The 57,671-nt window shown below is 66.4% G+C and carries 58 protein-coding genes (2 of these 58 cut by a window edge); 42 read left to right on the top strand and 16 right to left on the bottom strand.

What is annotated here, in order from left to right:
* The 23 genes from QXK92_RS29440 to QXK92_RS29330 all read left to right on the top strand — a co-directional run.
* Window positions 1–102 carry the end of a phage major capsid protein gene (locus tag QXK92_RS29440; RefSeq protein ID WP_306247748.1) on the top strand. It extends 1,227 nt beyond the left edge of the window, so the window shows 102 of its 1,329 coding nt (coding positions 1,228–1,329); its start codon lies beyond the left edge, outside the window; the stop codon is at window positions 100–102.
* A gap of 4 nt (window positions 103–106) precedes the next feature.
* A complete protein-coding gene (locus QXK92_RS29435) occupies window positions 107–430 on the top strand; it encodes a hypothetical protein (RefSeq protein WP_306247746.1) in 324 nt (107 codons plus the stop codon).
* On the top strand, window positions 430–915 hold the full coding sequence (locus QXK92_RS29430) for a hypothetical protein (RefSeq protein WP_306247744.1): 486 nt from the start codon (window positions 430–432) through the stop codon (window positions 913–915). The genes QXK92_RS29435 and QXK92_RS29430 overlap by 1 nt, the downstream gene beginning before the upstream one ends.
* Window positions 912–1,226 (top strand): hypothetical protein, encoded by a 315-nt coding sequence (locus QXK92_RS29425; RefSeq protein WP_306247743.1) that lies wholly within the window; start codon window positions 912–914, stop codon window positions 1,224–1,226. Before QXK92_RS29430 ends, QXK92_RS29425 begins: the two co-directional genes overlap by 4 nt.
* Window positions 1,223–1,459 carry a hypothetical protein gene (locus QXK92_RS29420; RefSeq protein ID WP_306247741.1) on the top strand — a complete coding sequence of 79 codons (237 nt, stop codon included), beginning with the start codon at window positions 1,223–1,225 and terminating at the stop codon, window positions 1,457–1,459. Before QXK92_RS29425 ends, QXK92_RS29420 begins: the two co-directional genes overlap by 4 nt.
* Window positions 1,456–1,854: a hypothetical protein gene (locus QXK92_RS29415; RefSeq protein ID WP_306247739.1), complete on the top strand. Its 399-nt coding sequence runs from the start codon at window positions 1,456–1,458 to the stop codon at window positions 1,852–1,854. Before QXK92_RS29420 ends, QXK92_RS29415 begins: the two co-directional genes overlap by 4 nt.
* Before the next feature lie 102 nt (window positions 1,855–1,956).
* Entirely contained in the window at window positions 1,957–2,766 is an 810-nt protein-coding gene (locus tag QXK92_RS29410) for a hypothetical protein (protein ID WP_306247737.1), read from the top strand.
* Window positions 2,763–3,110: an adenylosuccinate synthase gene (locus QXK92_RS29405; protein WP_306247735.1), complete on the top strand. Its 348-nt coding sequence runs from the start codon at window positions 2,763–2,765 to the stop codon at window positions 3,108–3,110. Before QXK92_RS29410 ends, QXK92_RS29405 begins: the two co-directional genes overlap by 4 nt.
* 50 nt (window positions 3,111–3,160) lie before the next feature.
* Window positions 3,161–3,490, top strand: coding sequence for a hypothetical protein (locus QXK92_RS29400; protein WP_306247732.1), 330 nt, complete (start codon window positions 3,161–3,163; stop codon window positions 3,488–3,490).
* Between the two features lie 9 nt (window positions 3,491–3,499).
* Window positions 3,500–8,428 (top strand): transglycosylase family protein, encoded by a 4,929-nt coding sequence (locus QXK92_RS29395; RefSeq protein ID WP_306247730.1) that lies wholly within the window; start codon window positions 3,500–3,502, stop codon window positions 8,426–8,428.
* 3 nt (window positions 8,429–8,431) lie between these two features.
* Window positions 8,432–9,826 carry a hypothetical protein gene (locus tag QXK92_RS29390; protein WP_306247728.1) on the top strand — a complete coding sequence of 465 codons (1,395 nt, stop codon included), beginning with the start codon at window positions 8,432–8,434 and terminating at the stop codon, window positions 9,824–9,826.
* A 147-nt stretch (window positions 9,827–9,973) separates the two neighbouring features.
* Window positions 9,974–11,740, top strand: coding sequence for a hypothetical protein (locus QXK92_RS29385; protein ID WP_306247726.1), 1,767 nt, complete (start codon window positions 9,974–9,976; stop codon window positions 11,738–11,740).
* Window positions 11,737–12,195, top strand: a complete 459-nt coding sequence (locus tag QXK92_RS29380; protein WP_306247724.1) for a hypothetical protein — start codon at window positions 11,737–11,739, stop codon at window positions 12,193–12,195. The genes QXK92_RS29385 and QXK92_RS29380 overlap by 4 nt, the downstream gene beginning before the upstream one ends.
* Entirely contained in the window at window positions 12,192–15,305 is a 3,114-nt protein-coding gene (locus tag QXK92_RS29375) for a hypothetical protein (RefSeq protein WP_306247723.1), read from the top strand. Before QXK92_RS29380 ends, QXK92_RS29375 begins: the two co-directional genes overlap by 4 nt.
* A gap of 9 nt (window positions 15,306–15,314) precedes the next feature.
* Entirely contained in the window at window positions 15,315–15,710 is a 396-nt protein-coding gene (locus QXK92_RS29370) for a hypothetical protein (RefSeq protein WP_306247721.1), read from the top strand.
* The gene (locus QXK92_RS29365; RefSeq protein ID WP_306247720.1) at window positions 15,707–15,919 is read left to right on the top strand and encodes a hypothetical protein; all 213 of its coding nucleotides are present in this window, start codon (window positions 15,707–15,709) and stop codon (window positions 15,917–15,919) included. Before QXK92_RS29370 ends, QXK92_RS29365 begins: the two co-directional genes overlap by 4 nt.
* Before the next feature lie 143 nt (window positions 15,920–16,062).
* Window positions 16,063–16,191 carry a hypothetical protein gene (locus QXK92_RS29360; protein WP_306247718.1) on the top strand — a complete coding sequence of 43 codons (129 nt, stop codon included), beginning with the start codon at window positions 16,063–16,065 and terminating at the stop codon, window positions 16,189–16,191.
* Window positions 16,192–16,244: 53 nt separating this feature from the next.
* Complete coding sequence (locus QXK92_RS29355; RefSeq protein ID WP_306247715.1) at window positions 16,245–16,502, top strand: hypothetical protein; 258 nt, start codon at window positions 16,245–16,247, stop codon at window positions 16,500–16,502.
* Complete coding sequence (locus QXK92_RS29350; protein ID WP_306247713.1) at window positions 16,499–17,647, top strand: N-acetylmuramoyl-L-alanine amidase; 1,149 nt, start codon at window positions 16,499–16,501, stop codon at window positions 17,645–17,647. The genes QXK92_RS29355 and QXK92_RS29350 overlap by 4 nt, the downstream gene beginning before the upstream one ends.
* On the top strand, window positions 17,647–18,873 hold the full coding sequence (locus tag QXK92_RS29345; RefSeq protein WP_306247711.1) for a hypothetical protein: 1,227 nt from the start codon (window positions 17,647–17,649) through the stop codon (window positions 18,871–18,873). Before QXK92_RS29350 ends, QXK92_RS29345 begins: the two co-directional genes overlap by 1 nt.
* A gap of 87 nt (window positions 18,874–18,960) precedes the next feature.
* Window positions 18,961–19,236: a hypothetical protein gene (locus QXK92_RS29340; RefSeq protein ID WP_306247709.1), complete on the top strand. Its 276-nt coding sequence runs from the start codon at window positions 18,961–18,963 to the stop codon at window positions 19,234–19,236.
* The gene (locus tag QXK92_RS29335) at window positions 19,233–19,658 is read left to right on the top strand and encodes a hypothetical protein (RefSeq protein WP_306247707.1); all 426 of its coding nucleotides are present in this window, start codon (window positions 19,233–19,235) and stop codon (window positions 19,656–19,658) included. Before QXK92_RS29340 ends, QXK92_RS29335 begins: the two co-directional genes overlap by 4 nt.
* Window positions 19,648–20,130, top strand: a complete 483-nt coding sequence (locus tag QXK92_RS29330) for a hypothetical protein (RefSeq protein ID WP_306247705.1) — start codon at window positions 19,648–19,650, stop codon at window positions 20,128–20,130. The genes QXK92_RS29335 and QXK92_RS29330 overlap by 11 nt, the downstream gene beginning before the upstream one ends.
* A 595-nt stretch (window positions 20,131–20,725) precedes the next feature.
* Here QXK92_RS29330 and QXK92_RS29325 read toward each other — a convergent pair.
* Window positions 20,726–21,820 carry a tyrosine-type recombinase/integrase gene (locus QXK92_RS29325; protein WP_306247703.1) on the bottom strand — a complete coding sequence of 365 codons (1,095 nt, stop codon included), beginning with the start codon at window positions 21,818–21,820 and terminating at the stop codon, window positions 20,726–20,728.
* A 242-nt stretch (window positions 21,821–22,062) separates the two neighbouring features.
* On the opposite strand from QXK92_RS29325, the gene QXK92_RS29320 reads away from it, so the two are divergent.
* The gene (locus QXK92_RS29320; RefSeq protein WP_306247700.1) at window positions 22,063–22,881 is read left to right on the top strand and encodes a TIGR04255 family protein; all 819 of its coding nucleotides are present in this window, start codon (window positions 22,063–22,065) and stop codon (window positions 22,879–22,881) included.
* A gap of 7 nt (window positions 22,882–22,888) precedes the next feature.
* Here the strand turns inward: QXK92_RS29320 and QXK92_RS29315 are convergent, their stop codons facing one another.
* Window positions 22,889–23,794, bottom strand: a complete 906-nt coding sequence (locus QXK92_RS29315; protein WP_306247698.1) for a class I SAM-dependent methyltransferase — start codon at window positions 23,792–23,794, stop codon at window positions 22,889–22,891.
* Window positions 23,795–23,884: 90 nt separating this feature from the next.
* Between QXK92_RS29315 and QXK92_RS29310 the strand changes: the two genes are divergently transcribed.
* Genes QXK92_RS29310 through QXK92_RS29300 form a run of 3 tightly spaced genes read left to right on the top strand, consistent with a single transcriptional unit; the run spans window position 23,885 to window position 25,042 of the window.
* Entirely contained in the window at window positions 23,885–24,394 is a 510-nt protein-coding gene (locus tag QXK92_RS29310; protein ID WP_306247696.1) for a nucleoside deaminase, read from the top strand.
* Between the two features lie 49 nt (window positions 24,395–24,443).
* On the top strand, window positions 24,444–24,821 hold the full coding sequence (locus QXK92_RS29305) for a metalloregulator ArsR/SmtB family transcription factor (protein ID WP_306247694.1): 378 nt from the start codon (window positions 24,444–24,446) through the stop codon (window positions 24,819–24,821).
* Between the two features lie 23 nt (window positions 24,822–24,844).
* Window positions 24,845–25,042, top strand: a complete 198-nt coding sequence (locus QXK92_RS29300) for a zinc transporter Slc39a7 (RefSeq protein ID WP_306247692.1) — start codon at window positions 24,845–24,847, stop codon at window positions 25,040–25,042.
* A 4-nt stretch (window positions 25,043–25,046) separates the two neighbouring features.
* On the opposite strand, the gene QXK92_RS29295 is transcribed toward QXK92_RS29300, so the two are convergent.
* The gene (locus tag QXK92_RS29295; RefSeq protein ID WP_371934611.1) at window positions 25,047–26,084 is read right to left on the bottom strand and encodes an oxygenase MpaB family protein; all 1,038 of its coding nucleotides are present in this window, start codon (window positions 26,082–26,084) and stop codon (window positions 25,047–25,049) included.
* Window positions 26,085–26,152: 68 nt separating this feature from the next.
* Here QXK92_RS29295 and QXK92_RS29290 point away from each other — a divergent pair, with 68 nt between their 5' ends.
* From QXK92_RS29290 to phoU, 5 genes are all read left to right on the top strand, one after another.
* Entirely contained in the window at window positions 26,153–26,785 is a 633-nt protein-coding gene (locus QXK92_RS29290) for a TetR/AcrR family transcriptional regulator (RefSeq protein WP_306247690.1), read from the top strand.
* A gap of 146 nt (window positions 26,786–26,931) precedes the next feature.
* A complete protein-coding gene (locus QXK92_RS29285; protein ID WP_306247689.1) occupies window positions 26,932–27,954 on the top strand; it encodes an acyl-ACP desaturase in 1,023 nt (340 codons plus the stop codon).
* Window positions 27,955–27,960: 6 nt separating this feature from the next.
* Window positions 27,961–29,094 carry a tRNA dihydrouridine synthase DusB gene (gene dusB, locus QXK92_RS29280; protein ID WP_306247687.1) on the top strand — a complete coding sequence of 378 codons (1,134 nt, stop codon included), beginning with the start codon at window positions 27,961–27,963 and terminating at the stop codon, window positions 29,092–29,094.
* 194 nt (window positions 29,095–29,288) lie between these two features.
* A complete protein-coding gene (locus QXK92_RS29275) occupies window positions 29,289–31,436 on the top strand; it encodes an LCP family protein (RefSeq protein ID WP_306247685.1) in 2,148 nt (715 codons plus the stop codon).
* A 70-nt stretch (window positions 31,437–31,506) separates the two neighbouring features.
* On the top strand, window positions 31,507–32,175 hold the full coding sequence (gene phoU / locus QXK92_RS29270; RefSeq protein WP_306247683.1) for a phosphate signaling complex protein PhoU: 669 nt from the start codon (window positions 31,507–31,509) through the stop codon (window positions 32,173–32,175).
* 45 nt (window positions 32,176–32,220) lie between these two features.
* On the opposite strand, the gene pstB is transcribed toward phoU, so the two are convergent.
* From pstB to QXK92_RS29240, 6 genes are all read right to left on the bottom strand, one after another.
* The gene (gene pstB / locus QXK92_RS29265; protein ID WP_306247682.1) at window positions 32,221–32,997 is read right to left on the bottom strand and encodes a phosphate ABC transporter ATP-binding protein PstB; all 777 of its coding nucleotides are present in this window, start codon (window positions 32,995–32,997) and stop codon (window positions 32,221–32,223) included.
* Between the two features lie 17 nt (window positions 32,998–33,014).
* Window positions 33,015–33,929, bottom strand: coding sequence for a phosphate ABC transporter permease PstA (gene pstA / locus QXK92_RS29260; protein ID WP_306247680.1), 915 nt, complete (start codon window positions 33,927–33,929; stop codon window positions 33,015–33,017).
* On the bottom strand, window positions 33,926–34,963 hold the full coding sequence (gene pstC, locus QXK92_RS29255) for a phosphate ABC transporter permease subunit PstC (RefSeq protein ID WP_306247678.1): 1,038 nt from the start codon (window positions 34,961–34,963) through the stop codon (window positions 33,926–33,928). The genes pstA and pstC overlap by 4 nt, the downstream gene beginning before the upstream one ends.
* A 27-nt stretch (window positions 34,964–34,990) precedes the next feature.
* Window positions 34,991–36,061 carry a phosphate ABC transporter substrate-binding protein PstS gene (gene pstS, locus QXK92_RS29250; protein WP_306248016.1) on the bottom strand — a complete coding sequence of 357 codons (1,071 nt, stop codon included), beginning with the start codon at window positions 36,059–36,061 and terminating at the stop codon, window positions 34,991–34,993.
* 107 nt (window positions 36,062–36,168) lie between these two features.
* Window positions 36,169–37,065: a mycothiol synthase gene (gene mshD, locus QXK92_RS29245; RefSeq protein WP_306247676.1), complete on the bottom strand. Its 897-nt coding sequence runs from the start codon at window positions 37,063–37,065 to the stop codon at window positions 36,169–36,171.
* The gene (locus QXK92_RS29240) at window positions 37,062–37,829 is read right to left on the bottom strand and encodes a response regulator transcription factor (RefSeq protein WP_306247674.1); all 768 of its coding nucleotides are present in this window, start codon (window positions 37,827–37,829) and stop codon (window positions 37,062–37,064) included. The genes mshD and QXK92_RS29240 overlap by 4 nt, the downstream gene beginning before the upstream one ends.
* Before the next feature lie 232 nt (window positions 37,830–38,061).
* Here QXK92_RS29240 and lmeA point away from each other — a divergent pair, with 232 nt between their 5' ends.
* The 6 genes from lmeA to QXK92_RS29210 all read left to right on the top strand — a co-directional run bounded on the left by lmeA (window position 38,062) and on the right by QXK92_RS29210 (window position 45,256).
* Entirely contained in the window at window positions 38,062–38,871 is an 810-nt protein-coding gene (lmeA, locus tag QXK92_RS29235) for a mannan chain length control protein LmeA (protein ID WP_371934352.1), read from the top strand.
* Between the two features lie 286 nt (window positions 38,872–39,157).
* On the top strand, window positions 39,158–39,991 hold the full coding sequence (locus tag QXK92_RS29230) for a sulfurtransferase (RefSeq protein WP_306247670.1): 834 nt from the start codon (window positions 39,158–39,160) through the stop codon (window positions 39,989–39,991).
* A gap of 1 nt (window position 39,992) precedes the next feature.
* On the top strand, window positions 39,993–40,295 hold the full coding sequence (locus QXK92_RS29225) for a DUF1416 domain-containing protein (RefSeq protein ID WP_205874850.1): 303 nt from the start codon (window positions 39,993–39,995) through the stop codon (window positions 40,293–40,295).
* A 200-nt stretch (window positions 40,296–40,495) separates the two neighbouring features.
* Window positions 40,496–41,140: an FABP family protein gene (locus tag QXK92_RS29220; protein WP_306247668.1), complete on the top strand. Its 645-nt coding sequence runs from the start codon at window positions 40,496–40,498 to the stop codon at window positions 41,138–41,140.
* Between the two features lie 104 nt (window positions 41,141–41,244).
* Window positions 41,245–43,614 carry a RyR domain-containing protein gene (locus QXK92_RS29215; protein WP_306247666.1) on the top strand — a complete coding sequence of 790 codons (2,370 nt, stop codon included), beginning with the start codon at window positions 41,245–41,247 and terminating at the stop codon, window positions 43,612–43,614.
* 121 nt (window positions 43,615–43,735) lie between these two features.
* A complete protein-coding gene (locus QXK92_RS29210; protein WP_306247664.1) occupies window positions 43,736–45,256 on the top strand; it encodes a sensor domain-containing protein in 1,521 nt (506 codons plus the stop codon).
* 264 nt (window positions 45,257–45,520) lie between these two features.
* Here the strand turns inward: QXK92_RS29210 and QXK92_RS29205 are convergent, their stop codons facing one another.
* Window positions 45,521–46,387, bottom strand: a complete 867-nt coding sequence (locus QXK92_RS29205; RefSeq protein ID WP_306248015.1) for an aminodeoxychorismate lyase — start codon at window positions 46,385–46,387, stop codon at window positions 45,521–45,523.
* A gap of 132 nt (window positions 46,388–46,519) precedes the next feature.
* Here QXK92_RS29205 and QXK92_RS29200 point away from each other — a divergent pair, with 132 nt between their 5' ends.
* Entirely contained in the window at window positions 46,520–47,614 is a 1,095-nt protein-coding gene (locus QXK92_RS29200) for a folate-binding protein YgfZ (protein ID WP_306247662.1), read from the top strand.
* Between the two features lie 197 nt (window positions 47,615–47,811).
* Window positions 47,812–47,991: a DUF3073 domain-containing protein gene (locus QXK92_RS29195; RefSeq protein ID WP_306247660.1), complete on the top strand. Its 180-nt coding sequence runs from the start codon at window positions 47,812–47,814 to the stop codon at window positions 47,989–47,991.
* Window positions 47,992–48,024: 33 nt separating this feature from the next.
* On the opposite strand, the gene purM is transcribed toward QXK92_RS29195, so the two are convergent.
* The 3 genes from purM to QXK92_RS29180 all read right to left on the bottom strand — a co-directional run bounded on the left by purM (window position 48,025) and on the right by QXK92_RS29180 (window position 51,250).
* Window positions 48,025–49,119, bottom strand: a complete 1,095-nt coding sequence (gene purM, locus QXK92_RS29190) for a phosphoribosylformylglycinamidine cyclo-ligase (protein WP_306247658.1) — start codon at window positions 49,117–49,119, stop codon at window positions 48,025–48,027.
* A gap of 61 nt (window positions 49,120–49,180) precedes the next feature.
* A complete protein-coding gene (gene purF, locus QXK92_RS29185) occupies window positions 49,181–50,719 on the bottom strand; it encodes an amidophosphoribosyltransferase (protein ID WP_306247657.1) in 1,539 nt (512 codons plus the stop codon).
* A 138-nt stretch (window positions 50,720–50,857) separates the two neighbouring features.
* Window positions 50,858–51,250, bottom strand: coding sequence for a sterol carrier family protein (locus QXK92_RS29180; protein ID WP_306247655.1), 393 nt, complete (start codon window positions 51,248–51,250; stop codon window positions 50,858–50,860).
* A 19-nt stretch (window positions 51,251–51,269) separates the two neighbouring features.
* Between QXK92_RS29180 and QXK92_RS29175 the strand changes: the two genes are divergently transcribed.
* Window positions 51,270–52,484 (top strand): MCE family protein, encoded by a 1,215-nt coding sequence (locus tag QXK92_RS29175; protein ID WP_306247653.1) that lies wholly within the window; start codon window positions 51,270–51,272, stop codon window positions 52,482–52,484.
* Between the two features lie 194 nt (window positions 52,485–52,678).
* Window positions 52,679–54,259, top strand: coding sequence for a stealth family protein (locus QXK92_RS29170; RefSeq protein WP_306247651.1), 1,581 nt, complete (start codon window positions 52,679–52,681; stop codon window positions 54,257–54,259).
* Here the strand turns inward: QXK92_RS29170 and QXK92_RS29165 are convergent.
* The 3 genes in view from QXK92_RS29165 to purL are tightly spaced (at most 51 nt apart) and all read right to left on the bottom strand, a layout consistent with a single transcriptional unit that may run on beyond the window.
* Window positions 54,204–55,160: a phosphodiesterase gene (locus QXK92_RS29165; RefSeq protein ID WP_306247649.1), complete on the bottom strand. Its 957-nt coding sequence runs from the start codon at window positions 55,158–55,160 to the stop codon at window positions 54,204–54,206. The genes QXK92_RS29170 and QXK92_RS29165 overlap by 56 nt on opposite strands.
* A 51-nt stretch (window positions 55,161–55,211) precedes the next feature.
* Window positions 55,212–55,862 (bottom strand): CPBP family intramembrane glutamic endopeptidase, encoded by a 651-nt coding sequence (locus QXK92_RS29160; RefSeq protein ID WP_306248013.1) that lies wholly within the window; start codon window positions 55,860–55,862, stop codon window positions 55,212–55,214.
* Window positions 55,850–57,671, bottom strand: the 3' portion of a protein-coding gene (gene purL / locus QXK92_RS29155; protein ID WP_306248011.1) for a phosphoribosylformylglycinamidine synthase subunit PurL. The gene runs 455 nt beyond the window's last position; 1,822 of the gene's 2,277 nt are visible here — the last part of the coding sequence; its start codon lies off the right edge, out of view — the gene reads right to left on this strand; its stop codon occupies window positions 55,850–55,852. The genes QXK92_RS29160 and purL overlap by 13 nt, the downstream gene beginning before the upstream one ends.

The raw sequence follows: 57,671 nt of genomic DNA, 5'->3' as shown, positions 1-57,671 counted from the left end.
GCGGACTTCTTCATCCGCAACATGGTCGCGATCCTCGCTGAGGAGCGCTTGGCCTTCGCCGTAACGCGGCCGAAGGCGTTCGTGAAGGCTGCGCTGTCCTGATCCGGTGGCGCTGATCAACGCGGGCTCGCTGGGGGCTGAATTGCCCTCAGCGGACCCGCCTTTCCGAGAGGAGACGCCGGTGGCGCTCAAGGAGTACAGCACCGTCATCAACGGCATGGCCACGACGGTGCAGCTGTCCGACGAGGACGCGAAGTTGCAGGGTTTCACCAAGAAGGACCTGGTGTCCAGCCAGGAGGTCGAGGTGACCGAGGCGCAGCGCGAAGCGAAGGCTGAGGATGCCCAGCACACGCAGGCGAAGGCGTCGGCCAACAAGCAAGCTGCCGCACCGCAGAACAAGGGCGCGGCGGCCGAGGCACCGAAAGCCTGATGACCGCACCAACCGCACCAACTTCGCAGGACGTCGCGCGGTCCGTCGCGCGGCGTTTCTGCGGCTGGCACGTCACCCCCGTCAACGAAGACGACGTGGTGACGTTGGACGGGCCGAGGTCGCCGCTGCTGGTGCTGCCGACGCTGCGGCTCATTGAACTGGGCGGGGTCGTCGAGGACGGCGTCACCCTCAATGTGGCCGACCTGCACTGGTCGACACGCGGCCTGGTGCGCAAGAAGTCAGGCGCCAACTGGTCCCGGAACTATGGGGCGATCGTCGTCACGATGACACACGGATTCGAGGCCGCCGAAGCCCTCGACTTCACCGCCGCGGTTTCGTCGTACGCAGAGCGATCGGAAGCCAGCGACAAACCACGCGTAGTCGGCCCCTTCCAGTGGGACAGCAAGGCGATGGCCGACGGGTCGGCGTTCAGCGTCGTCGAGCGCTCGCTGCTTGAGCAGTACCGGCTGGAATCTGCGCCGTGAGTGAGCAGGTGATCCGGCACCGCGGCGGCGGCCGCGACGAGAACAGCCAGCTCATCCCGGCATCGCAGACACCGTTGGTGGCGATCGGGGTGGCGCCGGGTGTCGTACCGGGTGTTACGCCGCGGCAGCGGATCAGCGACGGCCGCGACGGCGAAGACATCGCTTGCGTCGTGTACTTCGCTGCCGGAACGGATCTGGTCAACAGCGACGAACTCACCGTCCGCGGGAAGCGGTACCGGATCATCGTCAATGACTGGCAGATGCAGGGACGCGGCGGACTTGAGGTGTTGTGCGCGCGGGGGCAGGGATGAGTTTCGAGCTGGACTACCGGGGCGGCGAGAAGATCCTCAAGGAAATGGCCGCCAGGCATGTCCGCGCGATCGCCGACAAGGTGGCCGCCGCCGCCGGCGAGGACGCCGAAGTCGCGGAGTACACGACCGACCGCGCGGTGGCGGCGGTCCGGGTGCCGGCTCACCAGCAGGCCAAGGACGGGGCGCTGACCCGCGCCGCCGCAGCAGCGGGCCTCCAAGTGCGGTCGAAGTGAGAACCGGTTTCGAGCCGAAAGACGTTGTCCGTCTTGTCAAGGACTGGCTGAAGGCGGATCTGGCGGACACGTTCCCGTCGCTGACGGTGACACTTGAGTTGCCGTCAGGGTGGGCCCTGGGTTCCGATCCGGTGCTGGTGCTCGCTGACGACGGCGACCCGCTGGGCCTGTGGCCGGCCGCGACGTCGCCGGCGATCCGCGTGACGTCGTGGACGTCGGGCCGGGACCGCACATATGTGCATAAGGCGCTGGCCCGGCTGCTGACCGCGCGGATTCCTGGTGTCGCTGCGCTGCTTCCTGGGGCCGGCGTGGTGGATGCTCGCGACCCCCAGACCGGGGGTGACCTGTCGTCGTTCACTGTGCGGGCACGCGCCCGGACCGCAGTACCGCAGTAGCCGCGCACACGCGCGCACGATCTGCCCTGCCCGAACCCGGGTGGGGTTATTTCAGCCCGCGAGGGCATCGCAACAAACGCCCTTGAAGGAGGGAAATTCGCAATGGTCAACACCACCGAGAACCCGAATCTCACCACGATCCCCGATGAAGCCGAGGTGTGGCTGATCCTGGCGGAGAACGTCACCGACATCGCAACGAAGATTCCGTCGTCGCCGACCGCCGACCTGGCCGCGCTGGGCTGGGAGTTCACCGGCATGATCGACGACAAGAAGGGCATCCCGCTCGACCCGACGATCGAGGTCAAGGAATACGACGCGTTCGGCCGGCCGAGGTTCCGGATCAAGCTGCGCAAGGGCGCGTTGAAGACGGGATTCACTGCGCTGGAAATGAATTCGACGACGCGAAAGATCGTGCTGCCGGGTTCGGCGCCCAACAAGATCGGCGCGCCGAAGGATGTGCAGGTCTACGTGCTGTACCGGTTCGTCGACGAGGACCGCGCCACCGTGTGGGTCCAGCTGACGAAGTGCCCGGTCGAGCTGAAGGGTCACGGCGGCATCGTCGACGGAGAGCTGTCGTGGGCTGAGCTGACGGTGCACCACACCACCGACGCCAACGGCGACATCTTCCAGGTCGTCGACGCATCCACCGACGATGTGGTGAAGACGTTCACCATCGCTGCGGGCGTGTCGGCCTACACGGCGACTGTGGACGGGTCGACCTCGGCGTCGATTACCGCGAAGACGAAGGCGGCGTTGCAGGCTGCGCTTCGGGCGCTGTCCACCGTTCAGGCGTTGCCGACGCCGGGCGTCACGGTGGACGGGCCTGACGGCGGCCCGCTGGTCGCTACCTTCACCGGCCCGGTGACCACGGTGTCGGCGGCCGGTACGGGTGGCACGGTGACGGTCGCATGACCGCCGCCAAGTCGGACGTGTCCCGCATCCCGGCGAATGCGCGCAAGCCGCAGGATCGTAAACCGAAGAAGACGCCCGCCGAGAAGGCGGCGGTCAAGCAGTTGCAGGCCGAAGCGGAGGACGGTTACGTGACCGTCGAGCAGTGCGGGGTGCAACTGCGGATTCCGGTCGCCGGCAAGATTCCGCTGGCCGCGGTCATCGCCTTCGAGCAGGACGAGAATCTGCGTGGTACCGAGCTGCTGCTCGGCAAGGAGCAGTGGTCGGCGTTCCTTGCGGCCAACCCGACGCTTGACGACTTCATCGCCATCGGCGAGAAGCTTGAGGCGATCACGGGAAACTTGTAAGCCTCTGGCGTCTGCTGTGCGAGCACAGTGACGCGATAGAGGCTGACCTGTTGCGGTTCTACCGAATTGACCTGCTCGACTTCTTCCGCGGCACGCTGTCAGCGCGCCGACTCGGCGTGCTGATACGGCAACTGCCCGTCGAGTCGGCGCTCGTGCGCGCGCTCAACGGCGGCCGTGTGCCGTGGGGGAATGTCGAGCATCTGATCGCCGATCATTGGGCGCTGACGTTGCAGATCAACAGCGGCGCCAAAGCGCGTTTCCGTGATCATCCGGTGCGCGCCGAGATTCAGCAGAAGGCCCACGCTGAGGCGAAGACGGCGAGGGTCGTCGATCTGCGCACCAAATTTGAAAAACGCAAGCAGACATACGGATTGGGGTGATCTGGAGAGTTGGAAAACATCGGCTTCGCTGTCCTGCAGATTATTCCGTCGCTGCGCGGTGTCCGTGAGGCGATCGCGCGTGCGACGCGCAACATGTCGATCGATGTCGACGTGGATGTGTCCGGTGCGCGGGAAGCCGGTGCGCGTGCGGGCCGGGATGTGCGTTCCGGTTTGCAGGGGGCGCGCATTGCCGACGGTCTGCACCGTCAGGTCGATGAAGAGCTGTCGGAGGCGAACGCGAAGCGGACCGGTAGCCGGTTCGGGTCGAGCTTGGCGGCGTCGATCCTGTCCAGCGTCCGGTCTATCGGGTCGGGGTTCGACTCGGTGGTGGCCAGCGCGGGCCCTGTCCTGCGTAACGTCGGCGCGATCGCGACGGGCACAAAGGTGGCGTCTATCGCGGCGGGGGCGCTGTCGCGGTCGCTGCTGGCGGCTGGCGGGGCGCTGGCGCTGCTCGGCGGCGGCGGCGTGACCCGCCTGGCGGTTGGCCTCAACCTGGTGTCGCGGGCAGCCGGCGGCGCGGCCCGCGACATCGGCCGCATCACCTCGGCGCTCATCGCCTTGTACGTCGTCGGGCGCGGGCTGTCGATCCTCAACAACATCGGCAAGTACGCGGCGGTCGGTGTGATCGGCCTGTCCGCGCTGCTTGGGGCTGCGAGCGGGGTGGCCGCACTGCTCGGTGGGCCCATGATTTCTGCGCTGACTGCGATGGGCGCCGCGATGGGCGCTGCGGCTGCGGCAGCTTCGGGCATTCTGGGGCCTGCGCTGCTCACCCTGGCTTTGGGCTTCAAGGGGTTGCAGGACGCGGCGAAGGCGTACGCGTCCAGCGACGGCGGCGCCGGCCAAGCCAAAGCCGTGGCGGCGGCCGCACGGCAGCTCACCGAAGCTGAGAAGGGTGTCCAGCGCGCCAAGCGTGACTCTCGTGACGCCGAGCGTGATCTGACTCGGGCACGTAAGGATGCCCAAGAGCAGATCGAGGACATGAACCTGGCCCTGAAGGGGTCGGCGCTGACCGAGCGGGACGCGCAGCTGTCGCTGCTTGAGGCGCGCCGCGACCTGCAGAACCTCGGCAAGGACGGCCAGCCGTTCGACATGATCGACCGTGAGCGGGCCATCCTGCGGGTGCAGGAGGCTGAGCAGCGGCTCGCCGAAACTCAGGAGTCGAACGGGGATCTGCAGGAGAGGGCGGCTGAGGCTAACCGCGTCGGCGTCGAGGGCTCCGATCAGGTCGTCGCGGCAAAGCAGCGCGTCGTTGACGCCAACCAGGCGATCGCCGACGCTGAGCAGCGGGTCGCCGACGCGCAGCAGGCCGTGGCCGACGCGCAAAGCCAGGGCCAGAAGGGCGTAGACCCGTTCGACCTGATGATCGGGCAGCGGTTGGCTCCGGCGCTCGACGCCGTGAAGAAGCTGCGTCAGTCCATCACCGACAACCTGACAACCGCGATGGCGCCGGGCATTCAAGCGTTCGTCGGGCTGCTTGACACCGTGGGACCGCGCTTGACGGGCCTGTCGACGCTGCTCGGCGGGATCGGATCGGATGTCGCCAAGGCGCTGTCCGGGCCGCAAGCCGTGCAGGGCTTCAACAACATGGCCGCCGCGGCCAACACATTCTTCACGGCGTTGAAAGGCACCAACGGTCTCGGGGGGCTGGCCACCGGCCTGGTGTCGTTCGCTGCGACTGCGGCCAAGACGTTCGCGGGTGTGGGCAAGAACATCGGCGATGTGCTGGGCTCGGTCGGGGAATGGTTGAGCAAAATCACTCCTGCGCAGATGATTCTCGCATTCGAGAAGCTGCGGCAGGTGTTCCACAGCATCCGTGACGTCGTCGGACCGATCTTCTCGGCACTGCGCGAGCTGAGCGGGATCGCGGCCCCCGCGTTGGCGCCCGGGTTTCACGCGATCGGCGATGCGATCAAGCAGGCCACGCCGGGGATCATGTCGATGGCCCGCGAACTCATGCCGGCGCTGCGCGACGTGATGCAGAACTTGGCGCCGATCCTGCCGGCGGTAGTGGAGGGGTTCCGGCCGTGGGCGACCGTCGTCGCCGCGATCGCACCGCACCTGGCCACCATCGTCGCACACCTCGGGCCGCTGCTTCCCCTGATTCTGGGCGCGACGATCGCAGCTAAGGGCATCGGCGCCGCGATGGTCGTGTGGCAGGCCGGCATGGCCGCCGCGTCGATCGCCCAAGGAGTGCTCGCCGCCGCTACCGGTGCCGGCGCAGCGGCGCTGGGCACCAACACCATCGCCCTGACCGCGCACCGTATCGCGCTGCTGGCCGGGTCCGCGGCCACCAAGGTCATCACCGCCGCGCAGTGGTTGTGGAACGCCGCGTTGACCGCCAACCCGATCGGACTGATCATCGCCGGCGTCGTCGCGGCCGGCGCCGCGATCTGGGCATTCTTCACGAAAACCGAAGTCGGCCGCAAACTTTGGGACAAAATCTGGACGGGCATCAAGACCACCGCGGCGGCGGTGTGGGATTGGTTGAAGAACACCGGCGGCCGGATCTGGGAGCAGCTGAAGCCGGGACTGCAGCAGCTCGCGACCAACGCCAAGACCGCGTTTACGGCGCTCGGTAATGCGATCAAGCAGGTGTGGCACTTCATCCAACCCGCCGTCGCCTGGGTCGGGAAACTGTGGCTGGCGTTCGAGAAGCTGAAATTCACCGTCATCCTTGGCGCCCTAAAAGCTGTCGGCGGTGCCATCAAATCGGTGTGGACCTTCATTCAGCCCGCGGTGACGTGGCTGGCCAAGCTGTGGATGTCGGTGCAGAAGATGGAGTTCGGCGCGGCCATCACCGTCCTCAAAGCGTTGGGGGCGGCGATCGGCTGGCTTTGGCAGAACGCGGTGGTGCCCGCCTTCAACGGCATCAAGACCGCGATCGCGGCGGCGTGGCCGGTAGTACAAACCATCTTCGGCGCGTTCAAGACCGGCCTCAGCGTTGTCGGCGATGCGGCGATGTGGTTGTGGAACAACGCACTCAAGCCCGCGTGGGACGGCATCAGCGCCGGATTCCAGACAGTATGGGCGGGCATCAGCGTGGTGTTCGACCTGTGGCGCGATGCGTGGCGGATAGTCGGCGACGGCGCGATGTGGTTGTGGAACAACGCGATAACCCCGGCGTGGACTGGCATCAAAAACGCGTTCAGCGCGGCATGGAACTTCGTCGGCGGCATCTTCGACAAGTTCAAGTCCGGCTGGGAAACACTGAAGAACGGTGTCACTGGCGCAGCAAGTTCCATCAAGGATGGTGTCACGCAGGCGTTCTCGGGACTCGTCGACATCATCAAGGCCCCGCTGAAGATGTTGGGCACATTCCTGGAAAACATCCCGACCGAGGCGTTCGGCATCAAGATTCCCGGCGCCGAGGCGCTCAACAACTGGGGCAAGAGCCTCAAGGCGCTCTCAGGTGGTGGCTACACAGGCAACGTGCCCGTAGACCAGATCGCCGGCGTCGTGCACGGCGGCGAGCACGTCATCAAAGCGACGTCGCGGCAGCGCATCGAGAACGCCTACCCCGGCCTGCTGGACTTCATGAACAACAACGGGCGCCTACCCGGCCTGCCGTTGCCCGGATATGACCAGGGCGGCCTGGTGGCGACGTCGGGCGGACGGTACTCGGTGCCGAATGGCTCCAACAGCGGCGGCTACGGCGGCGGCGGAGTCAAGTTCCCCGACTGGGTGTACCAGCTCGGCAAGGCATTCAACGTCAAGCCCTCCACCTATCCGGGTCACCAGGAAGACGCCGGTGAGGGCAACCAGGGCATCGACTGGTCCGGGTCGACGGCAGATCTGCAGCGGTTCGCCGAATGGCTGGCCGCCAACCGCAAGCTGGCCGGCCTGGAAGACGTGATCTGGCAGAACCCCGAAACGGGGCAGGCTATCGGCGTCAACAAGGGCCGACTGGTCGGAACTCCCGGCAGTGAGGACCCGGGGTACTTCCGGCGCGGTCACAACGACTTCGCCGACCACACCGACCACGTGCACACGACGATCCACAATGCGATCCTGCTCGGCGACAGCGGGAACACCGGCGGCGGCACGGTCCCGGACTGGGATGCGATCGCTCAGGCGGAGTCCGGCGGCAACTGGTCGATCAATACCGGCAACGGCTTCTTCGGCGGCCTGCAGTTCAAGCAGTCCACCTGGGAGCAATTCGGCGGCCTGAAGTACGCGCCCCGCGCCGACCTGGCTTCCCGCGAGCAGCAGATTGCGGTAGCCGAGGCCACGCTGGCGGCGCAGGGGCCGGGAGCCTGGCCGAACACGTTCGCCACGAAGCCCGGCACCGCATCAACGACACCCGCCGTGCCCGCCGCATCCGCGGGGACCGGCGCGTCGGGCATGAGCGGGTTTCAGTTCTCCGCCCCCAACGCGGCGCCGATGCCCGGCAGCGGCGGCAGCGGCATCGGTGTGCCGTCATCGTTCTCCGACGCGGCCGCCATGCCCCTGACGATGATCGGCAATCAGCTCACCGGCGGTGACAAGCGGGCACAGAAGTTCGGGCCCGCGCTGGGCGAGTTCGCCGGCGGCCAGGTCAGCTCTGCGCTCGGCGTGTTCGGTGTGAACGACTCGCCGGGATGGTTGCAGGCCGGCGCCAAGCTACTCAGCGGCATCAAGATCGGGGACAGCGCGGGCAACACGCTGTTCGACGGCAGCAACCCGCTGGCGGCGTTGGGTGGCGGAGGGATGTTCGGCGGCAGTACAGGGGGGGCGTCCGCGTCGCCGTTGGCCGCGGTGTCGCCGTTGGCGGCGGCGACACCTGCCGTCTCCGCCGCCGTTCCCCCCGACGTTGCGCACGGCGTCAACGCGGGACAAAGACCCGGGCCGCAAACCATCTTCAACATCCAAACCGCCCGCGTAGAAGACGCCTTCATCCAGGCAGACCGCCGCTCAAAGGAACTGGCCATGAACCGTCATCTAGGCAGCAGCAAGGGCTGACCAATGACTGTCGCAACGATCACCCTCGAATCGTCCAACGGTGACAGCGTCGTCGTTTCCGCGCCCGATGACGCATTCCTCCAGGACGACATCGTTCTCGACACCGACCCTGACAGCGTCTACGACGTCGGGTTCACGGTCCGCACCCAGTCCGGCGCTTTCCAGATCGGCGGGCGCCCTATCGACGAGGACGTTCCGATCCGGGAGCCGATCCTGCCGTTCTGGCTCACCCCGGAATCCCGGCCGCGGTTCCAGCGGCTGTGGGGCACACCGGGCAACTTGCAGAAGGTGAAGTGCACCTGGGACGGCCCATCGGGGCCGCGGTGGCTGATCCTGCGGCTGGCCAAGGAAATCAAGTACACCACCGAGGGCGGGTTCGACGCCGCCGTCGACGACCTCTATCACGCTGTGGTGTCCACCCACGCCTACAACCCGATGTACGAAAGCGCCGAAGACGTCCAGTCGTGGACCAACTCGGGGAACTTCACCATCCACCTCGCGTCCTCCTCGGGCAGCTTCCGCCTGAATTACGCCGGCTCCTGGACTGGGTACCTCGACGTCAACGCATCCTCGGCGACGGTGCAGTCCGCGCTGGAAGCGTTACCCACCCTCGGCGCCGGCAATGTCACCGTCTCAGGTGACCCCCGGCATTGGACCGTCCTCACACCGGTAAGTCGCCCGGGGATGCTCACGGTCGACGGGGCCGCGCTGGCGCCGCTGGCGTTCTCGATCACGCTGGGCACGCTGAGCTACCAAATCACCATCGGCGGGCAGACCACTGCGCCGATCTCGTTCTTCTCCTCGGCGGCTACGTTGCAGCAGGCCATCGAGCAGCTGTCGAACATCGGTGTCGGCGGGGTCACGGTCGCGGCGACGTTCTTCGGGCACGTCCTGTCGTTCGCCACCGGCCCGCTCGCCGGCTTCCTGGTCTCCCTGTTCACGGGGCAGACCACTGCGATCGCGCCGGTTGCCCGTGTGACCGCGAACCCGAACACCTCGTGGTTCGAGGTGTGGAACCCGACTGATCAGAAGCTGTGGCTGGAATGGGAGCTGGACCCGGCGACATGGTGGCAGTTCCCGGATTTCGGGTTCGGCCAGGAACGCAAGTGGGGCCGGCCGGTTGGTGCGGATGCCGCGCGGATGATCGTCACCCCGCCGCTGAGTCAAATGCTGTCGGTGATGTCCGACCCGTTCATGGACACCTACGTCAGCGCGGACCTGTCGAATGCGGCCGGGCTGTTCAACGGAGTTGAGCCGCTCTACGCGGTGCCGCCCTACACCGGCACCGAGGATGATCCGGTGCTGGTGCCGGTGGTCTGCTCTGGACCTTCCGGGGCCAGAGTGACGCTGCGGCAACGCCGCTTCTGGTCGGCGGAAAGTGGGCTCGAAAATGTCTGAACCGCGTGAAGACTGTGTGCGCATCACAGAGGAGGGCGTAGCGGTCATCGAATCTGGCCTGTCGCTGCGGCAGGCGCATGAGATCAAGACTGGCTGTTCACCGGACAAGTTCTGCGATGAATGCCGCAGATATATAGGCGATCTGCAATGACAGCGGCGTTCGCTGAGCCGTTCACCGGCACTGACCACGACGACTTCGCAGAGTGGGCGCGTGAGGTTCGCGACTACCGGATCGCACGGGCCTACGACCCGCCCACTGTCATGCTCTACGACGGCGACTGGATTTACCGCGGCACCGTGGCCGGCGAACTCGGCGGCTCGCTTAATCCCATCGTCAACGAGACCGGCGGCATCCAGTTGCGGCTGCCGATCGACCTGGACGACCGGCGCGGAACCTGGGCGGCGTTCTGGGCTCTGGACGAAGAAGCCCGCGGCACCAGCAATATTCACATCCGGGTAGAGACGATGGGTGCCCGGATCTGCGGCCGGATGAAGCCGCAGAACGGCGTCACCGTGGTACGCGGCGAGAAAGGAGACGAGGTTGTTATCGACTTCCTCGACGACATCGAAGAGCTGAAATTCGTTCACACCGCGGGTAATCCGTTCCTGCCGTTGTCGCTGATTCAGCAGCCGAAGGCGTGGATGTTGCTGGCCCAGGCGGACCATGCGATCCTGCTGACTCTCGCGGCGAACCTGATCCGGCTGCAGCTGACCAACATCAGCATCGAATCGATCATGGCTCTGCTGAATCCGGCGAACTGGACTATCCCGGGGATTCTCGGAGCGCTCAGCGGTATTTGGCAGCATGCGCAGATCGTCATCAAGCCCCGCGCGTTCGGCGACTCGGTGGCCCCGCTGGCGCTGGTGGTCGGCAGTATCAAGACGTCGATCTTCGATGTGGCGGCCCCGATCCTCGAAGATGCTGAGCTGCAGTGGGATTTGCGGCGCTGGTTCACTGGTGACCCGGAGCCGTGGCCCGGTGCGGGCACTTGGTGGCTTCGCAACGGTGTTCTAATTGTCGGCATCGAGGACAAGTCTGGGTTCCGGCAGGGCACCTCGATCGGCGGAAACCTGCTGACCGGTTTGACCCGCACCATCGCCGACGTTCTCTCGAATTACGTCGAGGACTCCTACAGCCTGTTCACCGGCGAGACGATCGACGACCAGTACTACCGGCTGCCAGGCATCCTCGGCACCTTGCCGGGTCACCCGTACGTGGTCTACCGCGATGGCGATATCACCGGCATCCAAACGAGCGAGTTCTCCCGGTCGCCGGGCGGGGCCGGGCGTATCACCGTCGGCGGCCAGTCGATGCCTGGCGTCAACGAGCTGATCTCGGCGGCCGTGCAGTATGGCGGAGATGTATTGGGGGACAACATCTCTGCGGCGATCTCGTTCGGTGTCGGCTATACGGTGTCCGTCGGCTCACTCGGCGGTGCGATCGACAGCTTCCTGAACCCGATCTACCGGGATTCGATCCTCGCGCACATGAGCGTGCCGCTGCTGCTGCGCGTCGCCCGGCAGGGATGGGGCCACTACCTTGAGACCACCTCCACGAACGTGACGCAGGCGTTCACCGCCGCGAGCATCATGGATCTGAGGCGGCGGCGCCGCGAGACCGACCCTGACATCGCGTTCACCCTGACCGTCGCCCAGGCTGCGCCCTGGCTGATCGGAGACAACGGCTTTGGGCATTGGTGGCTCGGAGACCGCGTCGGCGGCACGTCGAAGTATCTGATGCCGCGGGTGTTCGTCCGCCGCTGCCGCAGTCTCGACATCAGCTGGGGCGACGGCAGGGGTGTCGACATTCAGGCGAAGTTCGGTGACACCCGCAACTCGATTGACGCGCTCGAACGGATGGCCGGGCTGATCGGCAAGGCAATGACCGGATTACAGGAGATCGGACTGTGGTGAGCGATGATGAGGCCGGCCCCGTCGGCCAGGTTGGACCCGTCGACAGCAGCCTCACGCCGGAAGCGGCGAAAGCGCTGGCCGACAAGGTCATCGAAGAAAAGGTGGTGCCCAAGAAGATTCCCGCCGCCGACGACATCGAAGGGCAGACGAAAGCGCTCGGCGGTGCGTTAGCCTCAGCGCTGCTGACGGCCACGGAGATGCCGCTGCACGTGCTGCAGCCCGTCGTCGCCGATCTGGCCGCGCAGCTCGTCGCGCTCGGTATCCGCCAGACCGAGCACATCGATCCTGCAGCGGTCCATGCGCCGGCCTGGATCACTGATGGTGTGCGCCAGGAGTCGGTCCAGCTGCCTGATCCGCCGCAGCACACCGAGGCTGATCCGTTCATCGTGGGTGTCGCGCAAGCACCTGAGCCGCCGTCGCGGATCAACAAGCGTGCGCGGGCGGTGCGCCGGTGACGGTACCCGGTGGTGTGCCGAACCTTCCGGTCGGTGGGATGACGATCGACACGCTGGCCGCTAAGGTGCAGGACACTGCGGCGGAGACGATGCGCAACCTGGCGAGCCAGCGGTTCCCGTCGATCTTCGATGGGTCGACGGGTGGAAGTGTCCTGTCGGATCTGTCGCCGTTCGGCATCATCACCCGCATCTGGTCTGAGGTGAACTCGGCAATCGCCAACGCAGACCCGGCGGATATCAATGGGCCCGAGGATATTCCGCCGCTGCTGCTCGATTTCATCGAGAGCTTGCCGGTAGTGGGCGAGCTGGTCGGCCTGATGGAAGCGATCCTCGGCACCTACACCGGCGACGACGCCGTCCTGTTGGCGATCCAACAGATTTTCATGCCGATCCGGAAGCTGCTGCAGCTGGTGTCGGGGCAGCCTGTGGGGTGGCCCACGGTCGAGGAGACGACTTCCGGGTGGGTGGCTCTCGGTGATGCGCTGACCGCGGTGGCGACGGACACGGCCACCTTCTTGTCGGCGACGGGGCAGGCGACTTTCTCGTTGCTGGGCGCGGCGCTGCAAACGCTGATCTCCTGGTTGTCTGCTATCCCGGCGAATCTGTTGAGCGGTAGTGTGCCGTTGCCGTCGATCCCGAGTCTTCCGCTGTCGCAGATGCCGAGCTTGGGCGGCTATCTGACGAACCTGAACCCCAGCGGCATCTTGGCATTGACCGGGCTGGGCACCGGCTCGCTGCCGGTCGGTGTCACGTCAGCTATCAACCAGATCACTGGCCTGTCAGGCTATTTGACGAACCTGACCTCCGGCGGCGTGCTCAACCTCGCCGGCCTTGGGACGGGCTCGCTGCCCGCCGGGATCTCAGCGAGTATCTCCCAGGTCACCGGACTGACGTCGGCGTTGGCGGCGGCGTTGACGAGCGCGAGCCCGCTGAACTCGGCGAACCTGACCGGCACTATCCAGCAAGCGGTGGCGCCGTGGGTGGCGCCAATCGACACCCTGATGAACGCGTGGGGTATCCCGTCCCTGGGGCACACCGCGGCGGAGTTGTCGGCGCTGGCGGCGTCGATACCCAACGCGAACATCGCGGGCCTGCTCGGCGGGGCGGACATAGGCACAGCGATCCAGCAGACAGTGAACGCGGGCGCGGTGGCCCTCGGCGCGGTCAACTCCGGCGCGAATGCCTCACTGGCGCAGTGGGGTAACGCGCTGACGAGTGCGATCACAAACTACCTCGGCTACAACCCCGGCGGCGCAGCGCCGGCCGGATCGGTCGCCAAGATCGCCTCCGACACCAATGCGACAGTTAACGCGCGCGCCGTTCAAAAAACCACCTACGCCAATCTCGACAAGGCGATGGACGCGACATTCGATCTCGCCGAGGTCAATGGATCGTCGACCCTGCCAACAATTGGTATTACGCAGACCAAGTCCGCTATCGGCTATGTGACTATCCGCGATGGCGGCATCAAACAGTCCATTGGCTGGCTTGGATACGGGCTGACAAATATCACCGAGTTTTATGTCGTACTGCACAGCGTCAACAAGACAACCGGGGTGATGACGCGACTTTATTCCACCGCCAATATCGTGGGCAGTGTCGGCACGGGCAGCGTTCCGGTCTGGAATTACGTCACGCTACCGGCGCTGAACCAGATCAATGCAACCCCCGGCGACCTGTACGCCATCGAATACATCGTGCGCGGCACCGGCACCTACAACATCGTCGGTAAGACGATGAGCGCGCAGCTGCCCTACCACCCGACCGCCATCCCCGCATACCCCGCAGCGTCGCGGGACATTGATCTCGCCCCGTCATTCCAGACCGTCAGTCCAGCGGTAAATGCTTCGGGTAGTGGAAGTGCGACAGCCGCCACCACGATTGCTATTACCGCTGGCGATTACCTGATCGTGGCGGCGACCAGTTATTGCTTCACCACCACAAGCATCAACGTCTATTGCAACGGCGTAGCCATGACCAACCTTGGCAGCGTGTTGCAATATAATTCGGGTGGCACCATCGGTTACACCACCCTATACGGAATGGCTAATCCACCATCAGGCGGTGCCGTCCCCATCTCCGGCGTCGCAATCGCAACATCTGCCAATATCGGTATTCAGGGAGCGACATACAGAAATGTCTCAACTGTAGGAGCTGCGGTCACCGCCTCGGGTGGCGGTACATCAATGTCGGGCGGTTCACCGGCCGTGCCCGCGACGCAACGGGTAGTTCACGCTTTCGGAGCTATCGGAGCTTCATCGGGCTACAGTCCCGGCACGTTGCGAGGGACACCCGGCTACATCACGCTCGGTGACAGGTTGGGCACAGGATCGACGAACAACAACACCGCCACGTTGGCCGCGGCTTCACCCAACAACTGGGGTAGCGTGGCCGTTCCGCTCAATGGCGTAGTTGACGTCCTGCCTGTCACCATCGCCAACCCATCCACCTTCGTCAGCTCACCGATGGCGTGGTCGGCGCTGGTGCCCTGGTGCGGGCTGTCAGGCATTCAAGGCGCGACCCAGTACTCCCCAGTCCTGGCCACCTACGGCGCAGGTGCCGGTCAGTCGATCACCAACCCGACCATCACCTACCCGTGGGCCAACTACTTCGACGTCATCTACTGCTCCGACGGCTCCGGCGGGCAGGGCGGCGCAGGCATCTTGGGCGGTAACTGCGGCAGTGCGGGCGTCTGGGGCAGCGCCACCCTGACCAAAGCCCAGATGGGCAGCTCCAACCTGACCCTGAACGTCGGACCCGGCGGAACCGCCGGCTCCCCGTTGGGCAACCCCGGCGGCGCGGCGAGCGGCACCACCATCGTTATCCCCGGCTACGGCACCCTGGCCGCCGCAGGCGCCAGCGGCGGCAACGGCGGCTCCCCCTCCGCCTACGGCGTCGCACCCGCCCCCGGCCCCGGCAACATCACCGTCACCGATGCCCGAGGGGTGGCGACTCTCTACTACGGCGGGGCGGGCGGCGGCGGCCCGCAAGCATCCGGCGCACAACCCGGCGGGGCCGGCGCGGGCGGCAACTCGCCCGGCACCGTCGGCACCTACACCAACGGCGGCGCCGGCGGCCCCGGCATCGTCTACATCCGCGCCTACCAATAGGAGACGCCCGTGACCACACACGTCCTCACGCCGAAAGACCCCCACCCCGTCACCGGCCTGAAAACGCCGATCCTCGGATGGCACTTCACCGGCGCGACCGCACTCGACGTCCTCGAAGGCGCACGCTTCATCCAGACCGGCGGCTGGTGGTGGATGATCCTGCCCCACCCCACCGAAACCACACGGCAACAGATGCGGCTCTACGACGGCATCGCCGCCAACCAGATCACCCCCACCACAGTGCCGAAGCTCGTCGTCGAGAACACCCAGTGGTTCACCTTCGACGGATTCTCGGTGCGTGTACTCGAAAACGCTGTCGTGGAAACGAATTACGACATCACCACCTGGAGCCCACCTCCACCACCCGAAGAATCCGTACCCGACCCCAAGGAGACGCAGCCATGACACAGCCAGCACCCACCACCTACGACGACGGTGATGTCCGTATTGAGCCCGGAGGCCGCGCCATTGCGGTCCGCCAGATCAACCAACCGAACGCGTGGGCCATCATCTCAGCCGACCAAGGCTTGCGGATCGCGAGCCGGTGGGAAGTGGATGTTGTCCAGTCGTGGGAGCCGATGGCCCGCGCCAAGACAACCAAGTCGGCCAAGTAGCCGGCCGTGACTGCGCCGGAGGCGCGCTGCATCCAATGCGGTTGTCCCGCAGTGGATCACGTCGCTCTGCGTTACGTGCTGCGCGCCTGGCTGCTGCACCGCCTCCCCGTCCGGCTGGCCCGCTGGCTGCGTCCGCTACGCCGATGACCATCACCTTCGGCGACGCCGCCCTGTGGCTGCTGTTCGCCGGGACCGCGCTGCTCGCAATCGGATTCATCCTCGGCGAACTCCAAGCACACCACCACGACGACCACAAGAAAGGGCACCGCTGATGGGCATCCTCCAACGGATCGGCGACGCGATCGGCGACCGTGTTGTCCCGAAGGTGATCGACGTCCTCGCTGATCACGCGAACCGGCTCATTCCGAAAGTCATCGACACCATCGCCGCTGAGATCGAGAAGCGGATACCCGCGCTCACCGCCGCTTTGGTGACGGCTGTGACTGAGGCTGCGGCCCGCGGCGCTGTTGAGGGTGCTGACCGGCTCACCGACGCTATTCCCGGCCAACTTGACGACCAAATCCTTGATCCGATCATCGCCCGCGCCATGGAAATCTTCTCGCAACTGGCCGGCAAGAGATGAGTTACGGACTACCCGCCGGCACCAGCATCTACTACGGCGCACCCGGCTTTCCGGCGTGGGTGTACCGGCTCGGTGAGGCGTTCGGGCTGAAAGCCAGCACCTACCCGGGCCATCAGGAAACCGACCGCATCGAAGCAGGTTTCGCACGTAACCCCCAACGGTTGAACCGCGCCATCGACTGGACCGGCCCGGTCGATGCGATGCAACGCTTCGCCGAATACTGCCTGTCCATCCGCGGCTCCCTTGAGCAGGTCATCTGGCAAAACCCCAACACCGGACGACGCGTCGGCGTCGCCGGCGGCCAGGACGTCAGCACCACCGGCTACTACGGCGCCGACTACGGCGGCCACCAAGACCACGTACATACCCGGCAAAGCAAGCCGATCCCACTTCCCAAGGAGGCCGCCGTGTCGAATCGTCCGGCATTCAACGAGTTCCCGGTCTGGTCCAAGAACAACAGCAGCCGCTCAGCGAAGGTCGACGCGTTCTTCCTGCACACCCAGGAGGGTGGTGGCGGCGATGCAGCCGCCGAAAACCTCGCCAAGTGGTTCCAAAACGCCAACGAGGTCTCCTACCACTACACCATCTCCCAAGCTGCAGACGGCGGGGTGACCGTGGTGGATTGCGTGGACACTGACCGCGCATCCTGGTCCGTGCTGTCAGCCAACAGCCGTTCAATCAACCTGTGCTTCGCGGGGTCCCGGTCCTCGTGGTCGCGCGCCGACTGGCTCAAGCAGGCCAAAGCGATCGACGTCGCGGCCTACTTGGCGGTGAAGGACGCGAAGAAGTACGGCTTCCCCGCGAACGTCATCGCACCGCCCTACAGCGGCCGGCTACCCGGCATCTCTGACCACCGGTATGTGACGAAAGTGCTGGGCGACGGCACACACACCGATGTCGGCGACGGATTCCCGTGGGACGTGTTCGCCGCCGCAGTCGCCAAGTATGCGGGAGGAGCACCCTCCGCGCTGCCGCCCCCGGCCCCGCCGGCCAAGAAGCCGGTCATCGTCGGGCCCGCTGACGACCAGCTCACAATGCGCTGGAACATGCTCGGCGGCAAGACGATCGTCGAAGCCTTGGCTGAGGTCCGCGACAAGCTGTGCGGGACGAATGACAAGGACAAGCCTGGAGTGGTGGTGTCGTGATGGCCTGGCAGCCCGCGCAGCAACCCGGCGATGTTGATCCGCTGATCAGCGACGCCAAACGTGAACTGGCGAAGTACAGCTACGGCCGCGGGCTCGGCACCAGCGACGAGTACACACACGAGTTCGGTGTTGCGCTGGTCCGGTACGGCAAGGCGATTCACGACCAGGTCATTAAGGGCCGCCGCACACCGCCGGACCCGAACACCCGCGGCGTGTTCGACTGGGCGGTCAAACGGCAACTCGGCTTGATCGGCGATCCCACTACCGGCGTGATCACCAAACCCCGAGTGCGGCACCCGTTCTACGTGTTCCGCGGCACTGGCGGCATCGTCGGCCAGGACCCGGTCAGCCGCGTCTGCCAAGGCGCAGCTGACCTGGTCGAGGAAATCAACACCCCGTGGGACGCGACGATGGGCGGTATCCCAGTCGGCGCCACGCAAGGCGGCATCGGCGCCGCGTCGATGTGGGGCTGTGTGCAGAAGGCGCTGCCGATCGCGCAGGCCGACTTCATCGCCCGGCGCAAAGTCAACCCGCGTATCAAGGCCGGTGTTGGCGGCTATTCGGCCGGCGACGTCATCGCCGCCCTGTTCGAGCAGTGGATTCTTGAGAACTTCCCGGAGAACTTCCTGTGCGGGTTTCGGTTGGGCTCACCGACACGTCCCGCCGGTGGCGCGTTCTTCGCCGCGCCCGTCGTGCCATGGGGGAACGGCATCGCCGACTTCACCCAGGGCAACCCGCGTGACTGGCGCACCATCTGGCTCACCCACGAAGGCGACATGTACGCCCAAATCCCCGGCGGCACAGTCGGAGAAATCATGGAGCTCTTCTACCGGCTGGCCACCCGCTTTGCGTTCTCCGACCTGATGGCGTCGATGCGCGAAGGGATCACGATGCTGCCCAAGGCCATCGAGCTGGCCGGCATCGAAGTCCCCGAGGTGCTAGCCGCGTTGTCCGGCGGCATCCCCGGACTGTTCAGCTTCGGCTTCATGAAGCTGATGGCCGCCCTGCCGGGACTCATCCAGACGGGCACGCCACTGGAACAGCTGACCGGCACCGCCGCCGCGGCCGCCGCCGCCCGCCTGGCGCTGACATTCCTGTTCCAAGGCACCGGACCGCACATCCGCTACGAATGGGACCCTGCGTGGCCGGGCGGTCCGACGTTCGTTCAGCTCGGAATTCAGCATGTGCGGGACTGGGCCAGCCGGCCGGAGAACCGCGCCGCATAGCTACTTCTTTCACGCTAAGCCGCGACGAAGCGCGTTCGGGACGCTGACCTGCGGGTATCCCCGTTAACTCGGAAAGGTTGACCTGCAATGTCCAACACCGGCGACATCTTCACCGCTGACTTCTGGCGTGCGACTGCGGCGCGCGCCGCCCACTACTCGGCCACCTTCGCCCTGGCCGCCTGGGGGCTCGGCGCAGTCGGCTCGTCCGTGGACACCCCCGCCCACCTGAGCGTCCCCTCCATGGGGGTGGCCATCGGCGCCGGCGGAGGCTTCCTCTACGGGCTGCTGCTTTCCGTGGCCGGCGCACAACTGCCTACGGCTGCGAGCAAGCTATCCACCCTGATGTCGCGCCGCGACGCGTGACTTACCGCTTCGTCTCCGACCGGGCGTTGCGGGTCGGTCAGATCGCGCTGCTCGGTGAGGCCGTGGTCCGCGGCGTCAACTATGTGACCGCCCCGGCCGGCCAGTTCGCGGCAATGAACCAAGTCGAGGACAGCGCACCGTTGTGGGCGTGGGGCGCGGTGTACATCAGCCTCGGTGTCCTCGGCTGGCTCGGCGAAGCCCTCATGTCGGGCACCGAAACCCTACCCGGCCCCAACCCGCGGGCGTGGCCGTCGTTTCTCGCGCACACCGCGCTGATGTGCATCTACCTGGCCCTGGCGCTCGGCTCATTCGTGGCAGTGATGCAGCAACACCCCCAGTACGGGTGGCTGAACACCTACGACCTTTTGGGCGGGGCTGTGGGCAACTGGATCTTCGCGCGACGGCGGCGCCATGATGCATGAGGACTGGTGGCGGCACCTACCGCAACAGTGGGTCGGCATCGCCGCCCTGCTGATGTTTGCGTCAACCCTGGTTGTGAACCTGGCCGAGAAGTACGCTGCTGTCGCAAAGCTGCTGCCTTTGGGTACGTGGTGGCATGAGCGGCAGAAACGGCGCCAGTCTGAGCGGTCCGGCGTCTACGACGACAGCGAAGCTCTGCGCGCGTTGAAGGACCGCATCGAGTCGATCGCCCAGACGTGCCGCAAGCAGTCCGCGGACATTCGGGCGCTGCAGACTAAGGTGGCATCGTTGTCCGCGTGGTCGGTGTACGACGCTCGCTGGCATCACCGCGTCGAGGTCATCAACGCCGCCCGCGACGCCTGCACTCTGCCCAAGCATTACGACTACTTCGAGTTCGAGGCGATCTGGCAGCGTAACCCGCAGGCTGCGGAGAATCTATCGGTGTTCGATCCGGAAGATCAGCCGTCATCGTGAGACCAGGGATGCCACAGGAAGAGCTGGTGGTTGTCGTGGCCGCGTTCCTGGCGATGCTTGGTGTGGCCGCGTTCAGCGGCCAGCTGGCCTGATTCACTCTCGCCAAAGCAAACCCCCCCAATATCCCCGCCCCCGGGTGGCCCCCCCACGGCCGCGCCGGGGGGCTTTTGGGAATTCAGCGCACAATGTTTCAGTCCAGATGCCCGGGCTCTCCCGGCGGAATAGTCTCCCACGTAACCCGGTAGTTGTCTTCGATGTACCGCTCGGGCTCTACGTCATTCTGCATCCAGGGTGGACAGCCGCCCTGGTAGTAGCGGCCCCCGCAGCTGCTTAGCTGCCCCCCTATGTAGTGAGATAGCCGGGCGCGCATCCATGACCCGTCTGCCTCAATCGGCTGGTCGCAGATGGTCCGAATGTATGGGTTGAGCCCGAAGATCGGAACCCGCTCACAGTACGACGGCAGCGACTCAGGGCCAGCATGAGCCGGTGTCGAGCAGGACAGGACGGCAATAGCGCTTAGCGCAGCTGCGATGAGATGCCCCCTCATACGCCATGACCATACCCTTGGCGCTTGTTGGATCAAACGCCCCCGCTGTCAGCTGACGGGAATCGGGTCTGTGGGCGTGTTGTCGGGGTCGATGACCGCTTTCAGCGCGCGCTGCTGGAACAGTTGAATCGCATCGATGCAGTTCGGGGCGGCAATGCCAGCAACAGACCTCAGCGAGGACACCTGCCGTGGAGAACTTTCAGGACGGGGGCGTGCCATCTCACCAGCAATCACCCAGGTTGGGATCTCCCCCCTCTTTTGCCGTCGGTCGCGGAAGGGGTCGAGCCGGCTGACTGCCTCATGCCTACGGACATCTGGAACCTTCGTGTAAATCTGCGTCGTCGCAACCGATGCGTGCCTCAGTAATTCTTGGACTGTTCGCAAATCCGCACCATCGTCAAGTAGGGTGGTTCCATTCCAATGCCGCAGAGAATGGGGCGTTCCGCGAGCTTCGGCGCGACGCATGACGTCACCGATAATGTCGGAAACGCTTTTGCTATGTATATGATCATTGGGGCGGCGCGAGTTTGCGGGAAACCACCAACCGCGTCGTGGCATTGTCAGGGCTGCGTCGACAAGTAGCGAGTGCAGCGGGAGCCAGTTCCGCGTCTGCCCCTTGCCGAGAACGTATATCTTCGGCGCTGACAGGTCAATATCCTCCCCGCGGACGCGCGCAATTTCCGATACGCGCAACCCTGCCAGGGCAGCCAGGAGGATCATCACACGCGTGCGGTGGCGCATGTTTGTGCACAGTAGGCGCACGAGATCATCGTCGCTCACGGGCCGCGCCAACCGCTGCGGATATTGCGGAGAATGTAGCTTTACCATCGGATTGTCTTTCCGATGATCCATGACCGTGAGCCACTTAAACCACGCCCGAAGATACGAGTGGTATGTCGCTGCGGTGGATGCCGACCATTCAGTGTGTCGGCTCAGCCATCGAATCACGTCTATCGCCTGGGCGTGTGACGGCCGGACATCACCGAGTTCGCCTGCGAACTCGGTGATGACTCTGATGCGCTCGCTGACGGTAACCCCCGACAGTCGCGCGGCGGTCTGCCAAATCATCCAGTCCTCAATCAACGGGTCAGCAAAGTTGTTTGCCAAGTCACCGATCCCTCCCGATGGGGACGTTTGCTCCATCAAACCCGTCCTTTACCCAGAATTAACGCAGACGAACCAGCTACCAAGGCAAGATTTTTCCGAATGTCACGCGGCATGATTCTGACTTTTAATCCGCAGGTCGTAGGTTCGAGTCCTACTGGGGGCACCAGACCGGTCTCAAACAGGCCATGACCTGGCATACCGTGCGCGCACAGCCTTCCGGCCGAGACGAATTCAGACGCTAAGGGTGATTGCCGTCACGCGTGGTTAAGCTCGCGGCTATGCTTCCGGACGTGAATCCCGCTGAGGTACAACCCAACGCCCCCGTAGCCCTGGTGACGCTGGAGATCCGTCACCCGGCAACAGACTCTCTGACCGAGACGGCGAGCCGCGAACTCAAGCATCTGCTGCTCAACGATCTGCCGATCGAACGCCAGGCCCAGGATGTCCAGTGGGGCATGACTGCCCCCGGCCAGCCGCCGCAGCCGGTCGCCGATCGCTTCGTGCGCTACTCCAACCGGGAGAACACCACGGCCGCCTCGCTGAAAAACCAGGCGATCGTCGTCGAGACCAGCGCATACAGCAACTTCGACAGCTTCCTCGAGATCGCGATGCGGGTGGTTGACGCGCGGTCGGCGGTCTCCTCGATCGTCGGTATCGAACGCATCGGCCTGCGCTACGTCCTCGAGGTCCGGGTCCCGGCCGGCGTCGACGGCCGGATCGAGTGGACCAACTGGATCGACGAGAGCCTGCTCGGCCCCCAGCGTCTGGCGCCGGGCGGACTGACCCTGACCGAATGGCAGGGCGCCGCCGTCTACCGCGAGGCGCAGCCGGGCAAGTCGCTCATCGTGCGTTACGGGCCGGGTGTCGGTCAGGCGCTCGACCCGAGCTACCACCTGCGCCGCGTCACGCCGGCCCAGACCGGCCAGTTCTTCCTGATGGACATCGACAGCTTCTGGACGCCGCCCACCGGCGCCATCCCCGAGTACAACCGGGAGGCGCTCGTCTCGACCTATCGGGATCTCTACGCTCCGGCGCAGACGGTGTTCCAGGACATGCTCACCACCCGGCTGAAGGACGAACTGCTCCGCAGCCAGTAGCGGCCCGCTACGGCTTGCGCACCGCGCTGGAGAACGTCACGTCCGCGAACGCTTCGGCGAGTTCGTCGTTCGGATAGACGAACCCGTTCGCCTCGTGCAGTTCCTTGGTGGTGTGCGAAGAGGTCTGCCAGCCGGCGCCGGTCAGGTGGTCCAGGATGTGGCTGCGCTCGGCGTGATAGACGAGGTCGTTGAAGTCGATCTCGAAGCCGAGTTCGGCCATCCGGTCATGGTGTGCGCGCCAGCGCTCATCCTGGAAGATCCTGGTGTCCGGCACGAACTCGAAGGCCAGCCGGCTGCCCGGCGCGCTCAGAGCGGTGATGTTGTCGAACAACGCATCCTGGGCGTCGTCGGGCAGGTACACCAACAGGCCCTCAGCGCTCCACGCGGACGGGGCATCGGCATCGAAACCGGCCTCCCGCAGCGCCGTCGCCCAGTCGTCACGCAGGTCGATGGCGACGGTCCGGCGCTCGGCGGTCGGCTCGGCGCCCAGGTCGCTCAGCGTCAGCGTCTTGAACTCGATCACCTCGGGCATGTCGACCTCGTACACGACGGTGCCGGCTGGCCACGGCAGGCGGTAGGCACGCGCATCGAGGCCCGACGCGAGAATGACCACCTGCTTGATCCCGCTGCGGGTGGCCCCCAGGAAGAACTCGTCGTAGAACCGGGTCCGGCAGGCCATGCCCCGCGCCATCCGCTGCGGATCGAACTCGGAGTCGTCCTCCACCGGAATCTGGCCATTCACCAGGCGGGTGTAGACGTCGATTCCCACCGCACGCACCAGCGGCGCGGCGAAGGGGTCGTCGATCAGCGCGTATTGCGGGTCGGAAGCCAGCGCCCGCTGGGCGGCGACCATGGTTGCCGTCGCACCGACACTCGTCGCAAGGTCCCAGCGATCCCGATCGGTACGCACCATTGCACTCCTAAGTCAGCCTCAAGTCAGAAATATAGATAACCTAGTTACTATCACAGAACCGCCAATGATTCTGCGGGCTACTCTGCGGGTGTGACCGACTTCGCACAGCGAACCATCGACCTCGCCCGCCGAAATGTCGCCGAAGGCGGTCGACCGTTCGCAACGGTCATCGTCAGAGACGGCGAGGTTCTCGCCGAAAGCGCTAACCAGGTGGCGCAGACCAACGATCCGACCGCCCACGCCGAGATCCTCGCGATCCGCGCCGCATGCACCAAGCTGGGCACCGAACACCTCATCGGTACGACCATTTATGTGCTGGCCCATCCGTGCCCGATGTGCCTGGGATCGCTCTACTACTGCTCCCCCGACGAGGTCGTGTTCCTGACGTCACGGGAGGCCTACGAGCCCTATTACGTCGACGACCGCAAGTATTTCGAGCTCGCCACCTTCTACGACGAGTTCGCCAAGGACTGGCGGGACCGTCGGCTGCCGATCCGGGAGGAGTCCCGCCCGGACGTCCAAGAGGCCGCCGTGGACGTCTACCGGACGTGGCAGCAGCGCAACGGCGGGCAGCGACAGGCGACCACCGTTCAGCGCTGACCGGCTCCGGGCTTGACGCCCCGGCGTCATCCAGATCTATTATCTACGTATGCACGCAGATAATAGATCTGGCCGGTTGCCGGACGACCAGGTTGGTCTGGTGGTCGAGGTCTTCCGCATGCTCGCCGATGCCACCCGCGTGCAGGTGTTGTGGTCGCTGGCCAAGCATGAGATGTCAGTCAACGAGCTCGCCGAACACGTGGGCAAACCGGCACCGTCGGTCTCCCAGCACCTGGCGAAGTTGCGCATGGCGCGCCTGGTGCGCACCCGCCGCGACGGCACCACGATCTTCTACAGCCTGGAGAACGACCACGTGCGCCAGCTCGTCATCGATGCCGTCTACAACGCCGAGCACGCCGGCCCCGGAGTGCCAGGGCACCACCGCGACGACGACATCAAGGCGCTCAAAAGAGAAGCAGCCCAATAGCTTTCACAGTAAGGAGAAAGAAAATGTCAGAACACAGCCACGATGAGGCCCACGCGCACGAGCACCAGCACGGCGACGTGCACCACAGCCACGCGCACACCACGCATGATCACGAGCACGTGGCACACGAGCACAGCCACTCACACAGCGACGGCACCGAACACACTCACGAGCACGTGCACCAGTCAGGCCTCGAAGAGGTGCACAGCCACACCCACTGAGCCCTCATACCACCGGGCAGTAGTGCTTCGGATCGCCGCGCTCGTCCAGCGGAGGCAGGTTGCGGGCCGGCGTCTGCGGCAGCGGCGCGTCGGCCGGAATGCGCCCCGACGCACGGTCGAGACCGGCTCGCGCCCGCGGGTGCTTGCGGTATCTGGGCGGCACGAACGCGAAGACCGCCCGCACCACGCCACCAAAGCGGCGGTGCAGCCATTCGTCACGGCGCGACCACCGGTAACCCAATCGTTCGCGGACAGCTGGGTGATACAGACCGACGGTCAGCCAGAGGAAGAACGGCGCGGACAGCTTCGTCAGGCCCGCCCACAACCAATCCGGAAGCCATGGCGCGATCGGCGGCTTGCCGTACTTCGTCAAGTCCAGGACGACCCGCGTCGCAAAGTTGTCCTCCAACACGTTGCGGCACATGTGGTCCCAGTAGTCCTGGAACTCCTCCCAGGATTTCGGCACCGGCCGCATGCTCATGCCGTACATCCGGTACCACTGGACGTGCTCGTCGAACAGTTGGCGCTTCTCCGCTTCGGTCAGGCCGCCACAGAACCATTCAGCCACGTGGAGCGTGCCGACGAAGAACGTCGAGTGGGCCCAGTAGAAGACGTCGGGGTTCAGCGCGTGGTAGCGCCGCCCCTGATCGTCGACACCCTTGATGTCGACGTGGTAGTCGCGCACCTCGGCACCCGTGATCGGAGCGCGGTCACCGTCGAAGACGACGCCGCCGATGGGATACAGCGACCGCATCACCCGCGGCAAGGGCTCCCGCAAGAACGTCGAGTGGTCCTTGACGGCGGCGCCCAACTGGGGATGCATGTTCTGCATGGACCCGGCGAACGGACCCTGCAGCATGCCGCGCCAATCGCCGAAGTATTTCCAGGTCAGGGAATCCGGTCCCAGCGGCACCGGCGGCGCCTCGTAGCCGGAGCCGGAGACCGGGCACCCCATGGCTACGCCGGGATCCACCTCCGGAGTGGCGGAATCCGCTCCGTCAGCGCTGGTCACCGGGTAGGCCGCAGAAGTATCTTGAGTCACTGGCGTCTTTCTTCAGGTGTCAGGAAAATCTGACTACGCGCGTTGTCAGAATCGATTCTAGGAGCGAAGTGCAGGCAGGTCAACGACGGGGCCGTTGGTCGGGCGTACCCCTGGAAGACCGCAACGCGTTGCGCCGCGACACCTTGGTCGCCGCCGGCGTCCAACTGCTGGGCAGCGAAGGCGGACCCGCACTCACGGTGCGCGCGGTCTGCCGCCAGGCGAACCTGACCGAGCGGTACTTCTACGAAAGCTTCGACGACCGCGACCACTTCGTTCGCGCGGTCTACGACGATGTCTGTACCCGGGCGATGGCGACGCTGACGTCGGCCAAAACTCCCCGGGAGGCCGTCGAGCAGTTCGTGGCGCTGATGGTTGACGACCCGGTACGCGGGCGCGTGCTCTTGCTGGCGCCGGCCGTGGAGCCGGTGCTGACGCGCTCCGGGGCGGAGTGGATGCCCAATTTCATCGAGCTGCTGCAACGCAAGCTGTCCCGAATCGCCGACGCGGTGACCCAGAAACTGGTCGCGACAAGCTTGGTCGGCGCACTGACCGCGTTATTCACGGCGTACCTGAACGGCCAGCTGGGCTCCACCCGCCAGCAGTTCATCGACTACTGCGTCGAGATGTTGCTGGGCACCGCCGCGATCTACGTCGGACACGGCACGTCCGAGATCACCGTCGCGTCGGCGCAGCACGATTAGCCGCGCGCGGCCTCGGGCATTCCTGCAGAGGTAGCCCATCAATCTTGACCGCACCGTGATGCGCCACACCGTAGGCAAACTTGAATGCTACTGACGGACACAGATATATTGACTGCAACCAACAGACACAGATAACTGGAGTTGCCATGTCAGGCGAGCTGACCAATCTGCAGCTGCTACAGGAACTCGAGCCAGTCGTCGAGAAGTACCTGAACCGGCACGAGAGCATGCACAAGGACTGGAACCCGCACGACTACATCCCGTGGTCGGACGGGAAGAACTTCTACGCGCTCGGTGGACAGGACTGGGAGCCCGGACAATCCAAACTGTCCGACATCGCCCAGGTGGCGATGGTGCAGAACCTGATGACCGAAGACAATCTGCCCTCGTACCACCGCGAGATCACGATGAACTTCGGCCTGGACGGCCCGTGGGGCCAGTGGGTCAACCGGTGGACCGCCGAGGAGAACCGGCACGGGATCGCGCTGCGCGACTACCTGGTGGTGACCCGCGCCGTCGACCCCTATGAGCTGGAGAAGCTGCGCATGGAGGTGGTGAACCGCGGCTTCAGCCCGGGCCAGAACCACCAGGTGCGCGACGACCTGTTCGCCGAGAGCCTGTTCGACTCGGTGATCTACGTCACCTTCCAGGAGCTGGCCACCCGCATCTCACACCGCAACACCGGCAAGGCCTGCGAGGAGCCGATCGCCGACCAGATGCTGGCCAAGATCTCGGCCGACGAGAACCTGCACATGATCTTCTACCGGGATGTCAGCGAAGCCGGGTTCGAGGTCGCACCCAACCAGGCGATGAAGTCGCTGCACAAGATCCTGCGCAACTTCCAGATGCCCGGTTTCCAGGTGCCCGAGTTCCGCCGCAAGGCGGTGCTCATCGCGGTGGGCGGGGTCTACGACCCGCGCATCCACCTCGACGACGTCGTGCTGCCGGTGCTGAAGAAATGGCGCATCTTCGAGCGCGAGGACTTCACCGGCGAAGCCGCCGCACTGCGCGACGACCTCGGCGTGCTGGTCAAGGAACTTGAGGCGTCCTGCGACAAATTCGAGCAGTCCAAGCAGCGCCAGCTCGACCGCGAAGCTCGCACCGGTAAGCGGACCACCGCGTTCGAACTGCACCAGACCGCGGGCAAGCTGACGATGAGCGGGCGGTAGCGCCCTTTGCGCATCGGCACCATCGAGCTGGCCAGCCCTGTCGTGCTGGCGCCCATGGCCGGGGTGACGAACGTCGCGTTCCGGACGCTGTGCCGTGAGCTGGAGCAGTCCAAGGCAGGGACGGTCAGCGGACTGTACGTCTGCGAAATGGTGACCGCGCGGGCTCTCGTCGAGCGCCATCCGGTCACCATGCACATGACGACGTTCGCCCCGGATGAATCGCCGCGGTCGCTGCAGCTCTACACGGTTGACCCGGACACCACCTTCGCCGCGGCCAAGATGATCGCCGACGAGGGGCTGGCCGACCACATCGACATGAACTTCGGCTGTCCGGTCCCGAAGGTGACTAAACGCGGCGGTGGCGCGGCGCTGCCCTACAAGCGGCGGCTGTTCGGCCAGATCGTCGCCGCCGCGGTACGCGGCACTGCCGGAACCGACATCCCGGTGACCGTCAAGTTCCGCATCGGCATCGACGACGAGCACCACACCCACCTGGATGCGGGACGCATCGCGGAATCCGAGGGCGCGGCAGCCGTCGCCCTGCACGCCCGCACGGCCGCGCAGCGATACTCCGGCACCGCCGACTGGGATCAGATAGCTCTGCTCAAGCAGCAGGTGCGCACCATTCCGGTGCTCGGCAATGGCGATATCTACGACGCCAGCGACGCGCTGGCGATGATGGCCAGCACCGGGTGCGACGGCGTGGTCATCGGCCGCGGTTGCCTGGGCCGGCCCTGGCTTTTCGCCGAGTTGTCGGCCGCCTTCACCGGCCGGCCGGCCCCGACGCCGCCGACCCTCGGCGAGGTCGCCGACATCATCCGACGGCACGGCGCGCTACTGGCCGACCATTTCGGCGAAGACAAAGGCATGCGTGACATTCGCAAGCACGTCGCCTGGTACCTGCACGGCTTCCCGGCCGGATCCGACCTGCGACGAGCATTAGCGCTGGTCAAGACGCTAAATGAACTCGACGAACTGCTCGCCCGGCTCGACGGCGACGTCCCCTTCCCGGAGGCCGGCAACGGCCCGCGCGGACGCCAGGGCTCTCCCGCCCGGGTGTCGCTGCCCGACGGCTGGCTCACCGATCCTGACGATTGCCGGGTACCGGAGGGCGCTGACGTCATGCACTCCGGCGGCTGATCCGCAAGGGAGGGTGGCTGAACCGAGACACTCTCGAAATCGCGTCTCAGCCGAGAAATCAGTACGATGTGAGCCTTAATGCAATTCCGCGGCGCCCGATACGGCGGTGCTGCGATTACGTGTGCGCGTAGTGCCCGAACAACCACCCCATCGGTGGGGACGTCCGCATAGTGACTTTCGGAGGCCGGTAGGACATGAGTGACGGCGAGAAAGACGCCACTCCTGGCCATCGGCGCGCGCCAAACGCCGGTGATCCTGACTTCCTTACCGCAATCGAGCAGCCTTTGCCAGGCGCCGCGCCGTGGGAGCGCTTCTCCGCCTCGCCATCCGACGACGAACTGAGCAAGTGGTCGGCCGGCACCCCCGCCAAAGCTGAGGCCTGCGCCGACGAGCCTGAAAGTGAACAGACCGGCAGCCACAACGACGGCATCTTGAGCGTCGCGGACCTGATCGCCAAACTCGGCGCGACCCTCCCGGACCGTCCGACGCACCATCATGTGGCCGAGGAACCTGAGGCCGAAGAACCAGAGGCCGACCACGAGCCTCAGATCGACGAGGAACCGGAGTTCGCCGGCCGCGACGACCTGCTGGACACCCAGGTCATCCCGACCCCGGCCTACTCGCTGCAGCTGCTGTCCGAAATCCCCGACCTCGGGGCGACCAACTACCCGGAGGACGGAGGGGCCGAGAAGGCACCGCGCCGTAGGCGCCGCCGCACTTCCTCCCCGGCCGGTGACTCGACCGACGCGCCCCCGAAGCCGAGGTCCCGCCGACGGCCGATCCTGATCGCGGGCCGTTCCATGGTGGCGGTTTTCGCACTGCTGGCCCTGGTTCTCACGGGCGGCGCCTGGCATTGGAGTTCGTCAAAGAACAATCAGCTGAACACCGTCAGCGCGCTGGATCCGGGGTCATCCGACATCGTCGACCCGAATGCGCAGTACGGCGACGAGAACTTCCTCATCGTCGGGATGGACTCGCGGCTGGGAGCCAACGCCAATGTCGGAGCCGGCGACACCGAGGACGCCGGGGGTGCCCGGTCGGACACGGTGATGCTGGTCAACATTCCGGCCAACCGCAAACGGGTCGTCGCGGTGTCGTTCCCCCGCGACTTGGCCATCACGCCCATCCAGTGCGAGGCCTGGAATCCCGAGGACGGCAAGTACGGACCCATCTATGACCCGAAGACCGGCAAGACGGGCCCCCGGATGGTCTACACCGAGACGAAGCTGAACTCGGCGTTCTCCTTCGGCGGCCCCAAATGCCTGGTGAAGGTCATCCAAAAGTTGTCCGGTTTGAGCGTCAACCGGTTCATCGCCATCGATTTCGTCGGCTTTGGGCGCATGGTCGAGGCGCTTGGCGGAGTCGAGGTGTGCACCACCACGCCGCTGAAGGACTACGAACTGGGCACGGTCCTCGCCCATGCCGGACGCCAGGTCATCGACGGCCCCACCGCGCTGAACTACGTGCGCGCCCGGCAGGTCACCACTGAGAGCAACGGTGACTACGGCCGCATCAAGCGTCAGCAGCTGTTCCTGTCCTCGCTGCTGCGGACGATGATCTCCGAGGACACGTTGATGAACCTCAACAAGCTCAACAACGTCGTCAACATGTTCATCGGCAACAGCTACGTCGACAACGTCAAGACCAAAGACCTGGTGGAACTCGGCCGCTCGCTGCAGCACATGGCGGCCGGGCACGTCACGTTCGTGACCGTGCCCACCGGCATCACCGACCAGGACGGCAACGAGCCGCCGCGGACCGCGGACATGAAGGCGCTGTTCACTGCCATCATCAACGACGACCCGTTGCCCAAGGAGAACGACCAGAACGCCCAAAGTCTGGGCAGCTCGCAGACGTCCGGAACCGGCCCCAGCGCCACCAAGAAGCCGGCGCAGCCGGAAGCAGCCCCGGCCCCTGACATGCACCGCGAGCAGGTGACGACGACCTCGCCGCAGGAGGTCACCGTCCAGGTGTCCAACGGCACCGGCACCGAGGGTCTGGCCGCCGCCGCCGCGAGCCAACTCAAGCGCAACGGGTTCAACGTGATGACGCCGGACGACTACCCCAGTTCGCTGAAGACGACCACGGTGTTCTTCTCCCCCGGCAACGAGCAGGCCGCCGCCACAGTGGCCGCGGCATTCGGCAATTCAAAGGTCGAGCGGGTCACCGGAATCGGGTCGGTGGTCCAGGTGGTACTCGGCCCGGACTTCAGCGCCGTGAGCACCCCGCCGCCCAGCGGCTCCTCGGTGAGCATGCAGATCAGCCGGAACACCAGCAGCCCGCCGACCCGGCTGCCGGAGGACCTGACGGTCACCAACGCGGCAGACACCACCTGCGAGTAGCGCACCGGCGTTCGGGAACAGTACGTGCCGCTGCACGCCATTAGCCCTGTGCAGAACGTAGGCTTTACACATGAGAACCGCCTACCATGAGCAGCTCGCTGAGTTATCCGAGCGACTCGGCGAGATGTGCGGGCTGGCCGGGATTGCGATGGAGCGGGCTACTCAAGCCTTGTTGCAGGCCGATCTGGTGCTGGCCGAGCAGGTCATCACCGACCACGAGAGAATTTCAGCGCTCAGCACACAGGCGGAGGAGAGTGCCTTCGTCCTGCTCGCTCTGCAGGCGCCAGTGGCCGGCGACCTGAGGTCGATCGTCAGTGCGATTCAGATCGTCGCCGACATCGATCGGATGGGCGCGCTGGCACTGCACGTCGCCAAGATCGCCCGCCGGCGGCACCCTCAGCACGCGCTGCCCGAGGAAGTCAACGGTTATTTCGCCGAAATGGGAAGCATCGCAGTCGAATTGGGCAACAGCGCGCGAGAGGTACTGCAGACTCGCGACCCTGAGAAGGCGGCGCGAATCCGCGAAGAAGACGACGCGATGGACGACCTGCACCGGCACCTGTTCAGCGTGCTGATGGACCGCGAATGGAAGTACGGGGTGGCGGCCGCGGTGGACGTGACGCTGCTGGGGCGGTTCTACGAACGCTTCGCCGACCATGCCGTCGAGGTGGCGCGACGGGTCATCTTCCAAGCCACCGGCAAATTCGTCGAGGGTGAAGCGACCCACAGCTCGCACTGACGACGGGCCAGCTGATTGCCGGGCCCAGCCTGGCGTGCGGACCCCTTAACCGAATCGGCCGGAGATGTAGTCCTCAGTGGATTTCTGGCTGGGGTTGGAGAAGATCTTCTCGGTGTCGTCGATCTCGATCAGGCGCCCGGGCTTGCCGACGGCCTCCAAGTTGAAGAACGCCGTCTGATCGCTCACCCGCGCCGCCTGCTGCATGTTGTGCGTGACGATGACGATGGTGTACTCCTGCTTCAATTCGCTGATCAGCTCTTCGATCGCCATCGTCGAAATGGGATCCAGCGCCGAGCAGGGCTCGTCCATCAACAGCACGTCGGGCTGCACCGCGATGGCACGGGCGATACACAATCGCTGCTGCTGACCACCGGACAGGCCGCCGCCGGGCTTGTCCAACCGGTCCTTGACTTCGTCCCACAGGTTAGCGCCGCGCAGCGAGTGCTCGGTGGTCTCGTCGAGCACCTTGCGGTTGCGGATCCCCTGCAGCTTCAGCCCGGCCACCACGTTGTCGCGAATCGACATGGCGGGGAACGGGTTCGGCCGCTGGAACACCATGCCGATGGCTCTGCGCACGCCGACCGGGTCAATGCGACTGCCGTAGATGTCCTCGTCGTCGAGCAGCACGCTGCCCTCGACCCGGGCCCCCGGAAGCACCTCGTGCATCCGGTTCAGGGTGCGCAGCACCGTGGTCTTGCCGCAGCCAGACGGGCCGATGAAGGCGGTCACGCTGCGCGGCAGCACCGACAGCGACACATCGGCGACCGCATGGAACGACCCGTAGTAGATGTTGACCTCTTTGAGGTCCAACCGTTTGGCCAACTGAATACAGCTCCTGGTTACGTCTTCTTTGGTGTGAAGATCTTCGCGACCACCCTGGCCCCGATATTGATGATGGCAATCAGCAAGATCAGGGTAAGCGCGGCGCCCCACATCCGCTCCGTCGGAACGGGGTTGGCACCGGCTCCGGCGGTCGTCTGGTCATACATCATGCCGGGCAACGACCCCATGAACCCAGTGAACATGTCGAAGTTCATAGCCCGCGAATAGCCCACCAGGATGAGCAGCGGCGACGTTTCGCCCAGCACCCGGGCCAGCGCCAGCAGGATCCCGGTCAGGATCCCGGACATTCCGGTCGGCAGCACCACCCTGGCGATGGTCTTCCACTTCGGTATCCCGAGCGCGTAGCTGGCCTCCCGGAGGTCCATCGGCACGATCCGCAGCATCTCCTCGGTCGCCCGCGCGATCACCGGCAGCATCATCAGGACCAGCGCCAGCGACACTGCGAACTGGGAACGGGGCAGACCCATCGCCGCAACCCATACCGCGTAGACGAACAACGCGGCAACGATCGAGGGCACTCCCGCCAAAATATCCACCGTGAATGTGACCAACCGGGCCAGCCGGCCGTGACCGCCGTATTCCACCAGGTAGATGCCGACCAGCACCCCGATCGGGATGGAGATCGCCGCGCACGCCAATCCCAGCAGCAAGGTGCCGATGATGGCGTGGTACGCACCGCCGCCGGAAGCCAGCGCCGTCGTTCCCGCCTGCGAGTGCGTCCACCACGCACTCGAGGTCAGCGCCTGGTATCCGTTGATCACCACCGAACACAGCAACCAGAGCAGCGGCGCCAGCGCGATCAGCATCGCCAGCGTCACCAGGATCGTGGCGACGGTGTTGGCGGCGCGACGGCGACGGCCGCGACCGGCGAGCGTCCGCCACTTCAGTGGGCGGTCCAGCATCGAGGTCATGGCCGCGCCCTTGCGGCTCGGGTGCCGGCCACCGACGCCCGCGCCAGGGCGTTGACCACGAACGTGAACAGGAACAGCACCAGCCCCGCGGCCAGGTAGGCGCCCGCCTTGTAGGGATTGTCGAACTCGGGCGCGGCGGCGGCGATCTTGGTAGCGAAGGTGGATCCGCCGTCGAACAGCGACCACGAGAACGCAGTCTGCGTGCCGCGCAGGATGATCAGCAGCGCGACCGTCTCGCCCAGCGCCTGCCCCAGCCCCAGGATCGATCCGCTGATGAACCCGGAGCGCCCGAACGGCAATATCGTCGTCGTGACCACTTCCCAGCGGGTCGCGCCCAAGGCGAGCGCGGCTTCGATCTCGTCCTGCGGGGTCTGGACGAACACTTCCCGGGTGACCGCGGTGATGATCGGCAGGATCATCACCGCCAGAACGATTCCGGCGGTGAAGATGGTGCCGCCACCAGCCACCGACGCATTCCCGCTGGCGAACAGGAACACATGCCCGAGGTGGACGTTGAGCCAGACAGCCAGGGGCCGCAACTGCGGCGCCAGGACATAGAGCCCCCAGACGCCGTAGATGATCGAGGGCACCGCTGCCAGCAGGTCGACGGTGTACGACAGCGGCGCGGCGAGCCTGCGCGGCGCGTACTGGGTGATGTAGATCGCCACGCCCAGTGCCACCGGCATCGCCAGGGCCAGGGCGAACAGCGACACGAAAACCGTCACCTGCAGCTGCTTGAGGATCCCGAAGTGCATCGCTGAGGGATCTGTGGTGACCCAGTTGCCCCCGTAGGTGAAGAAGTTCTCCCGATTCCGCGCCAGCGCCGGCAGGGCGTGCCACAGCAGGAACCCCCCGACGCCGGCGATGACGGCCACGATCGACAGGGCTGCGGCCACGGCGAGCCGGCGGAAGATCCGGTCGGCGAGCGGTGGCCTGCCGTAGCCCCACGGGCTGATCGGAATGATCGGCGGTTCCGGGAACGGCGCGGCGACGACTTCGCCCGAACCCGCATCGGCTGGGTTTGGCGTCGTCACTGGTGATCCCGTCGCTTCTCCGTGCGATTACTGCAGCGCGTCGATCGCGGTGATCAGGCGCTCCTTGACCTTATCGGGCAGCGGGACATACCCGGCGGAGGTGAGCGCGGTCTGCCCCTTGTCGACGGCTGTGGTGAGGAAGGCCTTCACCGCGGCGGCGGTCTGCGGGTCGTAGCCGGCCGAGCAGACGATCTCGTAGGTCGCCAGCACCAGCGGATACGACGTCGGCTCCTGGGTTGCGTACATCGAGCCCAGCTCCAGCACCAGATCGTTACTGCTGGCCGCGAAGGTGACGGCATTGACGGCGTTGCGCGCGGTTTCGTCGGTCAGCTCGACGACACCGTGGCCGGTATCGATCCGAGCAAACGGCACCCGGGCGCGATCGGCGAAACCCTTCTCGACGTACCCGATTGCCCCGGGCGTGGTGCGCACCGCCTCGACCACGCCGGCCGACCGCGGCGCACCCTCCCCCACGCCACCCTGGAACTCGGTGCCCACGCCACGGCTCCAGCTCTGCGGCGCCGCGGTGGTCAGGTACTTCTGGAAGTTGTCGGTGGTCCCGGAGGAGTCCTTGCGGTAGATCGGCGTGATCCTGGTCCTGGGAAGCGCCACCCCGGGATTGAGCGCCAGCAGCATCGGGTCGTCCCACATGCGGATGCCGCCGCTGAAGATCTTGGCCAACGCGTCGGCGTCGACTGCCAGCTTCGGAATGCCCGGCAGGTTGTACACCAACGCGATCGGCCCGAACACCAGTGGCAGGTCCCATGCCGAACGTCCGTTGCACCGCTGGGCAGCGGGTCCGATCTGAGCGGCGACCAGGGGCGAATCCGATCCGGCGAAGTCGACGTGACCGGCGATGAACTGCTCGCGTCCGGCGCCCGACCCAGTGGGGCTGTACGCCACTGACTTTCCCGGGCACAACTGGCCCCACACTTGATTGAACAGAGCGATCGCGATCTGCTGCGCGGTTGAACCCTCGGCGATCAGGGAGTTCTTGCCGCCGCACGAGCCACCGCCGGAGACCTCGGGGCTTTGCGTGGAGGCGCCGCGGTTGTCGTCACTCCCGCATGCCGTCACGCCCGACGTGCAGAGCAACATCGCCACCGCTGCCGCACCCAGTGCCGACCCGATTTTCATCCACTGGAACATTGCCAACTAACCCGGAAACTATGCTCCGCGCCCGAAGAAAAGGCGGACCTGCGGTGTCAGCCGGGGGCGTACGCGGTATCGACGCTGTACACGGCGAACCCGGTCTTCTCATAGGTCCGCACCGCGGCCGCGTTGTCGGACTCGACGTAGAGCATCGCGCTGGCGCCGGGCAATTCGGCCAGCCGCTGCGCCAGGAAAGCCAACCCGATCGACGTCAACAGCTGTCCGAGTCCGCCGCCCTGGGCCGCCGGGTCGACCCCCAGCACGTACACCTCGCCCAGACCGGCGGGGTCGGGATGCACTTTGGTCCAGTGGAAGCCCAACAGCTTGTCGTCGCGGTCGAATGCCAGGAACAGACCGTCCGGATCGAACCAGGGCTCGCCGCGTCGTTCCTCGATCTCGCGTTCGGTCCAACCTCCCTGCTCCGGGTGGTAGGAGAACGCAGCGTTGTTGACCCGCAGCAGTTCAGCGTCGTCGGACGGACCGGCGTAGGTGCGGATTTGCAGCTGCCGATTCGATGGCACGGGTTCGGCAACGTCGCGTAGCGGCCGCCGCATCTGCAGCAGTTCGCGCACCACGACCAAACCCAGCGCCGACGCGGTCGCGCGGGCGGGTTCCAGCGTGCCGTGCGCCCAGAACCGGGTCTGCCCGCCCGTCTTGGCCAGCGCCTCACGGATGAGTGCGCTGCCGATGCCGGCGCGACGGGCTTGCGGCCGCACCACCAACTCCGACATTCCCGCCTCGTCGCGCGGCGGGGTGAGGTTGAGATAGCCCGTGCAGCCGCCTTCTGAATCGACAGCCACCAGATGCTCGGTGCGGTCGTGCGAAAGTTCCCGCAGCACCTGCTCACCAACCGGGGCGACACCATCGAATTGTGTTGCTGCCGTGATGATTTCGCGGATCTCCTGCTGCTCCTCACCGGTGAGGGCAGTGCGCCACTGCGGCGATGTCACTGACTGCGCGCCGGGTCGGCCAGTGGATCGATTTCGGTGTCGGATTCGTCGTCCTCAGATTCGCGGTCGGGCTCGGCGGCCGGGGCGCGTCCGCGCGCGGGCCGGACCGCCTTGTAGCCGACGTTGCGCACCGTGCCGATGAGCGCCTCATGCTCGGGCCCGAGTTTGGCGCGCAGCCGGCGGACGTGCACATCGACGGTCCGGGTGCCGCCGAAGAAGTCGTAGCCCCACACCTCGTGCAGCAGCTGGGCACGGGTGAACACCCGGCCCGCGTGCTGGGCCAAGTACTTGAGCAACTCGAATTCCTTGTAGGTGAGATCGAGCGGACGCCCGCGCAGTCGCGCGGTGTAGGTGCCCTCGTCGATCACCAGCTCACCCAGGCTTACCTTGCCGACGCTCTCCTGGTCGGCCAGACCGCCCCGGCGGCCCACCACGAGCCGCAGGCGCGCATCGATCTCGGCCGGCCCGGTGCTGGGCAGCAGGATCTCGTCCAGGCCCCAGTCGGCGCTGACGGCCACCAATCCGCCCTCGCTCACCACGGCCAGCACCGGCGCGGACCGCCCGGCCGTGCTCAGCAGCCGGCACAGGCCGCGTGCCGCCGACAGGTCATTGCGCGCATCGACGAGCACGGCGTCGGCGTTACCCGCCTCCAGCAACGAGGACGCCTCCGGCGGCGCCGTCCGCACGGTATGGGGCAGCAGGGACAACGAGGGTAGGACCGGGTCGGGATACAGCTCCGAGGTCAGCAGTAATAGCTCCAACACGCCCCTCCAGCGTCGTGGGCAAGGCCTCCCAGATTCATCGCGACATATGACGTTAGCGGCAAGATCATCTAACGATAACTTGCCACGTGGTATTCGGCCTGGCGACGAGCCCTTATGAGATGCAACCGAGGGAAGTCGGACCGTTAGCCGATGCCCGCTCGACCAGCGCGCGGAGGCCAGTTGCCGCGAGACGACTGTGAGCAACCCAACACGGCGATGTCAGAATGTCCGCGTGCGTAAAGTCCTGGCCGCTGCCACCGCCGCGGCGATCGCCGTCGGCGTCATCGCACTCGGCGCGGTCGGCGTCGACTACGGCGCCAGCATCTACGCCGAATACCGGCTCTCGACGACGGTGCGCAGAGCCGCCGACCTGGGCTCCGACCCGTTCGTGGCCATCATCGCCTTCCCGTTCATCCCGCAGGCGATGCGCCACAACTACACACAGCTGGAGATCAAGGCGGGAGCCGTCGATCACGCAGCCGTCGGCAAAGCCACCCTCGAGGCCACCATGCATTCGGTCGACCTGACCGACGCGTCCTGGCTGATCAGGCCCGAGGCCAAGCTCCCGGTCGGCAAGCTGGAGAGCCGGATCATCATCGACTCGGTGCATCTGGGCCGCTATATGGGCATCACCGACCTGATGGTGGAGGCCCCACCCCAGGAATCCAACGACGCCACGGGCGGGACCACCGAGTCCGGGATATCGGGTAGCCACGGCCTCGTGTTCAGCGGCACCCCGCCGAAGTCGGCCGACTTCGAGCACCGGGTCAGCATCTCGGTTGATCTGTCGATCGCTCCCGATGACCCGGCAACGCTGGTGATCACTCCCACCGGCGTGCTCACCGGGCCCGACACCGAAGACCGCGCCGTTCCCGACGACAAACGCGACGCGGTACTCCGGGCGTTCGCCACCAGACTGCCCAATCAGAGGCTTCCGTTCGGGGTGGCGCCGAACACCGTCGGAGCCCGCGGTTCCGACGTCATCATCGAAGGCATTACCAGGGGAGTCACGGTCTCGCTGGAAGGCTTCAAGCGGTCGTGACGCGGGCGACCGCCGCCCCTTCCGCCGCTGTTGGCTTGATCACTGTTTCATTGGGTAAGCTAACCGGCGTGTCAGCCCGCATCGAGCTTGTGCTCACCAAGCGCCGCACGGTTTCGCTGTGCCGCGTCGCGTGCTGTTGCTGTTGCTGTAGCTGCTGAGTAGCCGCGCCTTTCTGCGCAGGCTCGGAGCGGCCAGGTCCCTCACCGTGGCATGTCTTCCTTGCGCAACAGGCGTACCCAGGCGATCTCACCACGCTGCCCGTTAGTAGAAATCGAAAGGATCCCCCATGGCACGCTCCGACGTCCTGGTCTCCGCCGACTGGGCTGAGAGCAATCTGGATGCCGAAAATGTCGTCTTCGTCGAGGTGGACGAAGACACCAGCGCTTACGACGGCGGCCACATCGCCGGCGCGATCAAGCTGGACTGGCGAGACGACCTGCAGGACCCGGTCAAGCGCGACTTCGTCGACGCAGAGCAGTTCTCCAAGCTGCTGTCCGACCGCGGCATCTCCAACGACGACACCGTGATCCTGTACGGCGGCAACAACAACTGGTTCGCGGCTTACGCCTACTGGTACTTCAAGCTGTACGGCCACGACAAGGTGAAGCTGCTCGACGGCGGCCGCAAGAAGTGGGAACTCGACGGCCGCCCGATGTCCAGCGACGCGGTGAACCGGCCCGCCACCTCCTACACCGCGGCCGCACCGGACAACTCGATCCGCGCATTCCGTGACGAGGTCATCGCGGCCATCGGCACCAAGAACCTGGTCGACGTGCGCTCCCCTGACGAGTACTCCGGCAAGATCCTGGCGCCCGCGCACCTGCCGCAGGAACAGAGCCAGCGACCCGGCCACGTCCCCACCGCCATCAATGTTCCGTGGAGCAAGGCCGCCAACGAGGACGGCACCTTCAAGTCCGACAAGGAGCTGGCCAAGCTGTACGCCGACGCCGGGCTGGACGGAACCAAGGAAACGATTGCCTACTGCCGGATCGGGGAACGTTCGTCGCACACCTGGTTCGTCCTGCAGGAATTGCTCGGCCACAAGAACGTGAAGAACTACGACGGCAGTTGGACGGAATACGGCTCCCTGGTGGGTGCCCCGATCGAGTTGGGAAACTGAGATGTGCACTGCACCGAAGCAAGGACTGACGTTGCCGGCCAGCGTTGACCTGGAGAAGGAAACCGTGATCACCGGCCGTGTCGTGGACGGTGACGGCCAGGCCGTCGGCGGGGCTTTCGTCCGTCTGCTGGACTCGTCCGACGAGTTCACCGCGGAGGTCGTGGCGTCGGCGACCGGTGACTTCCGGTTCTTCGCCGCACCCGGCTCGTGGACACTGCGGGCCTTGTCCCGGGTGGGCAACGGCGACGCGGTAGTGGCGCCCTCCGGTGCCGGCATTCACGAGGTGGACATCAAGGTCGCCTGACGGGCTCGCTGCGCACTGGGCGGGTGACGAAGTCCAACTCGAATTCAGGCGTCGCCATCCACAGGGCAGGCTCAACGGCGAAGGTGATCGCTTAGACTCGAGCACGTGGTGCTGTTCTTCGAGATCATGCTGGTCCTCGCGACTGTGATCATCTCCTGGTTCGCGCTGTATGCGCTGTATCGGTTGATCACCGACGAGTCGTGACGTCCACCGAGGGGGAGGACGCCGCGGACGAACTGTCGCAGGCGGCGGAGCGGGCGAAACTGACCGCTACCCGGAATATCCCCGCGTACGACGACCTGCCGGTGCCTGCCGACACCGCGAACCTGCGGGAAGGCGCCAACCTCAACGACGCCTTGCTGGCGCTGCTGCCGCTGGTGGGCGTGTGGCGCGGCGAGGGCGAGGGTCGTGCTCACGACGGCGACTACCGGTTCGGCCAGCAGATCGTGGTCTCCCACGACGGCGGTGACTACCTGAACTGGGAAGCCCGGTCCTGGCGCCTCGACGACGCCGGTGAGTACCACCAGCCGGCGTTGCGTGAGACGGGCTTCTGGCGATTCGTCGCCGATCCGGACGACCCGAGCGAATCCCAGGCCATCGAGCTGCTGCTGGCGCACTCGGCCGGCTACGTCGAGCTGTTCTACGGCCGCCCGCGCAACCAGTCGTCGTGGGAACTCGTCACCGACGCGTTGGCCAGGAGCCGGTCCGGCGTGCTGGTCGGCGGCGCCAAACGGCTCTACGGCATCGTCGAGGGCGGCGATCTCGCCTACGTCGAAGAACGGGTGGACGCCGACGGCGGCCTGGTCCCGCATCTGTCGGCTCGACTGTCCCGTTTCGTCGGCTGACACCCGGCTCGCACAGTAGCCGCGGCCGCGAACTTCTTGTTGCCTTCCCGCGCACTTGCGCGTGTACTGTTCGCGTCCTAGCAGGCCGCCGGAAGCGAGGTTCGATGGGCCAGAAGAGAATCGCCCCGCCCCCGGTGCGCTGGAGCATGTCCATCCTCGCCGTCCTGTTGATCGGGTACCTGGCGGCGGTGGCCTTTCAGCCCGCGATTCTCGACCTGCTGCCGTCCGGGCTGGCCTGGTTCGGCCGACCGGGATCGATGTCGACGACCGCGATCGTGGTCGCCGTCCTGGTCACGGTGTGTGTAATGACCTTCCGGTCCAACACCAGCCACCGCCTGGTGGGGGTTTCGTTCACCGTGATTGCGGTGCTGATCACCATGAGCGCGATTCTCGGACTGAGCTCGTACTGGAACTGTCACGACGAGAACCATCCGGCGGTCTTCACCCCGCTGATGCTGACCGCCCAGCTGATCAAAGGCAGCAGCGGCGACTACTCGCTGGGCGGACACATCTGCCCCAGCCCGACACCGGTCGGTCTCGAATTGGCCCGAATGGCAGCGGTTTCGGCGATCTTCACCGGCCTGGGCGGTGTGGTGGTCGGAGTTTTCCGGTCTCAGGTCGACCGGCTGCGGGCCAACTTCGCCGATTCCGTCACCGCGATCGTGGGGGTCGACGACGACACCGAGTCGATGATCAGCGGCGTCGCCCGCACGCTGGACCGGCGCGGCACCCTGGTCGTGATCACCAGCGCCAACGACGACCGGGTGCAGCGGGTCCGCCGGATGGGCGCCCGTGTGGTGCTCGTCGACTTCAACACACCGGCCACGCTGGTGTCACTGCGGTTGTGGCGCCACCTCAGCCGGCTCTATCTGATGGCGCCCGACCCGGCCATCAACCTGCTGTGGCTGGACCTGATCAGCCGCCGGCTCGCGGAAGTCGCCCACAAGAGGCGGCTGCCGCTGATCGTGCGCATCGACGACCCCTGGCTGGCCGAAGCCTGGCGTGCCCAGCAGTTCGGCGGATCCGACACCCGATGGGCGGCCGATGTGGTCGGCAAGTACGAGGTCACGGCAAGCCGGTTGTTGGACGGGATCATCGCGACCGGCCGCACCAAGCGTGTGTTCGTCTGCGGCACTTCACAATTGACGTTGGCGCTATGTGCGGACCTGACCCGTCGCGCGCTGGAACGTGACTTCTACACGCCCCCGGGTGCGGTGCCGCTGCCGTCGCTGACGCTGGTGGAACGCGACGCCGAGGAGTACCTGAAGGATCACGAGTTCTACCGTCAGCAAGCAGGATTCGCCTCCGACGGACCGTCGATCGACGCGGTGTCCGAGGGCCCGACGATCCCCACCATCCTGCGCCTGATCGGCGACACCGACCCCACGACCAGCGCCGTGATCCTGGTCGACACCCATACCGCGACCACCGGCACCAGGCTGGCCGCGCGCTTCCCGGAGATGCCGGTCTACACCTCGGATCTGAACACCAGCATCGCCGACGACTCCATCCAGGTGGTCGGCATGCTGCAGTCCTACTCCCTGGTGCTGGACAGCCGTGAAGGTCAGGTCCAGGATGCCTGGGAACGGGCCGCCCGGTTGATCCACGAACGGTACGTCGCCACCATCGATCCCAGTTGGCCGCGTGGCCCCGCCTCGGTGCCGTGGATCGAGCTCGACGAGTTCTACCGTGGCTCCAACAGGCGACAGGTACGCAACGCGTTGTGGATGGTCGAACAGGTCGCCGGGCACACCTGGAACACCTGGGGCAGCCCGCCGGCCCAACTGTCCGGGCGCGACATGGCCGACGCGCCGCCGCTGGAGCAACTCGCGCTGATGGGTTTCGACCGGTACTCGGCGCTGGCCATGGCGCAGGCCGAGCACGAGGACTGGTGCCGGTACTACCGCCGCAACGGCTGGAAGTACGGCACGCCCCGCGACGACTCCCGCAAGATCCACGACAAGCTGGTGGACTGGTCCACCGTCGAAAACAACCCGGACCTGCTCAGCGCCGCGGTACGCAGCCTGGCGGCCACACTGTGGAGCCTGCGCCAACTCGGCTACCGGTCCCGCCCACTGTGGCGGACCTTCACACGGGTCGGGACGGTGTCCGCCGAGCAACGCACCGCACCCTGGACGTGGACGTCGGATTCCGGGCACACCATGCACGCCGACGCCGGCGACTGGGAGGTGCGCTCGGACGGCAAGACCTGGTCGGTGCGCGACGACATCTTCCACGCGACCTACGAACCCGCCGGCGACGGGCTCTGGCGCCGGAAAGGGCGAGTCCAGGCCCGTCCGGCACAACCGGGCGAGTCGATCAACACGCTGGAGGGCCCCACGAATGCGGCCGACGGCGACTGGGTGGTGCGAGGATCCGAAGGCGAGCAGTGGCCGGTGCCGGGCCATGAATTCACGCAGCGCTACGCCGAGTTCCACCCCCCGGACGAGGCGCATGTCCCCGCCGCCGACTGATCGCCGCGGCACGCCGCAGCTGGTTTGCCAGAGCCGATTGCTGCGGCCAGTACCATGCGCTACCGTCGCATGACGGTTTCGCCGTATCAGCTTCCCCCTGCCCTCAATTGAGGAGACTTCCGTGGCCATATTCATCAGCTATTCGAGCCAGGACAGGACGTCGCTGGACGCGCTGACGACCGCGTTGAAGCGCGCTCAGCAGAAGGTGTGGTTCGACCAGGAACTCGGTGGTGGGGACGCCTGGTGGAACGCGATCCTGGAGCAGATCCGCTCCTGTGATGTGTTCATCGTCGCGCTGTCCAACAACTGGCTGCAGTCCAAGCCCAGCCAGGCCGAGCTGCGCTACGCCCAGGCTCTCAATCGCCCGATCCTGCCCGTCCAGGTGGGCCCCGTAGACAGCGTCCGGGTCAATCCCGTCTCGACGCTGCAGATCATCGACTACCAGAACCCCACGGTGGACGCCGGCATCCAGCTGGTCACCGCGATCCACGCCATGATCCAGAAGGCCGCCCCGCTTCCGTCGCCGCTGCCCGAAGAGCCGCCGGTGCCGTTCGGCTACATCATGCGGCTGGGCAACACCCTGTCGGAGAAAGAGCTGACTCCTCAGACGCAGTTGCAGCTGCTGGTGGAGCTGCGATCGGGGCTCGACGAGGACGGCGACGACCCCAGCGCGCGCAGCGACATCGCACAGCTGCTGCGGATGCTGCGCATGCGCCACGACGTCACCTACCGCACCCGGACCGAAATCGACAATGTGCTGGCCGAGATCGAGGCCAAGGACGGTGGCCCAGGAGAAGCGCCGCCAGCCAAGGAAACGGCGGCAAAGGCCCCGGAGGCGGCCGCCGCTGTCGCTCCTGCGGCCGCACCCCAGCCCCGCCCCGCCGCCGGTCAGGCGGTCTCTGCGGCCGGCACCGACAGCGGGCAGTCGAGCAAGAAGCTGCTCATCATCGGCGGCGCGGCGCTGGCCGCTGTGGTGGCGATCGTGTTGATCGTGGTGTTCGCCACCGGCGGCGGAAACAGCCGCAAGCCGGCGGCGTCGAAGCCGAGTGGGGAATCCAACGGCGTGCCCAACGGGGTTGCCGCTCCGGCCGAAACCGAGTCCGTCCTGCTTGGCGCCGCCGACATCGGGAACGTGCTGGGCGACCCCAACATGAAGGAAAGCGCCCGCAGCGACCAGCTGCGGGCGCCGCAGGGCACGTTGTCCGATCCGGAATGTCTGTCGGCGTTCGAACCGTTCCAGGAGTCGGTGTACCGGCCGCACGACCCGACCGCGATCCACAGCCAGGTCGTTCAGTCCTCCGGTGACGCCCACCGGGTGGTCGAGGCGGTCGCGAAGTTCCCCTCGGCGGAGAAGGCTCGCGCATTCGTCGAGTCGTCCGCCGGGAAGTGGCGGGCGTGCGCCAACAAGACCGTCACGTTCACCGGCCCGAGCAAGAGCACCGAGTGGAGCTTCGGCGAAGTCAATGGCGCCGCGCCGAAGATCACGATGACGCGTGCGGAGACCGACAACAACAGCCGCACCTGCCAGCATGCCCTCAGCGCGGCGGGCGACCTGGTCATCGAGGTTCAGGCGTGCGGAAACGACATCACCGACGGCGGCGCCAAACTCGCCGATCAGATCGCGGCGAGGGCGAACAAGTAGAAAGCCCGGAAAGCGGGCGCAAAATGGCGGCGAAAATGGAGCGGCCCCCGAGCGACGCTCCGGTTGGACAGACCGGACGCTCGAGGGCCGGGTGGCTGCGGGAAATTCGCCAGCGCGCGTAAATCGCTGACTCTTCCGAGCCAATGCAGCTAGCGCGCAGCCACCTCACATGTCCATGAAGCTATCAATTTCGCGGACCACCTCCTCTCTTGTGTAAAGCCGACGCTACCGCGACTCCGGCCCGGCGACAACAGATTTAAGCGCTCAGCGATCAATGACGATCGCGGCGTCAACCAGCTCGGCGAACGTATCGGCGAATGGGGCCCTCGGTAGCAGGCGGCCATCGAGGGTGTGCACGCGCGCGGCCAGCGTCATGCTCGACACCAGCCAGATGCCCTGTGCCGCGACGAGATCGGCGGGTCGCAGCGCACGGTAGTCGCAGTCGTACCCGCGGTCGCGTGCCACTTCGAAGAGTGCCTGCTGGGTGGTACCCCGCAGGATCGGATACCACGGTGGCGGGGTGAGCAGGCAGGGGCGGCCGTCCTCGCCCTCCACAGCGATGACCACTGTGGAGCGGGGCCCTTCCAGGATGTAGCCGTCGGTGCTGACGAAGATGACGTCGCCCGCGCCCTGTCGGGCGGCATGGCGCAGGACGGCCATGTTCACGGCATACGACAGCGTCTTGGCGCCGGCCAGCAGCCAGGGCATGGTGTCGATGCCGCCCGCCGGCAATCCGCGATCGAGCGTGATCGCCGAAACACCTTCGCGCCGCACCGCGTTCACCCGATCCGGCACCGGGTTGACCATCACGTAGGTGGTCGACGCCGCCGGCGCGCTCTCCCGGCCGCGGCTGTACACCAGGCGCATCGCGGCCTCGTCGTCGGAGATGCTCAGCCACTGCGCGGTCGCCGCGTCGATCGCCCGCCGCCACCGGTCCAGGTCCGGTTCGGGCAGGTCCATCAACTTCGCCGACTGGGTCAGTCGCTGCAGGTGCGACTCGATCAGGCATGCCCTGCCCTCACGCACCAGCAGCGTCTCGAAGACTCCGTCGCCCCGCACCGCCGCCAGGTCGTCGGCATGCAGCAATGGGGTCCCCGAGTCGAGAACTTCGCCGTCCAGAGTGACGACCACACCCGTCATGGGGAGTGAGCCTAACCGCCCGCACCCTGGGCGAGCGTGCGGCTGGCTGCACGCTCGGCGCCGAGTGTGCGGCTGGCTTCACGCTCGGCGGTTGGCGGGGATACGCCGCCGTAGAGTTGACACATGAACCCAGTCCCTGCCCCGGATCCCGGCCCCGACGCCGGTGCGATCTGGCATTACGGCGACCCACTCGGCGAGCAGCGGGCGAGTCAGACCGACGCCATTCTGGTGGACCGTTCGCACCGTGCCGTGATCACGCTGACCGGAGCCGATCGCCAAACCTGGCTGCACAGCATCTCCACGCAGCACGTCAGCGCGCTACCGGAGGGCGCCAGCGCAGCGAACCTCAGCCTGGACGGCCAGGGCCGGGTCGAGGATCACTGGCTGCAGACCGAGTTGGGTGGCATCACCTACCTGGACACCGAACCGTGGCGCGGTGAACCGCTGCTGGCGTACCTGCGCAAGATGGTTTTCTGGTCGGACGTCACGGCGGCCGCCGCGGATCTGGCGGTGCTGTCGCTGATCGGGCCGCGGCTGGCGGAGCCGCCGATCCTGGCGGCGTTGGGGGTGGACGCCCTCCCACCCGAATGGTCAGCGGTGCCACTGCCGGCCGGTGGATTCCTGCGCCGGATGCCGAGCACCCCGAACGGTCCGATCGAGTTGGATCTGCTGGTACCGCGCGATTCGGCGGCCGACTGGCGGCAGCGACTGGCCCAGGCCGGGGTCCGTCCGGCCGGGGTGTGGGCCTACGAGGCCCACCGCGTGGCCGCCCTGCGCCCGCGGCTGGGCGTCGACACCGACGAGCGCACCATCCCGCACGAAGTGCGCTGGATCGGCGGGCCCGGCGAGGGCGCAGTGCATCTGGACAAGGGCTGCTACCGCGGCCAGGAGACGGTGGCTCGCGTGCACAACCTGGGCAAGCCGCCCCGGATGCTGGTGTTGCTGCACCTCGACGGTTCGGCAGAGCGGCCGTCCACCGGTGCCGCGGTGCTCGCCGGCGGCCGCGCGGTGGGACGGCTGGGAACGGTGGTCGAGCACGTGGACCTGGGACCGGTGGCACTGGCGCTGGTCAAGCGCGGCATCCCCGCCGACACACAATTGACGACGGGGGCCGACGGCGAGGTGGCCGCCGTGATCGACGCGGACTCGCTGCCACCGCTGAATGAGGTGGGCGCCGGCCGGCTCGCGGTGGATCGGCTACGCGGCGGCGCCCGATAGAGCGTCACGCGGCAGCGCCCGATAAGCAGCGCGCCCCAGCGCTCAATCACACTGTGACATCCGCCATGTGCGGCTGGGCAGGGCGCGCCCACCTTCGGCCGCGCGGCACGGTAAGCTGTCGTCAGGACAATAACGACACTAGAGATCGGAGCCGCCTACTCGTAGGCCGCTCCGTTATTTCGCGAGGGGGTCCCCCCATGGGCCGCGGCCGGGCTAAGGCAAAGCAGACCAAGGTTGCTCGAGAACTGAAATACAGCTCCCCGCAGACCGACTTCACGCGGCTTCAGCGCGAGTTGTCAGGGACGAGCACCAGCACCGATGACTCCGACAGCGTGGAGGGCGATTCATGGGACGACGAGGACACCTGGCGCCGCTGATCTGACGCAGGTGCCACTCGGCACCGCATCGCTTCAGAATCTCGGATGCTGCCCGACAAGCGTCGCGCGCGGGCCTTCCTTTCCACCCTTGCAAATGGTGCCCAGCACCCAGCAGTCCAAGTGCCGGGCGGTCAGAATGGCCAATGCGCGGTCGGTGTCTTCGGGTGCCACGACGGCGATCATCCCCACACCCATGTTGAAGGTCTTTTCCATCTCCGGCCGGGCCACACGGCCACGCTGCGCAATCATGGCGAAGACCGGTGCGGGGGTCCAGGTGCCCCGGTCCACCTCGGCGACCAGACCGTGCGGGATGACGCGTTCGAGGTTTCCGGCCAGCCCTCCGCCGGTGACGTGGCAGAAGGTGCGGACCTGGGTCTCGGCGGCCAGCGCCAGGCAGTCCTTGGCGTAGATGCGGGTGGGCTCCAGCAGCTCCTCGCCCAGCGTGCGGCCGAACTCCTCGACGTAGCCGGCCAGGTTCATCCGGTCGATCTCGAGTAGCACGGTCCGGGCGAGCGAGTACCCGTTGGAGTGCAGCCCCGAGGAGCCCATCCCGATGATGACGTCGCCGGGTTTGACGCGGTCCGGTCCCAGGACGTCGTCCGCCTCCACCACGCCGACCCCGGTCGCCGAGATGTCGTAGTGGTCGGGCTCCATCAGCCCGGGGTGCTCGGCGGTCTCGCCGCCCAGCAGCGCGCAGCCGGCACGCACGCAGCCTTCGGCGATACCACCCACGATCGCCGCAACCCGCTCCGGGACGGTGCGGCCGACCGCGATGTAGTCCTGCAGGAAGAGCGGTTCGGCACCGCAGACGACGAGGTCGTCGACGACCATCGCGACCAGGTCGAGGCCCACGGTGTCGTGCTTGTCCATCGCCTGGGCGACCGCCAGCTTGGTGCCGACGCCGTCGGTGGAGGCAGCGAGCACCGGTTCGCGGTAATCACCGCGTAAGGCGAACAACCCGGCGAAGCCGCCGAGCCCTCCGCGCACCTCGGGTCGGGTGGCCTTGGACGCCAGCGGCTTGAACAAGTCGACAGCGCGGTCACCGGCTTCTATGTCCACCCCGGCCGATGCGTAGGTGATGCCCTGGTTGCCCGCGCCGCGTTTGGCGCTCAGTTCGGGATCCGTCATCGCGATAAAGGCTACCGGTCGGCAGGCACCGCCGGTAACGGTTACCTACCCAGAGCCTGCGTCAGCGCCCTACCGGAACGTCCGGCGCGTCCTGAGCGGCGGCCAGGTCGCTCAGGCCGGCGCCGCGCGCGGCGTTGGCCAGCATGTGCTCGATGACGTTCTTGCCCAGCGCGCTCTCGCTGGGCAGTTCGATCGGATAAGTGCCGTCGAAGCAGGCCGTGCACAGCCGCGACGCGGGCTGCTCGGTGGCCGCGATCAGACCCCGCAGCGAGATGTAGCCGAGCGTGTCGGCATTGATGGCGTGCCGAACCGCTTCGAGCATCTCCCCTTCGTCCTCGACGGCGTTGGCGATCAGCTCGGCCGGGGACGGAAAGTCGATGCCGTAGAAGCAGGGCCACTTGACGGGCGGCGAGGCGATCCGGACGTGCACTTCCACGGCCCCGGCTTCGCGCAGCATGCGGACCAGGGCGCGCTGGGTGTTGCCGCGCACGATCGAGTCGTCGACCACGATGAGCCGCTTACCGCGGATCACCTCTTTGAGCGGGTTCAGCTTGAGCCGGATGCCGAGCTGACGGATCGTCTGCGACGGCTGGATGAAGGTGCGCCCGACGTAGGCGTTCTTCATCAGGCCCTGCCCGTACGGGATGCCGGATTCCTGCGCGTAGCCCACCGCGGCCGGCGTGCCGGACTCGGGCACGCCGATGACCAGGTCGGCGTCGACCGCGGACTCGCGCGCCAGCTGGCGGCCGATGTCCAGCCGGGCACCGTGGATCGACCGGCCTCCGATCGTGCTGTCCGGCCGGGCCAGGTAGACGTACTCGAAAATGCAGCCCTTGGGGGTCGGGTTGGCGAAGCGGGTGGAACGCACCCCGTCGGCGTCGATCGCCAGCAGTTCACCCGGCTCGATGTCCCGCACGAACGACGCGCCGACGATGTCGAGGGCAGCGGTTTCCGAAGCCACCACCCAGCCGCGATCCAGCCGTCCCAGAGACAGCGGCCGCACGCCGTGCGGGTCGCGGCAGGCGTACAGCGTGTTTTCGTCCATGAATGTCAGACAGAACGCGCCGCGCACGGTCGGCAGCAGCTCCAGCGCAGCCTGTTCCAGGCTGGAGTCGGCCGCTCCGTGAGCCAGCAGCGCACCGAGAATGTCGGAGTCTGTGGTCGCCGGGGCAGGTGCCCGCTTGGCGATCAGGCCCTCGTCGCGGGCGCGCGCCATCAGCTCAGCGGCGTTGACCAGATTTCCGTTGTGCCCCAACGCAACTCCGGTGCCCGCGGCGGTATTGCGGAACACCGGCTGGGCGTTCTCCCAGGTGGTGTCACCGGAGGTGGAGTAGCGGCAGTGCCCGATAGCGACGTGACCCTCCATGGCGGCCAGCGTCTGCTCGTCGAACACCTGACTGACCAGGCCGAGGTCTTTGAAAACCAGCACCTGGGATCCGTCGGCCACGGCGATGCCCGCGGCTTCCTGGCCGCGGTGCTGCAAGGCGTACAGGCCGTAGTAGGTGAGCTTGGCGACATCTTCACCCGGGGCCCAGACCCCGAATACACCACACTCTTCACGAGGCGAACTGAAATCTTCTTCGGGCTGCTGCGCGGTCACGGCGTGGCGGCTCCCTAGGGCGCGGTTAGTGACGTCTACGGAGTCTACGGGCACCGCGGGCGGCCTGCGCAATGCCGAACCGCGTGTTGCGGTGGACAAGATGGGCGTGTCGCCCGCCAAACTCCAGGTCAGTAGAGGTCAAGGCGTTAAACGCAACAACGGCATCCAGTGTTCTATTTCACACGCACGTGACCCCGAAAGAGCCAGGGCACCGCCGTTGGCAGCGTCGCCGAACCCCATCAGCCCCGTTGCCACCATCAGCCACGTGCGCGGATCGGTTTCCACCACATTGGGCGGCGTACCGCGGGTGTGCCGGGGACCGGAAACGCATTGCACTGCGACGAACGGCGGTATCCGCACCTCCACGCTGGCACCGGGAGCCAGGTCGGCCAGGGTCCGGGCCGTGAGACGGACAGCGGCGGCGAGGGCGGCCCGCTCGGGCATCGGGTGGGTTTCGTCGCGCAGCCAGTCGGCGATCGCCGACACGGCCTGCCGTGTCTTTGCCGGATCGGCTTTCTGACGGGCTGCCATACCCTAGGGTCTCAGAATCATGGAGCGTCGTCGCTCGGGCGCGCGGCCACCGTACCGGACCATCGGCCTTGTCGCGCTGGTGGCGCTGACGCTTGTCCTGGGCGCGCTGTACTGGCAGTTCCGCGGGAACTTCACCCCGAAGACGAAGCTGACGATGGTAGCCCCCCGGGCGGGCCTGGTGATGGATCCGGGCGCGAAGGTCACCTACAACGGCGTGCAGATCGGCCGGGTGGGCGCCATCTCCGAGATCAGCCGCGACGGCGTCCCGGCAGCCCAGCTGGTCCTCGACATCTTCCCCAAGTACATCCCGCAGATTCCGGCCAACGTCGCCGCCGAGATCAAGGCGACCACCGTATTCGGCAACAAATACGTGTCGCTCAGCTCGCCGAAAGAACCGGCGCCGCAACATATCACGCCGTCGATCGTGATCGATGCGACGAAGGTGACCACCGAATTCAACACACTGTTCCAGACCCTGACGGCCATCGCCGAGAAGGTCGATCCGGTCAAGCTCAATCTGACGCTCAACGCGGCCGGCCTGGCACTGGCGGGGCTGGGCGACAAGTTCGGCACCTCGCTGACCGACGGAAACGCGATCCTCGACGACCTGAACCCGCAATTGCCTGCGGCCCGCCTGGACGTGCAGCGCCTGGCGGCTCTGGGTGACATCTACGCCGACGCCGCACCGGAGCTGCTGGCGGCGCTCGACGCGGCGAGCACCACGGCACACACCGTCAGTCAGCAGCGCAACGATCTCGACGCCGCGCTGCTGGCGGCCGCCGGATTCGCCGACACCGCGACCCCGGTGTTCGAGCGCGCCGGGCCCTACCTGGCGCGGGGAGCCGCCGACCTCATCCCCACGGCGCAGCTACTCGACGAGTACAGCCCCGAGATCGTGTGCACGATCCGCAACTACGACGAAGTGGCGCCCAGGATCCGCAATGCGCTCGGCTTCAACGGCTACGCACTCGGGGCGACCTCGGCGGGCGCCATTACCGGTGCACCGGGCCCGTACATCTACCCCGAGAACCTGCCCCGGACCAACACCAGGGGTGGCCCCGGCGGGAAACCGGGCTGCTGGCAGAAGATCACCAGGGACCTGTGGCCCGCTCCGTATCTGGTGATGGACGCAGGCTACGACCTGGCTCCCTACAACCATTTCGAGATCGGTTCACCGATGTTTCTCGACTATGTATGGGGCCGGCAGATCGGCGACTACACCATCAACCCCTGACGGCGACGTCGCACCGCCCGGCAGATCGGGGTTCGCCGACCCGCATGACGCCAAGGTGAACTGACCGTTAAGTCCAGGTATCGGAACCAGACTAAATCGACTGTCCTGCAACAGTTATCACTTTGCCGCGCGATCCCGGCACAAGTGTGGGATTCTGCGGATGTTGGGTGACTTCGACCTGAGGTGGTGGTCCGGTGCCAAAAATTTTTTCCAGCGACGGCGACCGGTCCGTCCCCGGTTCACCCGTTACGGTGAACCGTCGAGGCCGGATCGCGCGCGTGGAGGCCAGTCTCACACCGCATGAGGCACAGATCGAGGATCTGGTTTTTCTCCGAAAGACGTTGAACCGGGCCGGTATTCCCTACCTTCTGGTCCGCGATCACAAGGATCGCCCGATCCTCGCCGTCGATATCCGGTTGCGCGCGGCCGTCGAACAGGCCTTGGCGGCTGCCTGCGCCACCGAACCGATGTACGCGAAAAGTGTTGACGGACAGGTGCTGCTTGCAGGTGGCAGGCTGTCCACCTCGCCCGATCCGCGCGTCCTGCGGGTATACCGGCGCAGGATTGCGCCCGGCGGATTCCGCTACGGCCCGGCATTCGGTGTCGATCTGCAGTTCTGGTCGTTCGACGAGAACGCGATCGGATGCCCGGTGGAGAATTCACTGACCCGCAGGGTGCTCCCGCGCGACGAAATCACCCCAGCGACCGTCAAACTGCACGGCTATAAGTGGCCGACGCTGGAAGGCATGTTCACCCCGCACGCCGGCGACGTGACGTTCGACATCGACCTGGTCTTCTCCTGGGTCGACGGCAGTGACCCGGAGTTCCGCGCCCGGCGGGCCGCCCGATTGTCCGGACACGTGGTGGGTGAAGGCGACGATGCCGAGGCCCGCATCCGCCAGATCGACGAACTGAAATACGCGCTGCGCTCGGTGAACATGTTCGCCCCATGGATCCGCCGCATCTTCATCGCGACGGATTCGGCACCGCCGGCCTGGCTCGCCGAACACCCGAAGATCACCATTGTCCCTGCGATCGAACACTTTTCAGACCCGGCTGCGCTGCCGACCTACAATTCGCACGCGGTGGAGAGCCAGCTGCAAAACATCGCCGACCTCAGCGAGCATTTCCTGTACTCCAATGACGACATGTTCTTCGGCCGCCCGCTGCGGCCCAGCATGTTCTTCTCCCCCGGCGGGGTCAGCAGGTTCATCGAAGCCGATACCCGAATCGGACTAGGCGCCAACCACCCCGGCCGCAGCGGCTTCGAGAACGCCGCCCGGGTGAACCGGCAATTGCTCGTGGAGCGGTTCGGGCAGCTCATCACCCGCCATCTCGAACACACCGCGGTGCCGCTGCGCAAGAGCATCCTGCTGGAGATGGAGCGCGAATTTCCCGACGAGTTCGCCCGCACGCAGGCCAGCGCATTTCGCTCCTGCACCGACATCTCGGTGACGAATTCGTTTTATCACTACTACGCGTTGCTGACCGGTCGCGCTGTTCCGCAGGAGAAGGCCAGAGTCCGCTACGTGAACACGACCACCCGGGCGGGCCTGAGCCTGCTGCCCGAGCTGCGCAAGAATCGCCGGCACCACTTCTTCTGCCTCAACGACAGCAGCTTTCCCGAAGTCTCCGCCGCCGAACGCGCCGAACGGGTCATCGACTTCCTGGAGCGGTATTTTCCGATTCCCGCACCCTGGGAGAAGGTTCCGGCCGGGGTCAGTCGCCCCGACCTTGCGGTGCCGTCGACGTCAGTGCCATCGGAGGGTGCGTGAAAAGCGAGTCGCGGCGGGACGGCTCGATGAAGATGCCGGCTTCGGCGATGTTGCGCTGCGCCTGGCCGGGGGAGACGAACGTGCCGACGGTGTTTCCGCCGCCCAGCGGGATGACCGAGTGCACAACGGTTTCCGGGTAGATGTGCACCAGGTTGCAGGCCTGCGCGCCGTCCCTGCCGCGGGTCCCGCCGACGGCGACGGTGAGGTCCTGGGTGTAGCAGGTGGCCGAGGCGACCGAGACCGGAATCCCGGCGAAGGTGGCATTAGTCGAGTAGTGCAGGTGCCCGGCCAGGATGGCGCGGACGTCGCTGCCCTTCAGCACCCGTCCCAGTGGGGCCTGGTCGCGCAGCTCCACGGTGACGGCCATGTCCAGCACGCTGGGAATCGGTGGGTGGTGCAGGGCCAGTATGGTGCCGTCGGGCGCCGGTGTCGCCAGTTGCTGTGCAAGCCAATCCAATTGAGCCGGCCGGATCTCGCCGTGGTGGTAACCCGGCACCGAGGTGTCGAGGGTGATGATGCGCAGTCCGTCAATCCTGCGCACATGGTCGACCGGAGCCATGGACGGCACTTCGTCCAGCAGCAGTCGCCGCAGTTCCGCCCGGTCGTCGTGGTTGCCCATCACCCAGACGAGTTCGGCGCCGAGGTCGGCCGCGAACGGCTCAACCAGGTCGCGAAGCTTGCGATAGGCGGCGGGCTCCCCCTTGTCGGCGAGATCACCGGTGAAGACGATGGCGTCGGGGCGCACTCCCGAGTTGTTCAGCTGTCCGAGAAGCTCACCCAGCCGGCCGTCGGCATCGACGTCGCCGTACAGCGGACCGTCCCCGCCCACCAGGTGGGTGTCGCTGATGTGCAGAAGTACATAGTCCGGCCGCGGGTGCTCCGCGGCCCTGAGTCTGTGCACCGGCGCCCTCTCTAGCTGGGGATTTAACAAGCAATTAACAAGTGTAGGGCGTCACGCGCCGGATCGCGCGCCATGTGAGCCGTTCCACTTTCGGCGCTGTGCGGCCACCACGGCGATCGCGCCCGCCTCGTTGATGGCCAGGTGCACCAGGATCGGCGCCAGCAGGCTGCCGCTGCGCTCGGCCAACCAGCCGAACAACCAGCCCGCCAAGCCGGTCACCACCACGATGGGCAGCGGCGGTTCGCCCGCCGATCGAGCGTCGGCGATGTGGGACAGACCGAACGCGCCGGCCTGCAGCAGCCGTCCGCCCGCGACCCCGAAGGCCTGCCGGGACGCGCCGCCCAGCGCACCGCGAAAGGCGGCCTCCTCGGCCCACACGGTGCCGACGGGTATCTGCCAGCCCAGCCAGCCCGGCACCGACGCCGGCACGTCGCGCGCTGACATGGACAGTCGCACCCGGGGAACGGGCGTCGTCGCCGCGATCGTGACCGCCACCAGCGCTGCCGCCGACGAACCCAGCCGCAACCCCGCCCACACCCGTGGTGGGCGAAATCCCAACGGCGCCCGCGTCGTCAGGGCCAGCACGGTGCCGCCGGCTGCCTGCACCGGTGTGCGGTACGCAGCCGGCAACCGCGGGCCGGCGAAGCTCCATCCGACCAGGACAGCGGCCAAACCCAGTGCGCGAAGCCTTAACCGAAGAATCGCGGCAGCACCGCCTCGGAGGTCGCTCGCAGTTCGGCCAGCGACACCGTGAACAGCCCCTGCACCTCGATGGCGTCCGATGCCTGATCGACGACGCCGATGCGGGCGGCCGGCAGTCCCCGGGCCTCACACATCGAGGTGAACCTGCTCTCTTCGGTGCGCGGCACCGCAACCAGCGCCCGGCCGGCCGACTCGGAGAACAGCGCCACAAACGGATCCGCATCCTCGGGAAGCACAATGCGGCAACCGGTTTCACCCGCCAGCGCCGATTCGACGACGGCCTGGGCCAGTCCGCCTTCGGACAGATCGTGCGCGGCGCTGATCAGGCCGTCGCGAGAGCCCGCGGCCAGCACCTCGGCCAGCAGCTTCTCGCGTTGCAGGTCGACCGCCGGAGGTAGCCCGCCCAGGTGATCGGCCGTCACCTGCGCCCATACCGAACCGTCGAATTCGTCGCGGGTATCGCCGAGCAACAACAGGCTCTCTCCCGGTTCGGTGCCCATGCCGGTGGGGATGCGCCGGCTGACGTCGTCGATCACACCGAGCACCCCGACGACCGGGGTCGGGAGAATTGCCGTCGACCCGGTCTGGTTGTAGAAGCTGACGTTGCCCCCGGTGACCGGAATGCCCAGCGCGGCACAGCCATCCGCCAGACCCCGCACCGCCTGGGAGAATTGCCACATCACGCCTGGGTCCTCCGGCGAGCCGAAGTTGAGGCAGTTCGTCACCGCGACCGGGGTGGCACCGGTGACAGCCACATTGCGGTAGGCCTCGGCGAGGGCGAGTTGCGCACCGGTGTACGGATCCAGTTTGGTGTAGCGCCCCGACGCGTCGGTGGACAGTGCGATACCACGCCCGGTCGCTTCGTCGATGCGCAGCACTCCGCCGTCCGCGTGTTCGGCCAGGACGGTGTTGCCGCGCACGTACCGGTCGTACTGCTCGGTGATCAGCGCCCGACTGCACAGATGCGGACTGTCAAGCAGCGCAAGCAAAGTCGCGCGCAGTTCGTCGCCGGAGACCGGCCGGGGCAGCTTTTTGGAGGAATCCGCGTTCAACGCGTCCTGCGTGTCGGGACGGGTGACCGGCCGCTCGTACACCGGTCCCTCGTGGGCCACGGTGCGCGGCGGCACGTCTACGACGGTCTCACCGTGCCAGGTGATGCGGAGCCGGTCCCCGTCGGTGACCTCGCCGATGACGGTGGCCAGCACCTCCCACTTGCGGCACACGTCCATGAACGCGTCGACGTTCTCCGGCGCGACCACTGCGCACATCCGCTCCTGCGATTCGCTACAGAGGATCTCGGCGGGCGTCATCTCCTTGGCGCGCAACGGCACCGCGTCCAGGTCGATCGCCATCCCGCCGTCCCCGGCCGAGGCCAACTCCGATGTGGCACAGGACAATCCGGCACCGCCAAGGTCCTGGATGCCGATCACCAGGCCGGCGGCGTAGAGCTCGAGGCAGCACTCGATGAGCACCTTCTCCATGAACGGGTCACCGACCTGCACCGACGGCAGCTTCTTGCGCGAATTCTCCGCTCCCCCGTCGGCGCTGAAGGTGTCCGAGGCCAGCACCGAGACCCCGCCGATGCCGTCGAGCCCGGTACGCGCCCCGAACAGGATGATCTTGTTGCCGGTGCCGGAGGCGAACGCCAGGTGCAGATCTTCCTGCCGTAGCACGCCGACGCACAACGCATTCACCAGCGGGTTGCCGGCATAACAGGCGTCGAAAACGGTTTCCCCGCCGATGTTGGGCAGCCCCAGCGAGTTTCCGTAGCCACCGATGCCGCGGACCACCCCGTCGAGCACCCGGCGG

The organism is Mycobacterium sp. TY815, assembly GCF_030755135.1.
Lineage (GTDB): Bacteria > Actinomycetota > Actinomycetes > Mycobacteriales > Mycobacteriaceae > Mycobacterium.
The sequence above is the reverse complement of the archived record's forward strand: the minus strand, read 5'-3'. Positions and strand labels throughout refer to the sequence as shown.

What these genes read in the sequence shown, in the direction of transcription:
- QXK92_RS29430 (WP_306247744.1), top strand. Translation starts at nt 430, where the DNA reads ATGACCGCACCAACCGCACCAACTTCGCAGGACGTCGCGCGGTCCGTC.
- QXK92_RS29420 (WP_306247741.1), top strand. Translation starts at nt 1,223, where the DNA reads ATGAGTTTCGAGCTGGACTACCGGGGCGGCGAGAAGATCCTCAAGGAA.
- QXK92_RS29410 (WP_306247737.1), top strand. Translation starts at nt 1,957, where the DNA reads ATGGTCAACACCACCGAGAACCCGAATCTCACCACGATCCCCGATGAA.
- QXK92_RS29405 (WP_306247735.1), top strand. Translation starts at nt 2,763, where the DNA reads ATGACCGCCGCCAAGTCGGACGTGTCCCGCATCCCGGCGAATGCGCGC.
- QXK92_RS29390 (WP_306247728.1), top strand. Translation starts at nt 8,432, where the DNA reads ATGACTGTCGCAACGATCACCCTCGAATCGTCCAACGGTGACAGCGTC.
- QXK92_RS29385 (WP_306247726.1), top strand. Translation starts at nt 9,974, where the DNA reads ATGACAGCGGCGTTCGCTGAGCCGTTCACCGGCACTGACCACGACGAC.
- QXK92_RS29365 (WP_306247720.1), top strand. Translation starts at nt 15,707, where the DNA reads ATGACACAGCCAGCACCCACCACCTACGACGACGGTGATGTCCGTATT.
- QXK92_RS29360 (WP_306247718.1), top strand. Translation starts at nt 16,063, where the DNA reads ATGACCATCACCTTCGGCGACGCCGCCCTGTGGCTGCTGTTCGCCGGG.
- QXK92_RS29350 (WP_306247713.1), top strand. Translation starts at nt 16,499, where the DNA reads ATGAGTTACGGACTACCCGCCGGCACCAGCATCTACTACGGCGCACCC.
- QXK92_RS29345 (WP_306247711.1), top strand. Translation starts at nt 17,647, where the DNA reads ATGGCCTGGCAGCCCGCGCAGCAACCCGGCGATGTTGATCCGCTGATC.
- QXK92_RS29340 (WP_306247709.1), top strand. Translation starts at nt 18,961, where the DNA reads ATGTCCAACACCGGCGACATCTTCACCGCTGACTTCTGGCGTGCGACT.
- QXK92_RS29330 (WP_306247705.1), top strand. Translation starts at nt 19,648, where the DNA reads ATGATGCATGAGGACTGGTGGCGGCACCTACCGCAACAGTGGGTCGGC.
- QXK92_RS29325 (WP_306247703.1), bottom strand. Translation starts at nt 21,820, where the DNA reads ATGGAGCAAACGTCCCCATCGGGAGGGATCGGTGACTTGGCAAACAAC.
- QXK92_RS29320 (WP_306247700.1), top strand. Translation starts at nt 22,063, where the DNA reads ATGCTTCCGGACGTGAATCCCGCTGAGGTACAACCCAACGCCCCCGTA.
- QXK92_RS29315 (WP_306247698.1), bottom strand. Translation starts at nt 23,794, where the DNA reads ATGGTGCGTACCGATCGGGATCGCTGGGACCTTGCGACGAGTGTCGGT.
- QXK92_RS29305 (WP_306247694.1), top strand. Translation starts at nt 24,444, where the DNA reads ATGCACGCAGATAATAGATCTGGCCGGTTGCCGGACGACCAGGTTGGT.
- QXK92_RS29300 (WP_306247692.1), top strand. Translation starts at nt 24,845, where the DNA reads ATGTCAGAACACAGCCACGATGAGGCCCACGCGCACGAGCACCAGCAC.
- QXK92_RS29285 (WP_306247689.1), top strand. Translation starts at nt 26,932, where the DNA reads ATGTCAGGCGAGCTGACCAATCTGCAGCTGCTACAGGAACTCGAGCCA.
- QXK92_RS29275 (WP_306247685.1), top strand. Translation starts at nt 29,289, where the DNA reads ATGAGTGACGGCGAGAAAGACGCCACTCCTGGCCATCGGCGCGCGCCA.
- phoU (WP_306247683.1), top strand. Translation starts at nt 31,507, where the DNA reads ATGAGAACCGCCTACCATGAGCAGCTCGCTGAGTTATCCGAGCGACTC.
- pstA (WP_306247680.1), bottom strand. Translation starts at nt 33,929, where the DNA reads ATGACCTCGATGCTGGACCGCCCACTGAAGTGGCGGACGCTCGCCGGT.
- pstS (WP_306248016.1), bottom strand. Translation starts at nt 36,061, where the DNA reads ATGTTGCTCTGCACGTCGGGCGTGACGGCATGCGGGAGTGACGACAAC.
- QXK92_RS29230 (WP_306247670.1), top strand. Translation starts at nt 39,158, where the DNA reads ATGGCACGCTCCGACGTCCTGGTCTCCGCCGACTGGGCTGAGAGCAAT.
- QXK92_RS29225 (WP_205874850.1), top strand. Translation starts at nt 39,993, where the DNA reads ATGTGCACTGCACCGAAGCAAGGACTGACGTTGCCGGCCAGCGTTGAC.
- QXK92_RS29215 (WP_306247666.1), top strand. Translation starts at nt 41,245, where the DNA reads ATGGGCCAGAAGAGAATCGCCCCGCCCCCGGTGCGCTGGAGCATGTCC.
- QXK92_RS29200 (WP_306247662.1), top strand. Translation starts at nt 46,520, where the DNA reads ATGAACCCAGTCCCTGCCCCGGATCCCGGCCCCGACGCCGGTGCGATC.
- QXK92_RS29195 (WP_306247660.1), top strand. Translation starts at nt 47,812, where the DNA reads ATGGGCCGCGGCCGGGCTAAGGCAAAGCAGACCAAGGTTGCTCGAGAA.
- purM (WP_306247658.1), bottom strand. Translation starts at nt 49,119, where the DNA reads ATGACGGATCCCGAACTGAGCGCCAAACGCGGCGCGGGCAACCAGGGC.
- QXK92_RS29180 (WP_306247655.1), bottom strand. Translation starts at nt 51,250, where the DNA reads ATGGCAGCCCGTCAGAAAGCCGATCCGGCAAAGACACGGCAGGCCGTG.
- QXK92_RS29175 (WP_306247653.1), top strand. Translation starts at nt 51,270, where the DNA reads ATGGAGCGTCGTCGCTCGGGCGCGCGGCCACCGTACCGGACCATCGGC.